This window comes from Tolypothrix campylonemoides VB511288_2 (assembly GCF_045999855.1).
In the GTDB taxonomy this organism is placed as follows: Bacteria; Cyanobacteriota; Cyanobacteriia; order Cyanobacteriales; family Nostocaceae; genus Scytonema; species Scytonema bouteillei_A.
Map to the genome: position 1 here is coordinate 230,686 of NZ_JBFPMW010000001.1, position 57,671 is coordinate 288,356.

The 57,671-nt window shown below is 40.5% G+C and carries 47 protein-coding genes, 1 tRNA gene and 1 pseudogene (2 of these 49 only partly in view); 23 read left to right on the forward strand and 26 right to left on the reverse strand.

The features are described 5' to 3' along the window. Positions 1 to 1,954: the 5' portion of a protein DpdF gene (gene dpdF, locus AB0756_RS00985; RefSeq protein ID WP_050045516.1), read on the reverse strand. Its footprint begins 578 nt before the window's first position; the window shows 1,954 of its 2,532 coding nt (coding positions 1–1,954); the start codon lies at positions 1,952 to 1,954; its stop codon lies beyond the left edge, outside the window. Next, positions 1,951 to 5,274, reverse strand: coding sequence for a protein DpdE (dpdE, locus tag AB0756_RS00990; RefSeq protein ID WP_038073146.1), 3,324 nt, complete (start codon positions 5,272 to 5,274; stop codon positions 1,951 to 1,953). The genes dpdF and dpdE overlap by 4 nt, the downstream gene beginning before the upstream one ends. 362 nt (positions 5,275 to 5,636) lie before the next feature. Between dpdE and AB0756_RS00995 the strand changes: the two genes are divergently transcribed. Continuing rightward, positions 5,637 to 6,293 (forward strand): DUF938 domain-containing protein, encoded by a 657-nt coding sequence (locus tag AB0756_RS00995; RefSeq protein ID WP_038073148.1) that lies wholly within the window; start codon positions 5,637 to 5,639, stop codon positions 6,291 to 6,293. A gap of 419 nt (positions 6,294 to 6,712) precedes the next feature. Continuing rightward, positions 6,713 to 7,303: a Uma2 family endonuclease gene (locus AB0756_RS01000; RefSeq protein ID WP_038073150.1), complete on the forward strand. Its 591-nt coding sequence runs from the start codon at positions 6,713 to 6,715 to the stop codon at positions 7,301 to 7,303. Between the two features lie 356 nt (positions 7,304 to 7,659). Here the strand turns inward: AB0756_RS01000 and AB0756_RS01005 are convergent, their stop codons facing one another. From AB0756_RS01005 to AB0756_RS01020, 4 genes and pseudogenes are all read right to left on the reverse strand, one after another. Then, positions 7,660 to 7,896, reverse strand: a complete 237-nt coding sequence (locus AB0756_RS01005; RefSeq protein WP_038073152.1) for a hypothetical protein — start codon at positions 7,894 to 7,896, stop codon at positions 7,660 to 7,662. A 38-nt stretch (positions 7,897 to 7,934) separates the two neighbouring features. Further along, positions 7,935 to 8,334, reverse strand: a pseudogene (locus AB0756_RS01010) (transposase); the annotation flags it as partial. 26 nt (positions 8,335 to 8,360) lie between these two features. After that, positions 8,361 to 9,278, reverse strand: a complete 918-nt coding sequence (locus AB0756_RS01015) for an RpnC/YadD family protein (protein WP_038073154.1) — start codon at positions 9,276 to 9,278, stop codon at positions 8,361 to 8,363. Positions 9,279 to 9,287: 9 nt separating this feature from the next. Then, complete coding sequence (locus AB0756_RS01020; RefSeq protein ID WP_038073157.1) at positions 9,288 to 9,644, reverse strand: hypothetical protein; 357 nt, start codon at positions 9,642 to 9,644, stop codon at positions 9,288 to 9,290. A gap of 534 nt (positions 9,645 to 10,178) precedes the next feature. Between AB0756_RS01020 and AB0756_RS01025 the strand changes: the two genes are divergently transcribed. Continuing rightward, entirely contained in the window at positions 10,179 to 11,843 is a 1,665-nt protein-coding gene (locus AB0756_RS01025) for an MBL fold metallo-hydrolase (RefSeq protein ID WP_038073162.1), read from the forward strand. 74 nt (positions 11,844 to 11,917) lie between these two features. On the opposite strand, the gene AB0756_RS01030 is transcribed toward AB0756_RS01025, so the two are convergent. The 9 genes from AB0756_RS01030 to AB0756_RS01070 form a co-directional block, all read right to left on the reverse strand. Next, positions 11,918 to 12,178, reverse strand: coding sequence for a DUF6679 family protein (locus AB0756_RS01030; protein WP_237266032.1), 261 nt, complete (start codon positions 12,176 to 12,178; stop codon positions 11,918 to 11,920). After that, complete coding sequence (locus AB0756_RS01035; protein WP_272900155.1) at positions 12,147 to 12,272, reverse strand: hypothetical protein; 126 nt, start codon at positions 12,270 to 12,272, stop codon at positions 12,147 to 12,149. Before AB0756_RS01035 ends, AB0756_RS01030 begins: the two co-directional genes overlap by 32 nt. A 523-nt stretch (positions 12,273 to 12,795) precedes the next feature. Further along, entirely contained in the window at positions 12,796 to 13,017 is a 222-nt protein-coding gene (locus AB0756_RS01040) for a hypothetical protein (RefSeq protein WP_050045518.1), read from the reverse strand. 577 nt (positions 13,018 to 13,594) lie between these two features. Further along, a complete protein-coding gene (locus AB0756_RS01045) occupies positions 13,595 to 14,407 on the reverse strand; it encodes a Nif3-like dinuclear metal center hexameric protein (protein ID WP_038073165.1) in 813 nt (270 codons plus the stop codon). A 98-nt stretch (positions 14,408 to 14,505) separates the two neighbouring features. After that, positions 14,506 to 14,919, reverse strand: a complete 414-nt coding sequence (locus AB0756_RS01050) for a secondary thiamine-phosphate synthase enzyme YjbQ (RefSeq protein ID WP_038073167.1) — start codon at positions 14,917 to 14,919, stop codon at positions 14,506 to 14,508. Between the two features lie 48 nt (positions 14,920 to 14,967). After that, positions 14,968 to 15,165: a hypothetical protein gene (locus AB0756_RS01055; protein ID WP_050045519.1), complete on the reverse strand. Its 198-nt coding sequence runs from the start codon at positions 15,163 to 15,165 to the stop codon at positions 14,968 to 14,970. Next, positions 15,162 to 15,659 carry a hypothetical protein gene (locus AB0756_RS01060; RefSeq protein ID WP_038073169.1) on the reverse strand — a complete coding sequence of 166 codons (498 nt, stop codon included), beginning with the start codon at positions 15,657 to 15,659 and terminating at the stop codon, positions 15,162 to 15,164. The genes AB0756_RS01055 and AB0756_RS01060 overlap by 4 nt, the downstream gene beginning before the upstream one ends. A gap of 96 nt (positions 15,660 to 15,755) precedes the next feature. Continuing rightward, on the reverse strand, positions 15,756 to 16,835 hold the full coding sequence (locus AB0756_RS01065) for a glycosyl transferase (RefSeq protein WP_038073171.1): 1,080 nt from the start codon (positions 16,833 to 16,835) through the stop codon (positions 15,756 to 15,758). After that, positions 16,811 to 17,989 carry an aminotransferase class V-fold PLP-dependent enzyme gene (locus tag AB0756_RS01070; RefSeq protein ID WP_038073174.1) on the reverse strand — a complete coding sequence of 393 codons (1,179 nt, stop codon included), beginning with the start codon at positions 17,987 to 17,989 and terminating at the stop codon, positions 16,811 to 16,813. The genes AB0756_RS01065 and AB0756_RS01070 overlap by 25 nt, the downstream gene beginning before the upstream one ends. A gap of 107 nt (positions 17,990 to 18,096) precedes the next feature. Between AB0756_RS01070 and AB0756_RS01075 the strand changes: the two genes are divergently transcribed. From AB0756_RS01075 to gltX, 6 genes are all read left to right on the forward strand, one after another. Then, entirely contained in the window at positions 18,097 to 19,629 is a 1,533-nt protein-coding gene (locus AB0756_RS01075; RefSeq protein WP_038073177.1) for a TM0106 family RecB-like putative nuclease, read from the forward strand. 279 nt (positions 19,630 to 19,908) lie between these two features. Continuing rightward, positions 19,909 to 21,093 (forward strand): esterase-like activity of phytase family protein, encoded by a 1,185-nt coding sequence (locus AB0756_RS01080; RefSeq protein WP_038073179.1) that lies wholly within the window; start codon positions 19,909 to 19,911, stop codon positions 21,091 to 21,093. Positions 21,094 to 21,761: 668 nt separating this feature from the next. Continuing rightward, complete coding sequence (locus tag AB0756_RS01085) at positions 21,762 to 23,345, forward strand: serine/threonine protein kinase (protein WP_038073182.1); 1,584 nt, start codon at positions 21,762 to 21,764, stop codon at positions 23,343 to 23,345. Between the two features lie 79 nt (positions 23,346 to 23,424). Continuing rightward, positions 23,425 to 25,041 (forward strand): protein kinase domain-containing protein, encoded by a 1,617-nt coding sequence (locus AB0756_RS01090; protein ID WP_167844836.1) that lies wholly within the window; start codon positions 23,425 to 23,427, stop codon positions 25,039 to 25,041. Positions 25,042 to 25,247: 206 nt separating this feature from the next. Beyond that, a tRNA-Asp gene (locus AB0756_RS01095) sits at positions 25,248 to 25,321 on the forward strand. 120 nt (positions 25,322 to 25,441) lie between these two features. Continuing rightward, entirely contained in the window at positions 25,442 to 26,872 is a 1,431-nt protein-coding gene (gene gltX, locus AB0756_RS01100; RefSeq protein WP_038077556.1) for a glutamate--tRNA ligase, read from the forward strand. A 30-nt stretch (positions 26,873 to 26,902) separates the two neighbouring features. Here gltX and AB0756_RS01105 read toward each other — a convergent pair whose 3' ends face one another. Next, positions 26,903 to 27,052, reverse strand: coding sequence for a hypothetical protein (locus tag AB0756_RS01105; protein WP_167844835.1), 150 nt, complete (start codon positions 27,050 to 27,052; stop codon positions 26,903 to 26,905). Between the two features lie 344 nt (positions 27,053 to 27,396). On the opposite strand from AB0756_RS01105, the gene AB0756_RS01110 reads away from it, so the two are divergent. The 6 genes from AB0756_RS01110 (at position 27,397) to AB0756_RS01135 (ending at position 35,194) form a co-directional block, all read left to right on the forward strand. Beyond that, positions 27,397 to 27,933, forward strand: a complete 537-nt coding sequence (locus AB0756_RS01110; RefSeq protein ID WP_038077553.1) for a hypothetical protein — start codon at positions 27,397 to 27,399, stop codon at positions 27,931 to 27,933. A 40-nt stretch (positions 27,934 to 27,973) separates the two neighbouring features. Continuing rightward, complete coding sequence (locus AB0756_RS01115; RefSeq protein WP_038077548.1) at positions 27,974 to 28,759, forward strand: Uma2 family endonuclease; 786 nt, start codon at positions 27,974 to 27,976, stop codon at positions 28,757 to 28,759. A gap of 261 nt (positions 28,760 to 29,020) precedes the next feature. After that, complete coding sequence (gene ftsH2 / locus AB0756_RS01120; RefSeq protein ID WP_038077545.1) at positions 29,021 to 30,907, forward strand: ATP-dependent zinc metalloprotease FtsH2; 1,887 nt, start codon at positions 29,021 to 29,023, stop codon at positions 30,905 to 30,907. Positions 30,908 to 31,320: 413 nt separating this feature from the next. Further along, positions 31,321 to 31,863 carry a carboxymuconolactone decarboxylase family protein gene (locus AB0756_RS01125; protein WP_038077542.1) on the forward strand — a complete coding sequence of 181 codons (543 nt, stop codon included), beginning with the start codon at positions 31,321 to 31,323 and terminating at the stop codon, positions 31,861 to 31,863. Further along, positions 31,860 to 33,278 (forward strand): adenylate/guanylate cyclase domain-containing protein, encoded by a 1,419-nt coding sequence (locus tag AB0756_RS01130; protein ID WP_050045521.1) that lies wholly within the window; start codon positions 31,860 to 31,862, stop codon positions 33,276 to 33,278. The genes AB0756_RS01125 and AB0756_RS01130 overlap by 4 nt, the downstream gene beginning before the upstream one ends. Positions 33,279 to 33,955: 677 nt before the next feature. Further along, a complete protein-coding gene (locus AB0756_RS01135) occupies positions 33,956 to 35,194 on the forward strand; it encodes an FG-GAP repeat domain-containing protein (RefSeq protein WP_038077539.1) in 1,239 nt (412 codons plus the stop codon). Between the two features lie 325 nt (positions 35,195 to 35,519). Here AB0756_RS01135 and coaBC read toward each other — a convergent pair whose 3' ends face one another. The 3 genes from coaBC to AB0756_RS01150 form a co-directional block, all read right to left on the reverse strand. After that, positions 35,520 to 36,803, reverse strand: a complete 1,284-nt coding sequence (coaBC, locus tag AB0756_RS01140) for a bifunctional phosphopantothenoylcysteine decarboxylase/phosphopantothenate--cysteine ligase CoaBC (RefSeq protein WP_237266031.1) — start codon at positions 36,801 to 36,803, stop codon at positions 35,520 to 35,522. Between the two features lie 161 nt (positions 36,804 to 36,964). Further along, positions 36,965 to 37,177, reverse strand: coding sequence for a protein IsiD (isiD, locus tag AB0756_RS01145; RefSeq protein WP_038077561.1), 213 nt, complete (start codon positions 37,175 to 37,177; stop codon positions 36,965 to 36,967). Positions 37,178 to 37,393: 216 nt separating this feature from the next. Further along, positions 37,394 to 38,050: an alpha/beta hydrolase gene (locus AB0756_RS01150; protein WP_038077538.1), complete on the reverse strand. Its 657-nt coding sequence runs from the start codon at positions 38,048 to 38,050 to the stop codon at positions 37,394 to 37,396. 240 nt (positions 38,051 to 38,290) lie between these two features. Here AB0756_RS01150 and purH point away from each other — a divergent pair, with 240 nt between their 5' ends. Further along, positions 38,291 to 39,841: a bifunctional phosphoribosylaminoimidazolecarboxamide formyltransferase/IMP cyclohydrolase gene (gene purH, locus AB0756_RS01155; protein ID WP_038077536.1), complete on the forward strand. Its 1,551-nt coding sequence runs from the start codon at positions 38,291 to 38,293 to the stop codon at positions 39,839 to 39,841. A 756-nt stretch (positions 39,842 to 40,597) separates the two neighbouring features. On the opposite strand, the gene AB0756_RS01160 is transcribed toward purH, so the two are convergent. Then, positions 40,598 to 41,236 (reverse strand): transaldolase family protein, encoded by a 639-nt coding sequence (locus AB0756_RS01160; RefSeq protein ID WP_038106388.1) that lies wholly within the window; start codon positions 41,234 to 41,236, stop codon positions 40,598 to 40,600. 476 nt (positions 41,237 to 41,712) lie between these two features. Here AB0756_RS01160 and AB0756_RS01165 point away from each other — a divergent pair, with 476 nt between their 5' ends. From AB0756_RS01165 to AB0756_RS01175, 3 genes are all read left to right on the forward strand, one after another. Beyond that, entirely contained in the window at positions 41,713 to 43,575 is a 1,863-nt protein-coding gene (locus AB0756_RS01165) for a response regulator (RefSeq protein ID WP_038106387.1), read from the forward strand. 205 nt (positions 43,576 to 43,780) lie between these two features. Then, positions 43,781 to 45,541, forward strand: a complete 1,761-nt coding sequence (locus AB0756_RS01170) for a PAS domain S-box protein (RefSeq protein ID WP_082051658.1) — start codon at positions 43,781 to 43,783, stop codon at positions 45,539 to 45,541. 29 nt (positions 45,542 to 45,570) lie between these two features. Next, positions 45,571 to 45,945, forward strand: coding sequence for a response regulator (locus AB0756_RS01175; RefSeq protein ID WP_038106386.1), 375 nt, complete (start codon positions 45,571 to 45,573; stop codon positions 45,943 to 45,945). A 66-nt stretch (positions 45,946 to 46,011) separates the two neighbouring features. Here AB0756_RS01175 and AB0756_RS01180 read toward each other — a convergent pair whose 3' ends face one another. Then, positions 46,012 to 47,058 (reverse strand): tetratricopeptide repeat protein, encoded by a 1,047-nt coding sequence (locus tag AB0756_RS01180; protein ID WP_050045523.1) that lies wholly within the window; start codon positions 47,056 to 47,058, stop codon positions 46,012 to 46,014. Between the two features lie 382 nt (positions 47,059 to 47,440). Between AB0756_RS01180 and AB0756_RS01185 the strand changes: the two genes are divergently transcribed. Beyond that, positions 47,441 to 47,707, forward strand: a complete 267-nt coding sequence (locus AB0756_RS01185) for a nucleotidyl cyclase domain-containing protein (protein ID WP_137986204.1) — start codon at positions 47,441 to 47,443, stop codon at positions 47,705 to 47,707. On the opposite strand, the gene AB0756_RS01190 is transcribed toward AB0756_RS01185, so the two are convergent. Continuing rightward, complete coding sequence (locus tag AB0756_RS01190) at positions 47,673 to 47,918, reverse strand: DUF1816 domain-containing protein (protein ID WP_050045525.1); 246 nt, start codon at positions 47,916 to 47,918, stop codon at positions 47,673 to 47,675. The genes AB0756_RS01185 and AB0756_RS01190 overlap by 35 nt on opposite strands. A gap of 60 nt (positions 47,919 to 47,978) precedes the next feature. Here AB0756_RS01190 and AB0756_RS01195 point away from each other — a divergent pair, with 60 nt between their 5' ends. Continuing rightward, positions 47,979 to 48,146: a hypothetical protein gene (locus AB0756_RS01195; RefSeq protein ID WP_153021575.1), complete on the forward strand. Its 168-nt coding sequence runs from the start codon at positions 47,979 to 47,981 to the stop codon at positions 48,144 to 48,146. A gap of 186 nt (positions 48,147 to 48,332) precedes the next feature. On the opposite strand, the gene AB0756_RS01200 is transcribed toward AB0756_RS01195, so the two are convergent. From AB0756_RS01200 to AB0756_RS01215, 4 genes are all read right to left on the reverse strand, one after another. Then, complete coding sequence (locus tag AB0756_RS01200; protein ID WP_050045526.1) at positions 48,333 to 50,384, reverse strand: sensor domain-containing diguanylate cyclase; 2,052 nt, start codon at positions 50,382 to 50,384, stop codon at positions 48,333 to 48,335. Positions 50,385 to 50,411: 27 nt separating this feature from the next. Then, the gene (locus AB0756_RS01205) at positions 50,412 to 54,011 is read right to left on the reverse strand and encodes a PAS domain S-box protein (protein ID WP_408019810.1); all 3,600 of its coding nucleotides are present in this window, start codon (positions 54,009 to 54,011) and stop codon (positions 50,412 to 50,414) included. Between the two features lie 360 nt (positions 54,012 to 54,371). Further along, positions 54,372 to 56,600: a two-component system response regulator gene (locus tag AB0756_RS01210; RefSeq protein WP_167844832.1), complete on the reverse strand. Its 2,229-nt coding sequence runs from the start codon at positions 56,598 to 56,600 to the stop codon at positions 54,372 to 54,374. 221 nt (positions 56,601 to 56,821) lie between these two features. After that, entirely contained in the window at positions 56,822 to 57,061 is a 240-nt protein-coding gene (locus AB0756_RS01215; RefSeq protein WP_038092938.1) for a hypothetical protein, read from the reverse strand. 30 nt (positions 57,062 to 57,091) lie between these two features. On the opposite strand from AB0756_RS01215, the gene AB0756_RS01220 reads away from it, so the two are divergent. Then, positions 57,092 to 57,475 (forward strand): DUF1636 domain-containing protein, encoded by a 384-nt coding sequence (locus AB0756_RS01220; protein ID WP_038092936.1) that lies wholly within the window; start codon positions 57,092 to 57,094, stop codon positions 57,473 to 57,475. Continuing rightward, positions 57,472 to 57,671, forward strand: partial view of a DUF4351 domain-containing protein gene (locus AB0756_RS01225; protein ID WP_038092933.1) — the 5' portion only. 70 nt of this gene lie beyond the right edge of the window; only the first 200 of its 270 coding nucleotides appear in the window; its start codon is at positions 57,472 to 57,474; its stop codon lies beyond the right edge, outside the window. Before AB0756_RS01220 ends, AB0756_RS01225 begins: the two co-directional genes overlap by 4 nt.

Sequence of the window (57,671 nt, forward strand, 5' to 3'; positions counted from 1 at the left end):
GGCTTTTCGTAATTGTGTAAGCCTCAGCAAAGATTTCTGATAAACAGCGCTTTGCTCGTAAAGCTTCTCTCATTAATTGCAAGTTTTTATAACTCCATCTTTGACGTTCTTGACGGAGTGGTTCTATTTTCTCTTCCCAAATATCTCGGTTGAGATGACATTCATCCAAGATGCGAATTATCCGACAATTTCTATGTTTCTCTACTGCTTCATGATATGCTGTATCTGATTCAAAGTTTTTGAAATTGGGAGGTTCTTCTGAGTCCATCTCTATTAAACCTGCTCGACTCATTAATGTGAGAGTGTGAATATTCCAAGCAGTATTTTGCGGGCTGTTCATATCTATATCTTTCTCGCGCAAAGAAGGAGGTATGTTTATCGGTACGCGAAACCCTTTTTCAGGTACTTTTGTTTTTCTATAGAACATACTTTGCCATCGTTCCATACCTCTCTCAATGCTAATTGTTGATTTTTCATTCAGGGCTTTAGCAACTTCTACATCATCGCGGGTATGTAATGTCAGTGATATCGATGCTTTACCGTCTCTACCCCCTCGCCCCACTTCTTGGTAAAAACGGTCAATATTTTCGGGAATACAAGCATGAATCACTCCCCGGACATCTGATTGGTCTACACCCAATCCAAAAGCGGAAGTTGCAACAACTATGTCAACTTTTCTTTCTCGCCAATCTTGAATGAGTTGCAATCTCTCTTCTGGAGTCGATTCACCCGTCATGACTGCGTATCTTTTGAATCCAGCACGAGATAATTCCCTCGCCCAAGCTTTGACATCAGCCACTTTTGTTGTATAGATAATAAGTGGACGTGGAAGGTGAAAAACTGCTTCAATCAGTCGTTGCGTTCTAATTTCTTCAGTTTGGCAATAAGCGAACCAGTACGCAGGTTCCGGGCGTAACTGTACGGCGGATATAACTTGAAATTCTCCTGGATCTCTAAATAAGCTTCCTAAAGTATCCACGCAAGATGCTGTTAAAGTTGCAGTTAGCAATAATGTGGTAAAGGGAGTCAGACGCAGTAAATCTCTTCGCAAGCCAGGAATTTCTTGAAATGCAGGGCGAAAATCATCGCCCCACTGTTCAATCATGTGCGCTTCATCAACGATCAGATATCTTAAAAAACCTAAATTTGCAGCTTCATAAAGAGATGATGCTAGGGATTCTATGAGACTTTCTGGAGAAGTGAAGATGATGCGTTGTGTTCCAAGACGAATTCGCTGGCGTATTTCTTGTCTCTTACGCTGTGCTTCTAAGGATTTATCGCTGTAATATGCCGTATCATGTCTGATTAACGGTCTTAATGCCCTTTCTTGGTCAATTGCAAGTGCTGTTGTCGGTACAACGACAACGCTGACACCCGCAGTTTGAGATTCTAAAAGTGCAGGAAGTTGAGCGCAAAGGCTTTTTCCTGCACCTGTAGGTAAATTTACTACCAAAGTTGATTTGGGAGGAGCCGTTAAAATCGCGTGAATCGCTTCTCGTTGTCCGAGACTGCGGTAAGCATCTAATTGCACGAGATCTAAAAACGGATCGCCTCTGACTGGTTCATAGTTACGCCGGATTGCTTCTTCACACAGTGGCGCATCTGGAGGATATTCGGTGCTAAAATCGAGCCATTCCGGTTGCCAAGAATTAGCACTAATCCAGTAATAGTCTTTTTCCTCTCCCAGAACAGTTATACCAGCTTGCTGCCAAAGATTCCGGTTGGGAAAATAGTTTCTCCGAGGGACTTTGAGCAGAGTTTGAGATGTGACGCGAAGTCGTTCATCTTCCCGTCGCAGCACATGGCGCACAAGTGAGGCGATATCTGCTGGTTTTGGTGAGTCACGCAGCGCATCAAGTAAACGTCGCTGACAGGGTTCTAAAAAACGGCTCGTATCTGTGGGGATATTACCTGTTTGTAGAATTTCTCCAAGTTCTGGGAAGGAATCAGTCATAGCTTATTTTTCCACTCAGAGGTGACGGGAGCTCGCCCGGATACAATGATGAAACCGACAGAATCAAGTCTCACCAGAGGTTGGCGAATTCCCTCTAAAATGGCTGCATTTAGAGCTTTTTCTATCTCCAATTCTTCACCTAACAAGCGATCGCTACTTTGTCTATTCAGACGCAGGCGCAGCTGTTCTTCTCGAGAACCTAACTTTTTCTCCGCAACCAGAGCGTACCGTTTGCACAAGTCGATAAAATCGGGACGACGGGCGAGTAATTCCGAAGATGTCTTGTGTGCTAGATAGCAAAACTTTTGCCATTGACTTGCATCAACAAAATCTTCAATAATTTCTACGTCTTCCTTTGCTAAATTGTAATCTCGGTATGGATAGCTTTTATTGTTATACGGACGCCGCAGTATATTTAAAAGCTTTTCATCTTCAACCAAACTCATTGGCTGGTGGCGACCATCAATAAATATAGTTTCGATAATTGGCGGAAATAAAGCATCAACACGTCGCTGCAAAATTTTGTACTTAGAAGCCCCTAACTCATTCTCTTTTAAAATTTGTTTGGCAGTTTTTAAGTTGGCTTCCACTACGTAATTGCATCGAAACCCAAACCATTCCATCCCAAGAGCTGCATCCCAAGATGCATCCGCACGCCACATGGCAAAAGCTTGACCTCGGTCATCCCAGTCTACATAACTTAAGAGGGAGTTTATCAATCCCTCTCCCAAACGAAAGAGTTTAATTCCTGGATTTTGATTGGCTACCCTGCGGTTATAAGTGCCAAATTGGTCTAGATAACTCTTAGCAAAGCGAGTTTTCAAATCATCCACGGGAACCAACGTGCGAGTTGTGGGTTGATAGCGCCGCACTTCTAATGAATTGGAATCATTGATTGGCTTAAATCCCAACGCATCGCACATCCAAGATTCAATAGCTCGTTTTATTTCTGAATGCTTTGCATCATAATTATCTAGCTCTTGAAAATACTGAGTAGCGCCTTCATCGCTTGCATCAATTTCATCTAAAGCATTTTGTTCGCTAATTTTTACGATCTCGTTCTTTATTTGTTCTTGAATTTGTTTGGTTATTTCCAACAATCCAGCCGAACCCGATTGAAACAAAACTGTTTCCAATTCTGCCATTTTTTCATCTACATAAAACTGTAAGCTCGCAATTGATTGCTGGAAAATCTCAAATCCCTCTTTCAAGACCTGATACCAAGCATTGTGGGGGCTATCTTCTAAATAGGGACCGAGCAACGCACAGGATTGAACGCCTATTTTGCTACCAATACGGTCGATTCTACCAATTCTTTGCTCTAATTGATTGGGCGACCAAGGGAGGTCGTAGTGAATTAACCAATCAGCAAACTGGAGATTGCGTCCTTCTTCTCCCGAGCGATCGCATACCAAAATAAAACAGTTTGGGTTAGTCTTGAACCTATTTATATTTTTCTCAATCTTTTCTCTTGATTCCCCAAACTGATGGCTGGCGACTGTCTCTACTCCAAAGGTATCTGACAAAGATCGCACAATTTCAGTGCAGCTTTGCACAAAACTGGTAAAAATAACAAATTTCGGAAGGACATCTTCAGAAATTGGTCGGCGAATTCTCTGCTGTATCCTTGTGAGTAATTCACCTTTATTTCTCCGAACTGAGGCTGGAAGTTTAAAGTACGCAGCTAGCTGATTCAACAGCACTGTTTTCAAAGTTTCCGTGCGTTGTCCATCTTCTACAGGTTGACGAATAATTTTGAGTAAAGACTCTAAAATCGCTTCTTCCCCTGAAAATTTGGGAGTTGCAGTCAAAATGCGAACATTCTCTTCACCAAACTCCTGGATGAGTTTAGCATGAGTTTTACTGCTTAAACGCGCAGCAATGACCTGTTCTAAAATGCCCAACCAAGTCCCAGATGCTAGGAAGAACAGCAGAAAAATCTTTTGATACTGCTCCTCATGAGGGGCGACACTACGCCATTCATCAATGAGTTCGTGGATTTCAAGCGATCGCTCATCTAAGTCATACTCTACCTTAGGCGTAATATTGCGGTCAAAAATCACATCTTCTACCGAGGCGCGACGGTTGCGAAGCATGCGACGGTGGAGCCTGTAAGTATCGCTGATGTGAGTGCGAATCGCTCGAACTATCTTATCTCGCTCAGTATCGTTTGCTTCCAAACAATTCTCCAATTTGTCTACCAGATTCAATAAATACTTATCTTCAGCAAACAGGTTGCGGAGTTGTTTGAGATTGGTTTTAAGAACAAAGGGGTTAGCGCCTTCTTTAAAAGACAGCAGCACTCTACCAATATCTTGGCGTTTTTGAACGCGATCGCAAAAACCATCTAGATCGTCAAGTTGATAAGCTGTTGGATCGAGCAAGTGAAGCATTGCGAGGAAATCTTGTTCGCGATTGACAACAGGAGTCGCAGAAAGTAATAGCAAGCGATCGCTTTTATGAGCCAGGATTTTGCAACGTTCAAAACACTTGCGTTGCAAAGAGTCGGAAGACTTTGCCATAGCAGCAATGTTGTGAGCTTCATCTAAAATGAGGAAACCCAACTTAGCATTTGGACTCAATTGACTCACATCCTCAACAGCGACTACTTTCACCCTGTTGGGAAAGTGGGAAATGTAAAACTTTTCCAACTCAGTACGCCATTGTTCTACTAAATACTGCGGAGCTATGACTGCAGCATCTCCAGAAGACTCATCCAACAGGTATTGACGAAGAATAGCTCCAGCCTCAATCGTTTTTCCCAAACCCACCTCATCCGCTAGCAGGTATCGTTGAACCGGGTCTTCCAGTACCCGTCGAACCACTTCCACTTGATGGGGATAAAGCTCAATATTTGCGCTCAACAGTCCGGTCATCCCGCGACTTACAGCACGTTGCTGAATCAAGCATTTGTAAAAAGCCAATCTTCTATCGTGGAAATAGGGTGTTTCATGACCCTTTATAGCCAAAATTTCGATAGGATTTGCCCTTAAGCGATTGCAACGGACATAAATTTCCTCTTCAGTCGCAAAGATAGTTTTCTTATCTGGTAAGTCAATTTGATAATGTTCGCTCTCTTCATCCCAAGCGGAGATTCTGCCAATTACCCAAGACTCCAGGGTGGACGACATCGTATAACACCGAGTTTGAGGCTGTAACTTAACTGCACACAACGAACTTAAGTGTAAAGTTTTTTCGATTCGCTGTCCTACCGAGCAGAAATACTCAACATTTGCATCGGCGTTAGATAATATTTCAGTAACTTTTCCTATCCCCAAATCATTGTTGCGGGACTGTACCAGTGAACCAAGCTTAATCATAGTTTTCAGTTATTCAAATGAAGTATGAGGTATGAAGTAAGTCGTAGGTCTATCAACTGATTTTTCAGCCTTCATCCTTTATCCTTCATCCTTTTTTGGTCATTAAAGTAAACATTATATACTGACAAACCCGTTTTGCTTCTGCTTCAGTTTTTCATACCCGATGCCTAATACTTGGCACTCGCAAATTCTTTTGGATGACTGTAAGAATCCGATGCTATGCTTTAAAACCTATGGCAGACGTGCTTTGTTTTAATAATATTATGGCAAGATTTAAGCCGCATTCCCATATTATGATTATTATTTTTTACAGTGTCAACCAAAAACTAAGTCAACGATAGGAAAATTAGAAACAAAGACAAATGACAAATGACGAGGCTCGAAAATACGCACCTGCAACGCAGCGTAACCGCGAACCTATTTTGGAAGTTCTTGTGAACGTACTGCCAGCGAACGGTACTATTTTGGAAGTAGCAAGCGGTACGGGAGAACACGCCGTCTTTTTTGCTCCACGCCTAAAGCCCCGTAAATGGTTACCCTCCGAACCCAATCCGCAATTACGCGCCAGTATTGCTGCATGGTCTGCAAACTTTCGGTGCGAAAATCTTTATCCACCTATTGAGATTGATGTTTGTGCGCCAGTTTGGTCAGTAGAAAAAGACGCATCACCAAGATGGTCTCATTTTGATGACTTAAATGACACACCAATAACATCCATAGTTAATATAAATATGGTACACATTGCACCGTGGTCTGCTTGCTTGGGACTTATGGCAGGTGCCAATCGCATCCTACCACCTCGAGGCATCTTATATATGTACGGACCATTTAAAGTCGATGGAAAACATACAGCCTCAAGTAATATAGCTTTTGACGAGTCATTGCGAGCGCAAAATTCAGAATGGGGCGTGCGGGACCTCAACGATGTTGTAGATACAGCGAGGACACAAAATCTGACTTTAGTAAAAACTTACCAAATGCCAGCTAATAATCTTTCCGTGATTTTTCAACGCATTTAGAATCGGAATCGGGTTTTGGCGATGTTTGTAATCGCGTCTATACAGGCGAAACCCACCTGCGTGGCTTTGAAAACCTTGATTTTTCGGCTTTACCAGCCACCGTAAATTTTGTTTGTATAGTAGCGAATTATATTAGACATCTCCAGAGATTAATTATGCGTTACCCAAAAGCTTTAGTAGGGGCGCAAGGCATTGCGCCCTTACATCTTTTTCACGCCTATGTCTATTGCCTAACACTTTTCAGATATCCTCTCAGAGTGCTCTGCGGTTGAAAAAGAATCCGTTTTCTCAATACAGTACTATATAAATAGTACATATTGAAGAATGCATAGCAGGGCGGGTGAGCACACCTACCCCACAAAAAGTCAATTTACTAAGGCTGTACAAGTTATAAACTTATTAGCTTATTGAGGTAAATTATGGTCTTACAAGTAGAAAAACGCTATTACACGCCACAGGAATATCTGGAATTAGAAGAGCAAGCAGAATTTAGAAGTGAATATATAGATGGAGAAATTATTCCAATGCCAGGAGGAACAACTAACCATAATAAAATTGCACTCAATTTTTGTAGAAAGTTTCCCTTGACACTACAAGAGAAAGATTATGAGGTATATATGGTAGACGTAAAACTCTGGATACATCGTTATCGGCTCTATACTTATCCTGATGTCATGGTTGTTAAAGAAGAACCCGTGTATGAAGGAAATAACAAAACAGCTATTACTAATCCAATGTTAATTGTTGAAGTCTTATCCAAATCGACTCAAGCCTTTGACAAAACAGATAAATTTAAATACTATCGTTCAATTCCCGCTTTTCAAGAATATATATTAATTGACCAGTATAGTTTTTCTATCGAACAATATTTCAAAAAAACAGAAGGAGAATGGACTTTTAAAGAATATGAAGGGGAAGAGGCAGTTTTAGTCTTAAATTCTGTAGATTTCCAAATAAGCTTTAAAGATATTTACGCACGGGTTAACTTTGAAGTTAGTGAAGAAGAGTGAGGTAAGTAGTGGGAAAGAAAAAAACACTATTATGTATAAAGTATCTTTATTCTGTTCGTAGTAGCGCTGTCTTCGCAAAACGCGAAAAAAGAGAAGAAAAGAGTAAAATATAAAGAATTATAAAGCCGTCGGAACCGGGTCTAAATCATCCAAGATTATAGTAGAAATTACCACGATTATCTCAAGAAATTCTACACACTCTGCGAGCTAATTTCCAACAACCTTGAACATTCGTTCAGACTTGAATGAGTAACTGCATTCACGTGCGATCGCGGTTTGCAAAGCTATCAGTTTCTTGGTGATAATATCAGTAATTGCGGCAGGCATGAAAATTGTGCATTAATTTATCGCAGTTTTCAATTGGGAGCAATACATAAAAAAGTTATGAAACCGCAGCCTGTAGCAGACCAACGCGGATAAATCTGTACTTCACTCAAGTGAAAACCGCTATAATCAATTATCTTAGGAATCGCACGTAAGAAATCGAAAGTTTTACCGGAAATGCGATCGCTTTGTTGTGTCACAGCCCCGGTTGCTTCAAAAAACCGGGGTTCTAATGTCTGCTTATCCGAGTCGTATTGGAGGTGGAACAACTCACATCATTTAAATGGCTCCCTATTTCTGTAAAAGCTTAGAACAACTGGCGCAATTCCTCTGGGTTATTGACAGTTTTTATAGCTTGCTGAATGGTTTTTAACTGCTCTAGATTGGTAATTTGAGAAATTTCTGGCATTAACTGTAATGCTTGTGTACCAAATTTCATTTCCAGAAGCATTTCAATGCTTGATAACCTCTCCTCTCGCCGTCCTCGTTCTTCACCGCGTGCTTCACCGCGTGCTTCGCCACGTGCTTCGCCGCGTGCTTCTCCCTCTTTTAATATTTCCTGATACCAAGGAGACTCTCTCAAAACTACCATATCCCACCTCATGATTTGTTGTACTGAAGCAGTATCTAATACAAAAACTAGCAAAAAACGCTAAAACCGTCTTTAACTGACGTAACTGTTCGTCAGTACGCAGAATTCGCAAAGCTTATGGCTACCAATTTTTGTAAAGCTTCAGAACAATTGGCGCAATTCATCTGGGTTATTGACAGTTTTTATAGCTTGCTGAATGGTCTTCAACTGCTCTAGATCGGTAATTTGAGAAATTTCTGGCATTAACTGTAATGCTTGTGTGCCAAATTTCATTTCTAAAAGCATTTCAATGCTTGATAACCTCTCCTCTCGCCGTCCTCGTGCTTCACCGCGTGCTTCACCGCGTGCTTCACCGCGTGCTTCACCGCGTGCTTCGCCGCGTGCTTCACCGCGTGCTTCTCCCTCTTTTAATATTTCCTGATACCAAGGAGACTCTCTCAAAACTGCCATATCCCACCTCATGATTTGTTGTACTAAAGCAGTATCTAATACAAAGCTAGCAAAAAACGCTAAAACCGTTTCTAACTGACTTAACTGTTCGTCAGTACGCAGAATTTGCAAAGCTTTTTGTATGGTAGATTGTTCTGCACCACCTTTGAGAATGGGTACAAATGGCAATAACGACGCCAAGGATTGTTGAAACACGATTTCAACATCCACCTCCCAAAGATTAATTACCCGATAATCTTGTCGTGCTTGTAAACCTGCAAAGTTGGATTGAAAGCTTGTGGGAATTGTCAGATCACCTTCTTTAAGAATGTTAATAAGTACCGGATATGTAGGAAGATCGTATTTTTCTTCGGCTAACGCTGCATAAGCCCGCATTCGTTTGGGCAGATTTGTTTTGTAGCGCAATTGTAACTCATTAAGCACGAGAAATTCTCCGTATTCAGGGTTTTGAACGCGGATTAAAACATCATTTTCACGGCTAATCCATTGAAACTCTGAGTTAATCATCTCTTTGACTTCAACGTTGGGGAGTTGAGTCACCCATTTGACCCAGTTGTCCGATGCAAGGCTTATCAGTTTCTTGGTGCTGATATCAGCAGGTTGCGGCATGAGAATATTTTACGTATTATTTCCATCATTTATCTCAGTGATTATAAGTAATAATTCGGAACTTTGAACGGAAATGCGTTCGCCTGTCTTGCATAGCATATCGATCGCGGGAGGCGGAGACTCTAGATGTGCATTCCCAGGTGGAGCCACCGGAACGAGTATTGTATGAAGTCCACGCAGGTGGTGAGTCCAGCCCGCTCCGGCGGGTTTCCCGCGACCACCGGGACTGGCGAACAAGGGAGGGACTTTGTTTGTGTAGAGGCAAATTGATTCGCCCTGCTCCTCGCACAGCCTAGCGGTATTCAAACAGTAGACAGCATCACCCAAAAAACCTAAAATAATAAGATTTGGGGTAGATTTACTCATTGCTGAATTGTCCCCAACATAGTAAAGACTTTCAGGGGATTTTTCTAAAAGCAGGAATCGCTACTATTAGAATCAGAAAGTCTTTAGAGTAGAGGGTAACAAACATATGGATGTCAAGCTGATTTTAGTTGCTTTAACAGTCATTTTCACAATTTCGTGCTTGATCTTTGGTACGAAGAACGGATTCTATGACTCAGATAACTATCATGGCAACGGTTCTGCTCATTAATTTGACCATCACCTTAATGCAATCGCTCACCATCTTAAGCTTAAAATTTGATTAAGTTTCATTACCGACTTTTTTTAAACCCAGGGCAAGTTTGGTATAGACTCTATAGGCAAGTAAAAGCCATTTCAATGCGATGGGGATGTCTAACTGAGCTTGCAAGGGGCTCTCTGTGGATGGATTTACCTTCCACAGTTTCTGTCCGGAACAAACACTTTACTTTGGTTCTCAGCCCATGCAAGTGTCCTCCCCTACAAATTTGGCTTTTGGCGATTGGCTAAAAACATGAAATTAGAGGGGAGGCAAAAATGAGCGATCGCCTATCACTATCCTCTGGGGTGGATACAAGGGGTACAGCGAGTGAGTTAGAGTGTTTGTCTTATGGTGTCCATCATGATAACGAAGGTGTTTGCTTGTTGGTGCGGATGGGACCGCACCGCATTCTGCTGGATTGTGGCTTGACGGATATCTCTCCCCTGGCAAAATCGTTGAAAAAATCAGCGCGTCGGGGAAGCACACCGCTACCAGCAGATTTAGTACTCGTCACTCACGCCCATCCAGACCATACGAGGGGGTTGTTGTCACTTCATAAAACATTTCCACTTTTACCGATATACGCCAGCGAAGTCACTAGTAAATTACTACCCCTAAGTTGGCTAGACCAAGATTTTGAGGATACCCCATCTTTTTGTCAGGCATTACCCCTACGCTCACCTGTGGAATTTAAAGATGGTTTGGTAGCAGAATTGTTTCCTGCCGGTCATCTCCCTGGAGCTGTAGCAATTCTTCTGACGTATACAACGGCAGAACGTTCCTACAAACTTTTGTACACGGGAGATTTTTTCCTATCTAACTCCCGCTTGGTCGAAGGTTTGCGTTTGGAGGAATTGCGGGGTTTGGAGTTAGATGTCCTCATTGTTGAAGGAAGTTACGGAACTTCCCGCCATCCTCACCGCCGCAGCCAAGAGAACCAACTAGCCGAAAGAATCAACCGAGCGATCGCAGATCGTCATTCCGTAATTCTACCAACCTCTACCTTGGGATTGGGTCAAGAATTGCTCATGCTTCTACGCAGCCACCACCATTTTACGGGACGGGATTTAGATATTTGGGTTGATGGCACTGTCGCTCTTGGATGTGATGCTTACCTGGAACTTCTACCGTATTTTCCAGCCTCAGTCCAAAACTTTGCTCGCCATCAACCACTGTTTTGGGATGAACGAATACGTCCTCGCGTGCGCCGAGTGCGATCCGAACAGCGTTCTGAGATCGGTCAGTTACCTTGTATTATCCTGACTGACGCTGATGCCGATTTACACGAGTACTGCGTTCCAGGAACAGGTCCTTGGTTAACTCTATTTCCAGAAAAAGCCAACATAAAAATAGATAACAGATTCGCCGAAATCACCAATATAGAAACTTACCTGCTCGCCCAACACAGTGATGGTCCCGGTACGACCCAACTCATTCACAATTTGCGACCCCAACACGTTGTTTTTGTCCACGGTTCCACCGCATACCTAGCTGATTTGACCAGTTTAGAAGAGTTACAAAACCGATACCATCTCCATTCGCCAAATGCAGGAATTTTGGTAGAGTTACCCATTGGCGAAACTTTTTTACAACCTGCACCTCCAGAAACCAATTATGAAGGCGAACTGACTGAACTAGCATCTGTTGTTACCATAACCCTTCCCGATGCGATCGCAGCCGATCCTCGTTGGCGACAATTTGCCGACACGGGTTTAATCGAAGCCCGTTGGCAAGGAGAAGAACTTGTGTTGCGGGGGCTAACACAAAGAGAACTTCTCAATCAAAATAGCGATCGTCCTGCATGGTCTGATGTAGACTGTTGCGGTACATGCCGACACCAAAGGGGACAAAGGTGTTGGAACCCCTCGTCCCCGTTATACAACTTCAAGGTAACTCTTGAAGGTTATTGCCCTGCCTTTGAACGAAATAATGATGGTTAAGAGCTAATTGCTAATTGCTAAAAATCCATTAGCAATTAGCTCTTAACCATTAGCTATTAGCTATTAGCCATTAGCTAATCTGGATTTGAATCAGTAAAGCGATTGCGGATGCGTTCTGCTTCAGGACAGTCTTCTGTTAAAAGAGGTTCGACATTGCCACGGGGGACTGATGCTAGTTTTTGAGTGACAGCACCAATGCTTTCAAGGCGAACCATTTCTTCCCAAGAGCATACTTCGTCTTCTTCTTCTGTTTCATAACGGAGGGTGACTAAATCTCCCTCAATATCGATGATACGGGCGCGTTCAATCCAGCGTTGCTGGTCCCGCAAGAACACGCATACCTCCCGCCCATCGCAACAAAGCTGATAAATCTTGCGGTGTAGCATCTATTGCTTCTGCCTTTTTAAATCTAGTTAAATCTGTCAACATTTGGGTTTTCCCGAGTGTGTGACGCCTTCTTTAGGTTCGTACAACGTTCCCAATTGAGGCGTCTGTCCTGACCCAAGCCAAAGGCTGATTTGTAGTTTTTTAGCTATGTGGGCTTTTTTGGGTCATAAAGTTTGCTGTAACTGTACCAGCTAAACTCAATCCTAGTCGGGGTGATTCAAAAAATGTTTACTTCAAATGAAGTCACATAATTCCGGATTTACCCCGACCGGATTAAAAGACTCCGGTGAGCCCTCTTTACCATTATGTAATAAAATATACTCCACAACAAAAGGTAATTGCGGTTGCTTTAGTTGCCCACTTGTAATCATTGGCATCCTTAGTAACTCTAGGGACTTTGCTTTACTTTTACCCCTATATACTCGATCTTAGCTTATTCTCTTGTGACCTTCACGTCTTTTCACCAAACAACATATTGAATAGTTCTTTTTTTTTACTTGCTACCCAATCCGAATCGTGTTTCCTATTCTCAACCATTCACCACCAACTCATCTTTCAGGCAAAATTAGCCGACTGGATTGTATACGAGAAACTCTAAAGGCATAGCTTTGCGTGAAGATGATTCTCGTTTAATCTGACCAACACGAACTGCGTCATATAGCGCTGATAAGGCTATCAAATCTTTTGATTGATAACTTCTTGCTGTTAGCACCTGGTAAAGGAGACCTTCAGATTCAACACTGAGACATCCAGTCTGGAAAGCAGATTCAACGAGTGTGCGGATCATGTGATTGGAGTAGATGTTGGTGAGTTCGTCCCTCCACTGTGGCTTTTTTTAATTTCCTTTGGTTTGATGCAAATCTATATATCTTTGTGATTTTTTCTGCATTTTTTCTGTGATTAAAGTCACACTAACTGTATGTTCTATTCATTCTCATTATACCTTATTTTTATTGAAATCATTATACACAAAGAACACCACTCTTGCCAGCATATCCTGTGAGATTTATGAGTTTTTAATTATTTATTTATACTATCTTGTCTGAGTTTTTACTGCTATTATCTGTTTTTATGTTACTACGTCTAGAGTAGCCTTGGGATACGCACACAGCACTGCACCATTATTTATGCATGAAAAAAATTTATTCACTATTCAAAACCCAAGCTTAAAAGTAGAGGGAGCAACCAGTCATTGATTTGTGAGATAGATTTCTGTTGAACTGCAGAGGACACAGAGAAAAGAGAGTTTCACGAATAACTTATGATTTCTATACTTATTATAGATAATAAACTAAAGACCACTCTTGTTTTTTCAAGAGATGGTAAATTTCAGTTAAAGTTTGCAAAAAATGAAACACAGATTTCTAAGGCGTAGATTGAAGAAATAAGCGGAAATCCTCATCTTTATGGCTCAACTGCACCCAGTCTACGTTTAAGAATTGTAACTTTTGTACTAGACGATCGCATGCAGGGCGTTCTGTTGCGTAGTGTCCGGCATCAATTAAAATGAGATTGCGATCGCGACTTTCTTGAAATTGATGAAACTTACAATCAGCAGTTAAGTAAGCTTGAGCACCTGTTTTAAGAACTGCCGAAATAAAACTAGCACCCGAACCACCCAAGACAGCAACTCTTGAAATCAGTTGTTCTAAATCTTCTGTTGGTGAGAAAATCAAATTAGGGGGTGTAAGTTTAGATTGAATTGTTATCAGTAAATTCTTTAAACTGAGGGATGAGTTGAGATTTCCCACACGTCCGTATCCCAAACTCGATTGGGTAGTGACAATAGGAGAAACTTGCTGGAGGTCTAAAATTTGAGCCAAAACATCAGCCGTTCCATCCTCAACCTGGTCAAAGTTGGTATGAGCGCTATAGATCCCAATATTATGAGTAAATGCTAACCGAACCATTTCACTGACAGCATCGCCTCTGCGTAGGGACTTAGGCGGATTAAAAATCAAGGGATGGTGAGCAAAAATCAGATTCACGTGGGTACCCGCATTGCGTAAAGCAAGCGCTTCTTGCATGACCGCTAAAGTAGGTGTTAGACACACCAATACTCGGGCGTTTTCCTGCAACACCCCAGGCTCAACTTGCCAACCGCAATTATCCCAACTTTCTTGCCAAGCTGGATTTGCCCATTCTTCAAACCAAGTTATTAATTCAGTAATTTTCATTTTTCAATTGGTTAGTAGTTAGTGATTAGTAGTTAGTAGTGAGTGGTTAGTGGTTAGTAGAACAACCAACAACTAACCACTAACAACCAAAAACTAAACTATCCAAAAATATGAACAACTAATTCTCTGACATGACTTCTTTGTCTGTGTTCCCACACATAAATTCCTTGCCAAGTACCCAAGACCAAATGACCGTTATTGATAGGTATATTTTCTGAAGTATGGGTTATAGCTGTGCGGATGTGTGCTGGCATATCATCAGGACCTTCAGCATCATGGATATAAGGAGCTGATTCTGGCACAAGTTTTGCCATAAAGTTTGCCAAATCTTTAAGTACATCTGGATCTGCATTTTCTTGAATTAGCAAACTTGCTGAAGTATGACGCAAAAACAAGGTACACAGACCTGACTCAACTCCTGATTCGGCAACTATAGCTTCAATTTTAGGGGTGATGTTGTGTAAGGATTTCCCAGTAGTAGAAACCCTAAGTAGTTTTTGATAGTGTGGCATTGTCAGCTGAAGTGTGAAGTATGAAATGTAAAGGATAAATTTTATCCTTTATTCCTTATCCTTTATCCTTTTTTCTGATTCTTCGACTTCGTTATCTAGCCATGGAGAGTCAAAGTGAGTCCATGGGAGGATAGGTTTATTTGGTAAGTTGGGGGTTAAGACTGTAATATTTGCAGGATCGGGTTTTGGCAAACGCAAGCCTCTAACCTTAGATTCTTCACCGTTAAATTGTTGAGACGAACTCATAAACGTTGTAAATTGGGCATAAAGTACACAGCTACCACGTGTAGCAAAGCCACTAAGGCAAGTCCCCAAGTAACGCCGGCAGCATAGAACAAAGATAGAGAAATGTCATTCAATGGCTGCTTGTTAGCATTATACGTCTCTACTAAGTTAACTATCATCTGCAATTGATATTCTTCAGGGTTCATGACCAAATATGTTTCCAGAAATTGTTCGTTTTCTGGATTTGGTGAGATGACAAACTGACGTGGTAGTAAAGCATTTACCAGCAAGGTAAAGTTTACTGAGAATAACACTACCTCCATAATACTAAATAAGCTAAAGACAGAAAGCAATCTGGCAATAGTTAGAACACTTAACAATGCGCTATTTGCCACAAATAAAATATTCGTCTGAGTTAGCAAAATTTGCCGTTCTTCCTTCTGCTTATCCAAAACTCGGCGCACGTCTTGAGAGGCTAGGCTCAAAGTCAGGGAAGATAGATGTTTTGGTTCCATGACAAAACAGGGAATGGGTGGATTTTAGATTTTGGATTTTGAGTTTTCTATTTTTAGATGAGTTTTTTCTCTTGTCCCCCTTGTCCCCCTTGTCCCCTATTCCCGAAAATAATCAACGACAGCATTGGCTATAATTTCATTTCCATCCTTGGCGATAGGTTGAGATTGTTTTGGTGCTTGAGGTGGTTGGTTGAGAAAACCCCAGGTTCCTTGGAAAAATTCAGATGGAGTCAGGATTTGATGAGAGTTGTAACTAGAAATACCATTAAGCAGAAAAGCCGCTTCCGCAAAATCATCACGGGTCACTGAAACAATGGGCAATCCCAATTTGGTTGCTTCCGCAAAAGTACTGTAACCCGGTTTGGAAACAACTCGCCCGCAAACAGGCATAAAATCTACGGGACGGTACTTTCGATCCGGAACTGGAATTACGTTAGGCAATTGGGGAGCAAATTTATCGAAGATAATAAATTGCCAGTCGGGGAACTTTTGCAGGTTGTGATAAGGAATTTGTTGCAAACCCAATCCACCGAAGGTCAGTAGGATAGTTTTTTCTATTGGGGCTGTGATTCCCCAAGTAGAACGCACTTCTTCTGGGGTGTAACGGGGAGAACCACCTGTTAATCCTGTATCTATGATATTTCCAAAAGCACTCATCGGTTCGTAGAACGGGAGCCGATACAAGCGATCGCATTTTGAGTAACAATCGCTTATCCAATCAGCAATTTCGATAAAGCTTCCCCCCCAATCTCTGTAAACAAAGTCCCATCCGAAGTTACTGATAGTCCAGCAAGGTATACCTGCGGCTTTGGCAATTTCACATGCAAGAAAGGGAACGTCTGCCAAGACCAGATGAACCTTATTTTGGCGAATAAAATTGACTTCAGAAGCAATGATGGAATTTTTATTTTTCTCGATCTCCAATAATTTTTCCAAAGTAGCGTCTTTATCCATCTGCAAACTATCCGCCTGCACCACACCTAAATCTAAAGCACGGGGACGTTGGATAAAATCGCCTTCGATATAGCAATCTAACAACCACCGTGGAGCCGTTGTCACCATAACAAGCAGAACGTCCGGGCATAACTTTTGAATGGTAGCAGCTACGGATGCAGTGCGGGTTGCATGACCAAAACCGTGATTGGTAATTGCTACGTATAAAGTGGGTCTTTCCATCGTTGAATCGCTTCTACTAGCCCATCGATTTCTGATTCTAAGGTAAAATAATGCACACAAGCACGCACGCAGTCGGGATCGGCTATTCTTCGGGTGAGATATCCCAGAGATTCCAAGAACTCCACGAGTTGCTGGCTAGTTTGAGGCTTGTGATGGGTCAGGCGAAAAGAGACTAAACCACTTTCTGGTGGAGAAGTACGCAAACATTCTATTTCCGACAGCCCTTGCAGGCGTTGCCAAAGATACTGACTCTTATGACAGATTTGCTGAAACCGTTCTTCTGGTGTTCCCCATTGTTGGTGAAAAGAGATTGCCTCTTTTAAACCTGCATATAACGGATAATTAGAAGTTGCTACTTCATAGCGCCGCCCGTCTGGATACCAGCCCACTGGTTTAGCTTGATTGTTGGCAACGATCCCACGCCAACCAATAAATGTGGGATGGTGATTTTCTCTTGCTTCCGGTTTCACATACAAACCCCCGACTCCACCAGGTCCGCACAACCACTTATGACCTGTAAAGGCGTAAAAATCAGCTCCCAATTCAGTTAAATTTAAAGGGAGTAAGCCAACAGATTGAGCGGCATCTATCATCACTCTGGTGTTATTCTCGTTGCACACTTTTGCTATTTTTTCAAGAGGCAAAATTTGACCGGTATTCCAAAGAACATGACTGAGTACAACAAGGCGAGTTGTTGGGCGTAAATGCTGAACGATCGCCTCGACGGGATCGCCGCCATTTAAAGTTGCCATCACAGGGCAAACAGTCACTTCAACAGCTTCTCTACGACTAATTTCCCCTGCGATCGCTATGATACCAGGGTGTTCGCAATCAGATAATAACAGGTGGTCGCCAGAATGCCAGTCAACACCCCACATAGCAATATTGCAACCAACTGTCACATCTTCTGTCAGTGTGATAGTTTCTGGTGGTGCATTTAACTCAGATGCGATCGCGACTCTAGTCGCTTCTGTTTCTTCCTCTATCCAGCGATTCACTTTTGTACCGAAAGGACCCACCTGCTGAATGTAAGCTTGAGCCTCAGTAATAGCATTCACAGCAGCTTGAGGCATTGGTCCTTGACCGCCGTAGTTGAAATAGAATTTGTTTGATAAAGCTGGGATTTGCTCTCGATGGTGATGCAGCGTACTCATTAGTGAAGCATAAAGTATGAAACACTAGTATCTTATCCTTCATTCTTTATCCTTCATCCTTCATAGCTTTAATGCCATAATGTGTTCATTCTTGTTACGCTAGGAGAATGCTAATTAATGCTGAATTACTGCTGCAATACCAACGTTGCAAGCGCCGACCTTTTTTAGACCTTCGCGCTGACAGAAGTCAGCGAGATCCAGCAAATGACTTGCTGCTGAAATTGCAACAAGACAAAATTGCTCACAAGCGGAGTGTTTTGGAACAATTTAATTACGAACGCCCAGACTACCGTTATGGAGATTGGGAGACAGGTGAAGCTGCGACGTTAGAGTTAATGCAGCAAGGAGTAGAGTGCATTCATCTGGGGGTGCTGACTGCTAGCGATTACTTAGGGTATACCCTAGTCAGCCGTCCCGAGATTCTGCTCAAACAAGCAGGAATGTCTCGTTTTGGAGATTGGATGTATGCTCCGGTAAACGTTGAACTGGGTAAACGCCCCAAACAGGAATATCAAATTACAGCAGCATTTCACGCTTACGTATTAGCGACAGTACAGCAAGTGGAGTCGAAAACAGCTTGGCTAATTTTGCGGGGAAAAGATGTGAATTATCCTGTCGATCTCTTAAGATGGGAACCCCAGATGCAAACAGTTGTGGAGGAGTTGATTCAAACTCTTGAGCAAGACGAACCACCAGAAGTATTTATCTCTCGCCAGAAGTGCAGTCTTTGCACTTGGTACAGCAGCTGTTATAAAGTAGCCCAAAATCAAAAACACCTTTCTCTACTCCCAGGAGTCACACCTGTTCGCTATAAACAATTAAAAGCACTAGATATAACAACTGTAGAATCTTTAGCTAAAACGCATCCAACACAATTAGAAAATCTACCTGGTTTTGACCGTGTAGTGGCTCCTAAATTGATTTTACAAGCTCAATCTATAGTTGAAAATCGACCCATTATTTTACCTACTTTATCATTAAGAAAAGATACACCCGAATATTTTTATACTTCAAATGACTCTGTTTGTATTGAAGAAACAGAAAGAAGCTACGTAGATCCTTTTAACACAACTTATCCTTTACAAAAGCTTTTGTCCCCAGCGCCAGTAGAAATATATTTTGATATTGAAGCACAACCCGATCTGCATTTAGATTACTTGTTGGGAGTTTTGATTGTTGATAGAAAAGCTAATACAGAAACATTTTATTCTTTACTTGCAGAAAGCCAGGAAGATGAAAGATTAATTTGGGAGCAATTTTTAAATTTGGTTGAACAATATCCAGATGCACCCATTTATCACTTTTGCATTTACGAATTTGATACAGTTCAACGGTTAGCCAAACTTTATCGCACTCCCTATAGCTCTGTATTTCCCGTATTGAATCGATTTGTTGATGTTTATGAGATATTAACGCAAAACATAGCTTTACCAGTAGAAAGTTACGCGTTGAAAACCATTGCTCGCTGGTTGGGATTTGAATGGCGGGACTCGGAAGCAAGCGGTGCTAAATGTATTTACTGGTACGATCGATGGTTGCAAACAGGCGATCGTACTTTATTAGAAATTATCCAACGTTACAATGAAGACGATTGTCGTGCAACCCGCAGCGTAAAAGATTGGCTGGTTGATTTTTTTTAAAGAGCTAATGGCTAATGGCTAATAGCTAATGGTGAGGTAAGGAGATAGGGTTAATGAATGAATGGCTCATGAACTCTATATAGTAGTTCTCTGTAAATGCCAATACCTAAATAATGAATATTTACCGTGATGGATTTCGACATTATTTAAGATATTGTGATGTAATTCACATAAAAGCAGCTATAGTTTTGGGTGGGTAAGTCCATTTATGTATATGGTAAAATCAGATACAATTCTTATAGCTATTAACCATTAGCTATTAGCCATTAGCAATTAACCATGACTCAATTTTTGAAAAAACTATTTAAATTTCCAACAATTCTTTTTTTAATTATTCCAATTCTCATTCTAGGTATCTTTTTTATCGATTTTCCCGCACCATTTGTTCCGATAACAGGAATAGATTTTATAGGTTCTGCTAGTTTTCCAACAAGTTTCTCTTTTCAAAAAACTCCAATGGGAGGGTTTTCAGGTATAACTTACGATTCCAAAAAGCAACTTTTTTACACTATATCTGATGACCGCAGTGATAAAGCACCTGCTCGCTTCTATACATTAAAAATCGACCTGAGTCGTGGATTGCTAAAAAATGGAGATGTAGTTCCTGTTGGTGTCACTACACTCTTAAATGAAGCCAAACAAACTTTCCCGACTGGAAGCCTCGATCCAGAGGGAATTGCTCTCAGTAATGAGACTGTATTTGTTTCTTCTGAAGGCGATGTCAGACAGCAAATAAACCCTTTTATTAAAGAATTTTCAATATCTTCCGGTCAAGAACTGACATCTCTACCTATTTCAAATAAATTTTTACCTGACAAAAGTGGTAAAAGGGGAATTCGGAACAATTTAGCTTTTGAGTCTCTGACTATTACCCCAGATAAGAGATACTTGTTTAGTGCAACTGAAAATGCTCTTTTGCAAGATGGTTCACAAGCTAAACCAAAAGTTAGCAGCCCTTGCCGCATTTTACAATACAATCTTAGAACGAGAAAGCCAGAAAAAGAATTTCTTTACAAAACTGAAGCAATAGCACCTCTTTTTAATCTTTCTCCCAGATTCGATAGTGGTTTAACCGATCTCATTGCTCTAGATAATTATGGCAATTTCCTCAGCTTAGAGAGAACTTTTACTGGCTTGGGTTTTTCTATTGCAATATACCAAGTTTCCATAGAAAGTGCTGATGATATTAGTAAAATAGAGAGCCTAGCAACTGTTGACCTTAACAATATTAAACCAGTTGCGAAAAAACTTCTCTTTGATTTAAGAACACTAGATTTAGCTCTAGATAATATTGAAGGTTTCACCCTTGGTGATAAACTACCAGATGGACAGCGATCGCTTATCTTAGTCAGCGACAACAATTTCAATCCGCTCCAACAAACCCAAGTACTAGCCTTCAAGCTAAAAATGGAAGCACCCATCATTAGACTTATCCGTCATCTATTTTCAGCGTTTGGTAACTAGTACATGAAGACAGAAGTACGCCCGCTACTAGAGCACGCCCCATACTAGTTTTTGGTTGCGATGCATGCCTTCGCCGCTTGGCGTGTAAAGCACAGACAGCGTTACTACAGTTAAATCTAGAGATTTTACGTTTCGTGACGTAGTTGGAAACTTTTCTGCCCGCCTACTGACTCCAAGGTTTTGCGCCTTCTATCGTCTGGCTCCGGGCTTCTTTCTGCCTTTGTGTACCAGTCACTGTGAATTATTCGGTACTTTTACTGTTTAGCTGTAGAGCCTCAAGCTATTAAACGTAGAAATACAAAACAACATAGAGATGATAGAGATCCTTCTAACAATGGGTCTTTACAAGAGTTATACGCAATTCCCAATCAATCTTCTCTCCTACGCCTTTTCTATGATTGATTTCCGTGTATCTTCTTATATGCGTTTTTTTCTAAATGTGTTAAATACAAATGCTAATTAAAAGATTCACTGAGTATTTTATAAAAATTTATTCTTTTTTTATCTTAATCTTTATCAATTTTTATCTATATTTAGAATTTCTATAAAAAATTCTAACATTACTTTAAATACAATTGTTAATTAAGAGAGTTTCTGCCATTTTCCAAGTGACTCTTTTGTTAAAAATATGATTTTTATAGGAATCAATCAGGGTTAAAAAAGTGGTAATGACCAAAACGGATGTAGATGGATATATAGGACATTTTTTAAACAATCGCTATCTCATTAAAGATGCGATCGGTAGAGGCGGTATGGGTAAAGTCTATCTAGCTGAGGATGCAGCAAAAGGTGGTATGCCAGTTGCTGTAAAAATTTTATCCTTAAGTTTGAGCGATCCACAAATGTCTCAACGTTTTGCTAGGGAAATTTTTATAGGTGCTCAATTAGGACGTAAAAGCAAACATATTGTTCGTGTATTAAGTTATGGAATCGCCGACGCTCAAGTACCATTTTATGTAATGGAATATCTTCAAGGAAAAAATTTAAAAGATATTTTAAAAAATAAAAAATTGACAATTTCAGATTTTTTAGAAATTTCTTATCAAATTTGTTTGGGTTTGCAATGCGCTCATCAAGGAGTGAGTTATAAAGGAGATATTTATCCTGTTATTCATAGAGATATCAAACCTGAAAATATATTTATTACTGAAGATACGAAGGCTAACTTAATTGTAAAAATTCTTGATTTTGGCATTGCAAAGTTTTTAACAGAGCGCTCCGGACTAACGCTTACAGATTCATTTATTGGAAGTCTTCCTTACTGTTCTCCAGAACATATGGAAGGACGCAAACTACTGGATGTACGTTCGGATATTTACAGTTTGGGAGTTTTGATGTATGAAATGCTTACGAGAAAACACCCGTTTAGTACAACATCTCAATCTTTTGGAAATTGGTATCAAGCTCATCGCTTTCAAGCACCTCCAGCGTTTGAGGAGATAGTTCCTCAGCTTAAAATACCACTTGAATTAAAGAAACTAGTGATGAATTGTTTGGCAAAAGATGTTAATGCTCGTCCTCAAAATATCAATCAAATTTTAGAAACTTTAGAAAAGATTCAAAGAAACATAAATGATGAGATCGAACAAGATAAAAATCAGAAATCTTCTCCAGTACAATTAGTACCCGTAACATCATTGTCGGAAAAAATTTGTTTGGAGAAAAATTGGCCTAAAAACAAACCGATCGCACCTATTTGTTTTCCTCATGTTCTCCAAACTCAGCAAGGCAATGTAGCAACTTTTTGGGCGATGCTACCTCAGAAAGAGATAACAAAGTTTCTAAATGAAATCAATGGAACTGAATTTATTTATTCTCAGAATTTACATCCCATGCTTTTATGGGTAACAGTCTTATGCGATGGTAAATTTGAGTTAACGCGTTGGTTATCTTATTGTTTAGATTTTAAGGATAATAGAAGTCAAAATATAATAGAAATTTTAGCTAAAAGTGGTTATTATCATCTCCTATTCTTTTCTTTAGAGGAGCCATCTATTTGTTCTCATGTGATGACTTTGTCAATCTCTAGTTCTCAACGTCAACAGTTAATAAATTGGTTGGAAAATGTTCAAAAATTGACTTTAGAATCTTTTGGAAATGATAGTAAGAATGAATTAAAATTACAATATGAAAAAATGAAACCCGACATCTTGAAAAGATTGGCTATAAATCGACAAAAACAAAACTTAGATGTCAAAAAATGGATGTTTCACTTATTTGAGAAATTTTTACAGTTTTTAGTATATCGTTAAGTACTATCACTTTCGTCAAGTGGGTACTATACAATATATCATCTAGTTCTATGTTTAGTCTGTTTCGGAGGTTGTAAGAGTGAGTAAGAGCGCATTTGCATCTCCAGCCAATACAGGGTTGCTTGCCAATCGTTATAAATTAAAAAATTTTATTGGCAGAGGAGGTATGGGTGAAGTTTTCCTAGCAGATGATGTTTTGTTAGGAGGGATACCGGTTGCTATTAAGTTTTTGTCTCAAACTGTTTCAGATCCAAATATGGAACAGGATTTTGCGCGTGAAGCTCGTATTTGTGCTGCTTTAAGTCAGAAAAGCATAAATATCGTAAGAGTCACAGATTATGGGGTGAGTAAGACTGGGAAACCCTTTTACGTTATGGAGTACCTGTTAGGGAATACATTAAAGGATTTAATTCCCATGTCTTTGCCGATGTTTATTCCACTTTGCCGTCAAATTTGTTTGGGCTTGCAGTGCGCTCACAATGGGATGGAAATTGATGGGAAAGTATACCCTTTGGTACATAGAGATATTAAGCCAGCAAATATATTGGTTCTTCCAGATCCCATTTTGGGTCAATTAGTAAAAATTCTGGATTTTGGTATAGCTAAATTTTTAAATTATGCAAGCTCAACACGTACAACAACCAAGGGATTTCATGGGACTTTACCTTATTGCTCTCCCGAACAACTAGAAGCTGATGTGTTAGATAATCGCTCTGATATTTACAGTTTGGGAGTGATGATGTTTGAGATGCTAGCGGGTGAAAAACCTTGGCAACCAGAAAGTGACTTTTTTGGTGCTTGGTATAAAGCCCATCACTTTGAAAAACCGCGCAACATTACAGATATAAAGCCCAACCTAAAACTACCAAAAGAACTGAATAGTTTGATTATGGCTTGTCTTGCAAAAGCACCAAGCGATCGCCCTCAAAATCTGACAGATGTTCTTAGAGTTTTAGACAGTTTGGAAGTCGTAGGAATAGGAGACAACGTAAAACACTCAACCCTTCACCCCTTCCCCCCCTCACCCCCTCCCCCCCTCACCCCCTCCACTTCTCTTTCTTCCTCGCGCACGCTACCCCACCGCCCCACCCCTCCACTGCTTCACGCTCCTACCCCCACTTCTGGATTAACTCAGGAAGTAGAACAAGCGTGTAAAACCCTTAAATGGCCAAAAGATAAACCAATTCAGGAAATAGTTTTTCCCTATCTTGTTGATACTGGTTCGGGAACGATAAGCGCCTTGCTGCTCATGATGCCCAAACACCAAATCAACAGCTATGCGTTTTCGACTCGTTACAACCAATTTATCTTTGTCAGATCTCCCCATCCAATGCTTTTATGGGTGACACTGCTCCATAACAAAGAAATGGGACCAAAATGGCTACCGTGCTATTTGGATATGCAAAAATCCCAAAACCATAAAATAGTGTATTCCTTAGCCAACAGCGAACGCTATCCTTTGATTTTCTTTACTTTGGAAGCCCCCTACTTATGTGCAAGTGTTATTAGTTGTCATATCGAGACCCTCCAAAGACAGTTACTTAAAAACTGGACAGAACAGAGTAAGTCTTTACCTCCCTCTTCTGCTGTTGCGTTAAGTAAAGAGTTGCTGAAACAACAGTACAAACTGATGCAACCTCAAATTCTGCATCGCTTCGCATTAGATGCACCTGTTATCGATCCAACGAGAAAATAGGGAGTAGGGAGTAGGGAAGAGGAAGTTTCATCACAAGCGTTGTGGTAAACTGTTCGTGGGGATCGGGTAAGGAAAGCAGTTAAAACTAGAAAGAATTGCTTGAAACCAAGTCCACACAAGGGCTTTCTCAATAGAAAATCGAAAATACAAAATCTCTTGACAAGAGTTTAGCTGTTAGGCATAATAAATAAAGTGAATAAAAACAAGGGACTGTAGTTCAATTGGTTAGAGCACCGCCCTGTCACGGCGGAAGTTGCGGGTTCGAGCCCCGTCAGTCCCGTTAAAGCATAAAGAAGACAAGTTGTAAAGAGTGAGTTTAGAGCCAGAGGTTACTGGCACTCGGTTATTATAACTTGGTATAAGCTACTAAGTTGTGCGTTAGATAAAGAGAGAAATTTCAGTGACTGTTAGAGTCCGTATTGCTCCCAGCCCTACTGGGAATTTACACATTGGTACAGCAAGGACAGCCGTCTTTAATTGGTTGTTCGCCCGCCACCATGGCGGTCAATTTATCCTGCGGATAGAAGATACAGATGTCGAGCGATCGCGTCCCGAATATACAGAGAATATTCTTGAGGGATTGCGCTGGCTGGGGTTGACCTGGGATGAAGGACCATTTTTCCAAACAGATCGTTTGGAAATGTACAAACAAGCAGTCAAAACACTTTTAGATAAGGGATTGGCTTATCGCTGCTATACCACAGCAGAAGAATTAGAAGCGCTGCGAGAAGCACAGAAAGCCAGAGGAGAAGCACCCCGTTACGATAACCGTCACCGCAATCTCACACCAGAACAAGAAGCAGCCTTCAAAGCAGAAGGCCGCAGCTTTGTGATTCGATTTAAAATTGACGACGATCGCGAAATTGTCTGGAACGACTTAGTCCGTGGCAAAATGATTTGGCGGGGGAACGATCTCGGCGGTGATATGGTCATTGCTCGTGCCGCTGCAGATGATATCGGTGTAGCTCTGTACAACTTTGCGGTTGTGATCGATGACATGGATATGCAAATCACCCATGTTATTCGAGGCGAAGACCATATTGCTAACACTGCCAAACAAATACTCATATATGAAGCTTTCGGCGCTAAAGTACCGGAGTTTGCCCATACACCCCTGATTCTCAACCAAGAAGGACGCAAGCTCTCCAAGCGAGATGGAGTCACATCTATTTTTGACTTTAAGCAAATGGGCTTTACGTCCGAGGGATTGGTAAATTACATGACATTATTGGGTTGGTCTCCCCCAGACTCAACTCAAGAACTTTTCACCTTAGAGGAAGCAGCCAAATTGTTTGGCTTTGAGCGAGTCAATAAAGCAGGGGCAAAATTTGATTGGGCAAAATTGGACTGGATTAACAGTCAATATATTCATAATATGCCTGTTGATAAGCTGACAGATTTGGTGATACCCTTTTGGGAAGAAGCGGGATACCAATTGACAGCAGGACGCGATCGCCCCTGGCTGGAACAGTTAGTCACTTTAATTGGTCCGAGTCTCACTCGGCTGACAGACGCCGTCTCAATTTCTCAACTCTTTTTTGTAGAAACAGTTGAATTTAGCGAGGAAGCACGGGCACAATTAAAGCAAGAAGGTTCTGCTGCCACTCTCTCCTGGATTGTAAATGCTTTAGAGAATCAGCAGTTGACAGAAGCTAGCGCTCAAGAACTGATTAAGCAAGTCGTTAAGGAGCAAAACGTTAAAAAAGGTTTGGTCATGCGTTCTCTTAGAGCTGGTTTAACAGGAGATCTTCACGGTCCAGATCTTATCCAATCCTGGTTGCTACTTAATAAAATTGGTTTAGATAAACCACGGTTGCTTCAAGCAGTTTAAAGAAAGATGAAGTGTATAAAATAAAATACTTCATTTTTCCGATTGCAAGTTCTTTGTTCGTCCTCGTTCCGGTGAATCCAGAGAAAGTAGGCGGTGAGACCAGTGCTGCAGGCGGGTTTCCCGCGCCCTGGCAACTGGTGAGTCCAGCCCTGATAGCGCAGCGTGGCACTTTCGTGCCATAGGCGGGTCTCCCGCGCCCTAGGGACTGGTGAACCCGGAGGGTGGTTCCACCTGGGAATGTATCGAGCGAGGCTCTGCTCGCCCTATTAGGAGGTGGAGTCTCTTCAATAGCATTCTTCAGGCGCAGCCACCGGAACGAGGGGAGGAACTAAACCCATCATTTGCCAACAGCATCCTTTAAGAAGTCGCGGATTGAGTAGCATATGGTACTTCTTTTAGTGAACTGACAATCCGGAACATTCTTATAACTTTTTTGTAAAGAAGTGAGTTGCATACCCTCGTATTGGGAACTTCTTATGTAAAATAAACGTCACTCGAACTACTTAAGAAAATGTGTAATTCAGATGCTGACAAAAGTTATAAATTTAGGAATAAGAATTTCTTTGGTAGTCGCAACAATAGCGATCGCCTCAGTAAATACTATGACAGCAGATGCTCAACAAGAAACACCACCCCCAATCTTTGGGGATATGACTATTGGTCAAAAAGTTTCTCCAGATCCAATGACAGTTCGTGGAATGAGCGGCGGTTCCATACCGGGGAAGCAACTGGTGGGGAAGGGAGAAACTCCCACAGGACCGTGTACGGGATTTTTTGATGAAAAACCAGACCACACACTAGAGCTAACAAATAAGTTTGACTACTTAAAATTACAAGTAGAAAGCCCAGAAGATACGACTTTAATCATTCAAGGTCCTGGAGGGACTTGGTGCAATGACGATTTTGAAAACAAAAATCCCGGTATTCTCGGTGAATGGTTGCCTGGAAGCTATAATATTTGGATTGGTTCCTATACAAAAGATAAGTATCTTCCTTACACGCTACGCATAACACAGTCAAGCAAATCAGTGACCAGCAAATCAGATCTTGGCGAGCGGTGAACAGTCATCTCCGCTCGAGAACTAATAGGGAGCGATAACAATGACAGTTACAGCATCTCAGGATTTATCAGAGGAATTTGCTGAACGGGGCTGGCGTAATGAAATTGTCACTCAGCCAGATGGTAGCGAAATTTATGTTAAAATCCCCCTGACATCAGAAGAGTTTCTTCATCCACAGGAAGGATACCGCTTGCCCAACAGTACTTTTCATGAGGATATAGCAGGCGGTGTTAAGGATATATTGACCCGTCGCTATGCTAGCGATCGCACAACGGGAGTATTCCGGGATTTAATTGTTAAGTGGGGGATTCCGGGTTTGGGAAACCACTGTCCCGATACCTTTGTAGTGTTTGGACTGCGAAACAAAGAGGACATCCGCACTGAATTTGTCGTTCCGGTAGAAGGAGTTCGTCCTGGGTTGATTGTGGAAGTTGTTTCTCCTCGCTACCGCAAAGAAGATCGACAAACCAAAGTAAAAGAGTATGCTCAAGCGGGAGTACGGGAATACTTAATTTTCGACCGACGCAGACAACGCAAACAAGTCATTGAAGAAGTTTTGGGCTATTGCCTAATTGACGGGCAGTACTTACCGCTGACTCCTGATGATGATGGACGCATTTTGTTTGAGACTGTGGGGTTGTATATTGGGCTTCAAGATAGTCGAGTTGTAATGGAAGATGCCCAAACCGGTGAACGCTTGTTAACGTCTCAGGAACTCGAGCAACAGGCATCTCAAGCAGAGCAACGAGCATCTCAAGCAGAGCAACGAGCTGCAAAGTTAGCTGAACTTCTCCGAGCGCAAGGAATAAATCCTGACGAAATTTAACAAAAAAGAAATTAAGAGCCTGAATTTAGCATTCAATATAGATTTTGCATAAAAATGGCGTGAGTCAAGTGTGGTTTCACGCCAAATCGATATAGTACAATGGGACAAAATTAAGTTAAATTTAATTAAGATTATTAATGTTGTCTCAGTTCTAGCAACTTGCCAAATCGGGCAGAAGCCATAGCTGTGGCACATAAATATAAAAACATTGATTTAAAAGCTCTATTTTTGGGCTGCTGCACTATCTAGAGGCAAACAAAAATGAAATTTTCCTGGAGAGTTCTACTACTCTGGACATTGCCAGCATTGGTAATTGGCTTTTTCTTTTGGCAAGGCGCATTCTCCGGTGCTCCCACTGACCTAAGTAAGAATGCAGCCAGCACTCGCATGACTTATGGTCGTTTTCTAGAATATTTAGACGCCAATCGCGTCACTGGCGTTGATTTATATGAAGGCGGTAGAACGGCAATTGTGGAAGCTGTCGATCCGGAATTGGATAACCGCATACAGAGAGTGCGGGTAGACTTACCAGCCAGTGCTCCTGAGTTGATTAGAAAGCTTAAAGAGAAAGGAGTGAGTTTTGACGCTCACCCCATGCGAAATGATGGAGCAATTTGGGGACTGTTAGGAAATCTTATTTTTCCTGTCTTATTAATTACCGGGTTGTTTTTCCTGTTTCGTCGTTCTAGCAACCTACCAGGCGGTCCCGGTCAAGCGATGAACTTCGGTAAATCAAGAGCACGCTTCCAAATGGAGGCAAAGACTGGAGTCAAGTTTGATGACGTTGCCGGTATTGAAGAAGCTAAAGAGGAACTGCAAGAAGTTGTTACCTTCCTCAAACAGCCAGAGAAATTTACTGCAGTTGGCGCACGCATTCCCAAAGGAGTGCTGTTAGTTGGACCTCCAGGAACAGGTAAAACGCTGTTGGCAAAAGCGATCGCAGGTGAAGCTGGCGTACCGTTCTTTAGCATCTCCGGTTCCGAATTTGTGGAAATGTTCGTTGGAGTCGGTGCGTCTCGCGTGCGCGATTTGTTTAAAAAAGCAAAAGATAATGCTCCTTGTATCATCTTTATTGATGAAATTGACGCCGTAGGACGTCAGCGGGGTGCAGGTATCGGTGGCGGAAACGACGAACGCGAGCAAACCCTCAACCAATTGCTGACCGAAATGGATGGCTTTGAGGGCAACACTGGTATCATTATCATCGCTGCTACAAACCGTCCTGATGTACTAGATGCAGCCCTGTTGCGTCCCGGACGCTTTGACAGACAAGTGATTGTAGATGCACCCGACATCAAAGGACGCTTGGAAATTTTAAAAGTCCACGCCCGCAACAAGAAATTAGACCCCAGCGTTTCTTTAGAAACAATTGCCCGTCGCTGTCCTGGATTTACTGGTGCAGATTTAGCAAACTTGCTCAACGAAGCTGCTATTCTGACTGCACGACGCCGTAAAGATGCCATCACCAATACAGAAATTGATGATGCAGTAGACCGGGTTGTGGCTGGTATGGAAGGAACGCCATTGGTGGATAGCAAGAGCAAGCGTTTGATTGCTTATCACGAAATAGGACACGCTATCGTCGGTACATTGCTCAAAGACCACGATCCAGTCCAAAAAGTGACCCTGATTCCACGGGGACAGGCACAAGGTTTAACCTGGTTTATTCCAAATGAAGAACAAGGGCTGATCACGCGATCGCAGCTCAAAGCCAGAATTACTGGTGCTTTGGGTGGTCGTGCAGCAGAAGACATCATTTTTGGTGCTGCTGAAGTGACTACTGGTGCAGGCGGCGACTTGCAACAAGTTACCGGAATGGCACGGCAAATGGTAACACGATTTGGGATGTCCGATCTAGGTCCGGTGTCCTTAGAAAGCCAAACAGGTGAAGTTTTCTTAGGTCGCGATTGGATGACCAGATCTGAGTACTCAGAATCCATTGCTGCTCGCATTGATTCTCAAGTTCGCGTCATTGTAGACGAGTGCTACCAATCAGCGAAAAAGATTGTACGAGATAATCGTACTGTTATGGATAGATTGGTAGATTTACTGATTGAGAAAGAAAGCATTGACGGTGAAGAATTTCGACAAATTGTAGCAGAATATACTAGCGTGCCTGAAAAGCAACAGTTTATTCCTACTCTTTAATCTCACTTTATTCTCAACTTATCTTATACAGTATTGTAGGGGTGTAGTGAAATATACCCCTTTTTTCTGTGTTCGCATCTGCTTCCATCCCAGTCTCAAATTACCCAGTTGAGCCAAAAGCATTGCTAACAAACATCTGAAGGTGGGCGTTGCCAAATCGACAATACAGGAATAGATATTATATATGTAAACTATTCTACTTTAGATAGATTTTTGGTAATAAAATAAAAACCACAATCAACAAATATAAATACTTCCACTGTAAGATTAGTGGATAAAATTTATACTGAATCTAACAGGGGGCTGAATATAAAGTTATTCTAAAAAGTAAAGCTAAATTTGTATTAAAAGATACGCTATCAATAAAGTCTAATTCCTTAGAACTAAGTTTTCTAGTCAGATAAGTAGTAAAAATGGCTGAATTTCCCGTACTGGAATACGAGCAACTTTCAGATTTGAAGGCTAAAGAGATATATCAAGAAATCCAAGTAGAACTTGGGTTTGGGATTGTACCCAATCTATTTAAATCAATGGCAATCAATTCTGGAGTGCTAGAAGCAAACTGGAAAAAGTTCCGCGCTACAGTTTTGCAAGGAACTGTTCCTCGCACACTTAAGGAAATGTTGGGAATTGCTATCTCTCAAGCAAACAGCAGTCCTTATGCATTAAATGTTCATTTACACGCATTGTCGTCTTTGGGAATGAGTGAAGAAGTTTTGAAAACTTTGGTTTCCAACTTTGCTGCTTGTCCGCTTCCCACACGAGAAAAGGCAGTCATTAGCTTTGGCTTAAAAGCTGCTACCGAACCTCACAATCTTTCAAGCCAGGATTTTCAAAAGTTGCGAGAGTTTGGATTGGATGATTCGGAAATATTTGAGATTATTGCCACAGCAGATCTATTTACTAGCATAAATCGGTATACAGATTCGATAGCCCTCGAAATAGACAAGTTATGACTTTTATCCCCACCTCTACTGAAAGTAGTAGGTTGGAAGAACAAAATTATCAACAACTGTTGCTTCTTTCCCGTCGTCTGATATCAGAAGCGCAAGCGTTCTCCAGCCGTATCGCATCTGTTAATGAAATTGCGATCGCCATCAATCAAACCTTAAAAGTAGATGAAATTTTGCGAGTGGTGGGAAAGCAAGCAAAGTGGTTGTTGGATTTTGAACATTGTAGTGTTTGTCTGCGCGATAAGCAGGGTACGGCTTGCGCCAAAGGCGATAAGCAGGGTACGGCTTGCGCTAAGAGCGATCGCAAGGAGACTTGGAGTATAAACACACTTTTTAGTTCTGTTGCTGAAGTTGAGTGTTTGGATATTAGCAACTTAGGTGTCGTCAGTCACGCTCTCAGAACAGGTCAAGCTCAACTGATTCATGACAACTCAACTATCGGTTTTTTACACCAGTATAAATCGGCGATTGTGATTCCTTTGGAGTGCGATCGCCAGATCCTAGGTACCATTAACTTTGCTAGCATAACACCCAAAACATACAATCAAGAAGATTTACGGATCGGTTACTTGCTTGCCGTGCAACTATCAGCAGCCATTCGGAATGCAGAACGATTTGAAGAGTTAAATCGACTGTATCTTGAATTAGAAGAAGAAAAACGCAAATCAGACGAGTTGCTCTTAAATATACTACCAACAGACATTGCCTCCGAGTTAAAACAGACGGGTACAGTCAAACCCGTATTCTATGAATCCGCCTCTGTTCTTTTTACAGACTTCAAGAATTTTACTCAACTATCCGAACAACTGACACCACAAGAGCTCGTTGATGAACTAGACTACTGTTTTTCTTGCTTCGACCAGTTTATTGAAGCACACAATTTAGAAAAACTTAAAACTATTGGAGATAGTTATATGTGCGTTGGCGGAATTCCCGTCCCCAACAAAACTCATGCTATTGATACCGTATTAGCTGCTATAAATATTCGAGCCTTTATGCAATGGCGCAAGCAAGAAAAGGTATTTTTGAACTATCCCTACTGGGATATTCGTATTGGTATCCACTCAGGACCCTTGTTAGCAGGTGTAATCGGACATAAAAAATTTGCTTATGATGTTTGGGGTGATACTGTGAATACAGCTTCTAGAATGGAATCTTCTGGTATTCCCGGTAGCATTAACATTTCTCAAAACACTTTTGAATTAGTAAAAGATTTCTTTGCAGTGGAGTACCGAGGAAAAGTTTCTGCCAAAAATAAAGGTGATATTGATATGTACCTAGTGACTAAAATCAAAGATGGTCTTTCTCTCGATCCAACAGGATTGTTACCAAATGAATTGTTTAACGAACTATATTTTACCTTGCAATCAAGTACCGATCCAAACAGTGAGAAGTATCCAGTTGATACCTGTAGTTAAAAGTATCAAATTTTAACTCAGGTTGCAAATCGGGATAAAGCGACGATCGCGTTGAAATAACGCTCCCTTGTCTCTCCTTCCCAAGCGAAGCAATTGACTTGAGGTGAAACCGCAATTTCACTATTGCTCTTCTCGCTTCTCACAGGAGAAGAGGGAGGTTGCGAGAGTGAAGTCTATCTAACTTACGTTTTATCAAGAAAGGCAGAGGGCAGGAGGCAGGAGGCAGAAGGGAATACTGGCTCCGCTCTCTGCGAGTGACCAAAGGGAACAAGGGTTTAAGACCCCGACTGAACTCCGTTCAGTCGCTACCATTTAGGAGGGGTCTGAATCCCCTTCTAAATGGAACCTTCTGCCCTCTGCCTTCGTACTTCTGCCTTCTTCAATATCTTTTAATTGCACAATCATTTTGCCATAAATATTTCATATTTTAAATTAAATAGAGTTGGCATTGCTACATATATTTATAAATTTAGTCGAACTGAAAGATAAAAAATAAAACAAGACAATTGTTAATATATAACATTCCAAAAACTCAAAATAACTATAATCCTTGTTTTTAACTAACACTTTTAGAAGAAAATAAAAAATGAAAAATACATTGAATCTGTTAAGGATTAACATAAGCAGTCAAAAAAATGGGTTAAAAAATGTATGAACACTAAAAATAAAGAAACGTCATGACGGAATCTCTCAATACAACAATCAAGACAAATACTTCTAATACATCACCTCTTAATGACAGCCAAAATAACTCCTATGTTAGTGTAGATAGTTCACTTAATCAGAGCTATTATGGTTCTTCACAATCATCTTTAGAATCAGATTTAACAACTGATAACAACGTTTCTGCAACAAGCAATACCAATCCACTCTTGAATAGTGCTGCGATTTTTGCTGATTTTAATGGTGATGGTAAGAACGATAAGCTTTGGTATAATTCTCAAACTGGAGAAACTTCTCTTTGGTTAATGGATGGTAGCAATGTTCTTGCTGAAGCATCTCTTAAAACTTTAACTCCTGGCTCAACATTGAATATTGCTGATTTTAATGCTGATAACAAAACCGATCTTCTCATACACAATACTCAGACAGGCGAAAGCAGTATTTGGATTATGGATGGGACAACAATTGTCTCAGAGGCTGCGCTAACTTCTTTAAGTGGCGAATGGAGCCCTACCCTTGTTGATTTTAACGCCGACAGCAAAACTGATATTTTCTGGCGCAACAGTCAAACAGGCGAAAACCAAGCTTGGTTGATGGATGGCACTACTATCACATCCGAAGCAGCTTTAGATTCATTTGACTCAAATTGGACAGCTAAAGCAGGCTTTTTCAACGGTGATACCAATACAGATATTTTGTGGCGTAACAATGCAACCGGTGAAAATATCATTTGGTTTATGAATGGTACAACTGCTTCTGCATCTGCAGCGCCTACTCTAGGTACGGAATGGGAAATTGCGAGCCTTGGAGATGTTAACTTCAGTATTCAAACTTTTGAGACTGATGTTGTCTGGCGCAATAGTGCAACCGGTGAGAACAAAATTTGGCTCTTTGATGATGGAAATGTTGTAAGTGATACTGCTTTACCTACACTGACTGGTTCTGGTTGGAAGTCTTCAATTGGTGATTTCGACGGCAATGGCAGCACCGATCTCTTCTGGTACAACGAAGAAACAGGTGAGAATAAAGTTTGGATAATGGATGGTGCAACTGTAGTCAGTGACGTTTCTCTACAATCTCAAAGCCCTGGTGGTGCTTGGCAAGCTAGTATTTCTGATGTCAATGGAGATGGCAAAACTGACATCTTCTGGCGGAATTATCAAACAGGCGAGAACAAGCTTTGGACAATGGATGGTACTACTTATAGTGAATCTCCTGTTGCAGCACGTTCTCCTGAATGGTACACCGCTTAATCATTCATCCACAGTTATTAGTAACTAGTGGTGAACTGGATTTATGATGAGTTAAGTTGGTCTAGAACCCTGACTTTTTAGAAAAGTCAGGGTTTTAACAAATTCCCAGAAGCAGTACGATCTAGAACAGCACGGCATAAATAAGCTAACGATTAACAACAAACAAAAAGCTCACTTTCAAAACTTTTGCGCCTTCTGCCCTAGTAGCGAGCGAACTTCTGCCTTCATGTACTAGTACCGTTCTTTTTTTTGGTTGTTGTTCAAAAAAGGCGCTCGCAACAAAGTTCTCCAGTTTTGTTTCTACTACAGCAGCACTGAACTCTTGTTAATCAGTCAATTTAGGAGTTAAAAAATCGAAAATATGATGAGCCATTTCTAATTTAGAACAGGGAGGTATCTCAAAGCGCTGTCCTTGCTTGTCTAAAAAAACAGCTTGATTGGTGTCACTACCAAATCCACTTCCCGGTTCATCTACTGGATTAGCAACGATCGCATCTAAATTTTTCCTATGTAATTTCTCTAATGCTGGCTTGACTATATCTCCTGTTTGCGCTGCAAATCCAATTAAACGCTGATGGGATTGTTTGATTTGTGCTAATTCAGCAACAATATCGGGTACTGGTTCTAAAGGTAAAGCTTCAGGGAGAGCTTTCTTTGCTAATTTCTCTGGGCTGTAATCTCTCGGCTTAACATCTGCAACTGCTGCGGACATAATAATAACATCTGCATTTGATAAACACCTCACCATATGCGATCGCATTTCTGACGCACTCACAACCGGAATTGCCGTAATTCCCAGAGGAATCTCCCAAGTTGCCAACCCATGTACTAAAGTTACATTTGCACCTCGGTGAAGTGCTGCTTGTGCTAATGCTAAGCCCATTTTGCCTGTAGAAGGATTGCCAATAAATCTGACGGGGTCGAGATACTCTCGCGTTCCACCAGCACTAATCAAAACTTGTTTTCCTGCTAAATCTTTTTGCCCTGCGGTATGTAACAGCGATTGGACATAAGCAATAATTTCCCAAGGCTCTGCCATTCTACCCGCCCCAACGCGATCGCATGCTAGCAATCCCGATGCTGTTCCGATCCCGTGATACCGTGGGTCTGTTAAAAGTTGGTGCCAATTCCTCTGTACGACTGCTTGCTCCCACATATCAGTGTTCATTGCTGGGGCTAACAGCACCGGACATCTGGACGCCAAAACAGTGTTTGCCAGCAAATTGTCAGCTAAGCCATAAGCTAACTTTGCCAGCGTATTTGCCGTGACTGGAGCAATTAAAATCAGATCTGCCCACTCTCCCAAATCTATATGCAGTGGACGAGAGCGATCCGATTGCCAAAACATTTCATCTGTATAAGCTGGATGACGGGAGAGGGTTGCTAGAGTTAAAGGCGTGATAAATTTTTGTGCTGAATTTGTAAGAATTACTTTGACCTCTACACCGCTTTTAAACAGTGCGGACACAACCTCACAAATTTTATAGGCAGCAATACCGCCGCCTACACCTACAATCACTCTTCTCAATTTTGGATTTTGGAGCCACTGCGTTGTGGGGGTTTCCCCCGTTGAAGCAAGTGGCGTGATTTTGAATTTTGGATTGGTCATAACATAAGACTCAATAGTCACCAACTGTTCTTGCGATCTTGTGTCTATTAGACATCTTCAAAAGTTAAGCATTGTATACAATTTTAATAAAGACGCGTCATGACGCGTCTCTACATTGTTGTTTGGAGATGTTTAATCCAGAATCCTAAAATTCAAAATCGTTACGCTTCATCATACGCTTCAAGATCTAACAGATGAATGTATGGTTCGACTAACTCAGGACGTTGGAAAGCGATCGCCCGCAGTAGATGCCAATCATTCAAACCCTCAAAAGCGCCACTGTAGTTATCTTGTTCCAGACGTGTTGCTAATTTTTCCACCTCTTGTGGAGTCATAGCAGCAATTTCTTTCTTAGAAATGCTTAGAGTTGTCATTGTGCTCGCCCCTCCCTTTTGCAGCATTCGCCAACAGAATGGGTTTAGTTGCGATCGTCGCAGCCACCCAATATATATTACTCACTAAAAAGAGTAATTTTCGTGAAATTATTCAGGATTTCCTCCAAATTTTGTAAAAATTTTGTAACCCCAACAACACAATCTTTAAAGACAAGCTAAATTGTGGGGTTTAAGAGAGCGGCAACATTCTATTGCCTAAGTATTAGCAACTATAAAATTGCGTAATAACTCTAGCATTTCCGGACGGATTTCATGACCCATGTCAAATTCATGGTATTCTACTGAGAACCCTGAAGATTCAAGAGTTTGTCGTGCTATAACTGCTGCTTGCAGCGGCACAACTGTATCTTGAGTGCCATGCATAATTAAGACGGGAGGCAGAGGTGTATTTGTAGATATTTTTGAAGAAGAATCATTTTGTGTTTCGTCTTTTTTGGGAATTGGATGTAAATATCCACTCATGGAAATTAATCCCGCTAGAGGTAATGTGACTCCTACATCCAAAGTCATAGCCCCTCCTTGAGAAAAACCACTCAGAATTGTGCGAGATAGAGGCACTCCCGTGCTACTTTCCAGGGATTTCAACCAATCTATTAGCTGTTGGCGACTTTCTGACAATCCTTGATACAAATTTTCCGTTTGTAGGTCATACCAAGCTTTTCCTATAGCAGAATAAGGATAAGGATACGGCGCATTAGGAAATATGAATTGATATTCAGGTAACCTAAAAAAAGGTAAAAGATATGCCACATCCTCAGCATTTGCTCCCCACCCGTGCAAAGTTACAATTAGACCTTTTGGAGGCTGGTCTGTTTGTGGAGGTATATTGATAGATTGTAAAGTAGGAGTCATTAGTCAAGAGTTAACGCTCAACAGTCAATAGTTAATAGTCTGTGGTTTCGCACTCAATAGTCAATAGGACAAAGGATATGCAACAAAAGATAGAAAATTTTGTATCTTTAATCTCTATTGAGTGCGTTCTTTGTGTCTTCGCTGTCTTTGACTAACTCACCGGGAAGACAGCCACGGTGATTCTTTGATCGATAAAATAGACTTCTGTCCTTATTTTTATACAAGCGAGACTTGGGAATTATGGCACGTCTAGCACTGCTGAGTGTATCTAACAAAACTGGTTTAATCGATCTTGCCCGTAACTTGGTGGAAGAGTTTGACTTTGAAATCATCAGCAGTGGCGGTACAGCTAAAGCTTTGAAAGATGCAGGAATATCAGTAAAAAAAGTAGCTGATTATACAGGTTCGCCAGAAATTTTGGGTGGACGAGTCAAAACACTGCATCCTCGGATTCATGGCGGTATTCTCGCTCGCAGAGACTTACCTGAAGATCTCACAGATTTAGAAAATAACCAGATTCGCCCCATTGATTTGGTTGTGGTGAATCTTTATCCTTTTGAGGAAACTATATCTACTCAAGGTGTGACTCTACCTGAGGCGATTGAACAAATAGATATTGGTGGTCCAGCCATGCTTAGGGCTGCATCAAAAAACTTTGCCCACGTTACAATTTTGTGCGAGCCAGAGCAGTATGAGGAATATGTACAAGAAATGCGCCGCTCAAGTGGCAATCCATCTTTTGAATTTCGCCAAAGATGTGGTTTAAAGGGATTTTTGCATACTTCGAGCTACGATCGCGCCATCGCTGAATATCTCAGTCAAAATATCTCCCCCAATCGTGAGGGAGAAGTGTTTGACAGCTACAATCTTTCTGGCAAACAACTGCAATCTCTTCGCTATGGAGAAAATCCCCATCAAACTGCAGCTTGGTATCAAACGGGGGCTCACCCAAGTGGGTGGGCAGCAGCAACTAAACTGCAGGGCAAAGAACTTAGTTACAATAACCTAGTAGACTTAGAAGCATCTCGAACTCTGATTGCTGAATTTACCGAGACAAGCGCAGCCGCAATTATCAAACATAACAATCCTTGTGGTGTTGCTCTAGGAAAAACTCTTCACGAAGCCTATCAAAAAGCGTTTAATGCCGACTCTATCTCTGCTTTTGGTGGAATTGTCGCCCTCAACCGTACCATTGATGCTGAAACTGCAACTGAATTAACAAAGACGTTTCTAGAATGTGTGGTTGCTCCTGATTGCGATGCTCAAGCACAAGAGATTTTGGCTGCTAAGTCAAAAGTGCGGGTATTAACATTACCGCACCTCAGCAGTGGACCAAAAGATTTGGTGAAAGTCATTGCAGGAGGGTTTCTCGTACAAGCCGCTGATGATGTAGTTAATGATACAAGTCAATGGCAATTTGTCACGGAGAAAAAACCTACAGAACAAGAGTTGGAAGAGCTGCTCTTCGCTTGGAAAGTCTGCAAACACGTCAAGTCTAATGCGATCGTTGTGAGTCGCGATCTCACAACCTTAGGGATAGGTGCAGGTCAAATGAACCGTGTTGGCTCTGTCAAAATTGCCTTAGAACAAGCAGGGGAAAAAACAAAAGGGGCATTTCTTGCAAGTGATGGTTTCTTTCCCTTTGATGATTCGGTCAGAACTGCAGCAGCAGCTGGTATTGCTGCTATTGTTCAACCAGGAGGCAGTTTGCGCGACCAAGATTCTATCAAAGCAGCCAATGAATTGGGTTTAATTATGGTGTTAACGGGTACTCGCCACTTTTTACACTAAGGTTAGTGAGCGGTTAGTAGTTATTGGGAGAATCACCAACCACTAACTACTAACTTATATGCAGTTTTTAAAGTGTCCCTTTAGATATATGCCAGTAAATTTCAGTCGTGATAATCTATGTTCAAGTGTGAGGAGTAAGTTGAAACGAAAAGCGCTTGGAGTCGAAACACGGCAAGACGTTCAGGCGCTTTTTGCGTGAGGTGAAAATTTCAGCTAGAGCATCGAACCTGCATTGCGGCTTACCAACATAAAGAAGTGTCACAAAAACAGTTGTGGTTATAGCTAAAAACATATAGCACTTTATTTTTCAATACCACTTAGGTAGTTAATTGGTAAAAACAATCCAAAAAAGGTTCAGTTTGTGAAGTGTCACCTTTCCCACTTGCTCTCAGACAAAGACAATGATATTCTCTAGTTGTGTGTGAGGAGCAAGTGTAAATCAAAAAACGTCTGGGGTGGAAACACGGCAACACTCCCAGGCGTTTTTTGCATTCAAAGATATTGTAGAGAAGTTGAAAAAATCAACTTGGTGAGTGGTTCTCTCAATCACTGCTAACTCCTAACTATTAACAACCAACCAAGTACAGTTTGTGAAGTGTCACCTTTCCCACTTGCTCTCGGACAAAGACAATGATATTCTCTAGTTGTGTGTGAGGAGCAAGTGTAAATCAAAAAACGTCTGGGGTGGAAACACGGCAACACTCCCGGACGTTTTTTGTTTTGAGTAGAAGGCAAGAACGCCCGGTACCACTGAAATTAAAATTTCAAACCAGTACCATTCTGATTAAAGTCTTCAACAGTTTTCTGTGATAGTTCGTGAGTTGTTATAGCTTGCAACATTGCTAAAGGTAGTGTCAGATGAGCAGCCCCAGCTTGAAGAGATGCTGCTGCTTCTTGTGGCGATTTAATACTAGCCGCCAGAATTTCTACATTGCTTCTTTGAAGTACACTCGCCATATCTCTTACTAAAGCAATACCGTCACCTAACAACTTGGTAGCTCGATTGACATACGCGATCGCAATTTTAGCCCCTGCTTCCCGTGCGACTGCTGCTTGCGCTGCACTATAAATGGCCGTTACCGAACAAGTTATTTCCGGGGACAAAAACGCTACAACTTGAAATCCCAAGGACGTTGCAGGAATCTTTAATATAGTTCGCTCACCAATAATTTCACAGGCTTTTCTTCCTTCTGCCACCATTCCATCAAAATCAGATGCTGTCAGTTGATAGTATAAAGGTCCGTTTGTCAACTGTGCTAATTTTTGTAGCGTGATTTCTGGTGGTTCGTGGCTTTTCGCTAAAAGCGTTGGATTTGTTGTAATGCCTTTAACCCATCCCATTTTGCTGGCAATTTCAGCTTCCGAGATAATTGCAGAGTCTAAATAAAGTGCCATAGATTTCCCAAGATGCCTCAATACTTTGTATGCAACACTACTATGTTGCCAGTAATTGCGTTCGAAACTATTTTAGTATTATTTTATACTATTGTAAAAATGTAAAGTTTTTTAATGGAAACAGATTTCTCTTATAAAATATTTCTTTAGACAGATGCAAGTTAATAATGAGATGTACATAAAAACACAAATTAACCGAAGATATCCGAGCCAAAGGCTAGAATTATATGGTTTATGAATTATTATAATTTTATGCTTCTACCTAAAGAGGTAAGTTTATAGTAGATCCATAACACCAAAGTATTTACTGAGTATTACTTCCTTTAGATGCCATTCGATGACCAATTTTCCCAGGCAGGATTATAGATCCACCCATAAGAGTTGGTAATTTTAGAGCGAAAAGGGAGTAGAAGTTCCCACCGCTCCTCTAAAAGAGGTGTCTGGGATGTCAACTGATATTTACTGAGGCACAATTGATGAAAATTCTGGTAGTGGAGGATGATGAAGCAACTGCCACAGCCCTGACAAAAGCGCTGAAGTCTCACAATTACGTAGTGACGAGTGTGGGTGATGGTTCCGTTGGTTTGCAAATAGCACAAAACTTTGAATATGACCTTGTTGTGCTAGATGTCATGCTCCCTGGGCTTGATGGTTTTAGTCTTTGTCGGCAACTGCGGTCTCTAAACCATCAAATGCCGATCGTGCTACTGACCGCAAAAGATAGCAGCATTGACAAGGTAAGAGGATTTAACGCAGGTGCTGATGATTATGTAGTCAAACCCTTTAATTTATCAGAACTTATTGCTCGCATTCGTTCCTTACTGCGACGTGCTAACAAAGATATTGTGGCTTCCGTATTGGTTTGGGAGAAACTACAACTTGATACTTATAAAAGTACGGTTACGTATGATAAAAGACGACTGCATTTAACAGCAAAAGAATATCAGTTACTAGAACTTTTTCTGCGAAATCCCCATCGGATTTTTAGCAAAAGTGCAATTTTAGAACACCTTTGGTCAAGCCCTGAATGTCCGGGCGAGGACGCCGTTAAAACCCATATCAAAGGACTCAGGCAGAAATTAAAAGCGGGTGGAGCTAGCGCAGATTTAATTGAGACAGTTTATGGCTTGGGCTATCGGCTCCAATACTCTTGTGAGGATGAAAAACCTACATTTACGCTTTCTAGTTCAGAGTTAACAAAAACAAGCAAGCAGCAAGCGGAGTCTAAGGTTGTTGCATCACTGACCCAACTATGGCAGCGGTTTAAGGATAGCTTTGTTGATGACGTGACATTACTGCTACAAGCGGCTACTGCTTTACAGATACGTGTTCTTAAAGCTAACGAACAGCAAACAGCACTGCAGGTGGCACATAAATTAGTAGGGGGATTGGGGTCTTTTGGCTTTACTGAAGGTTCAAAATTGGCTCGAAAAATTGAGCAATTGCTTCAAACAACAAATATAGAGCCAATTCAAGCACAACAATTAGTGGGAATGGTTGAATCGTTGCGACAAGAACTGGAAAAACCCTTAGCAATCACAACTCCCGCTTTGTCATGTAAAGTTCAACAGGCTTTGTTGCTAGTTATTGATGATGATGTCGCTTTGATAGAGCGAATTCAAATGGAAGCAAACGCATGGGGCTTTCAAGTCAATGCAGCAACTAGCTTGGCTATTGCTAGGAATGCGATCGCAAACAACCCTCCCGATGTTATCTTACTCGACTTAACCTTTCTCGATCCTGACGAGAGTGGATTGGCGTTCTTAGCTGAACTCAGAGATCGAAACCCAGAAATCTCGGTCATTGTTCTGACTGGAAAAAGCAGTTTGACAGAGAGATTGGAAGTTGCTCGTTTAGGAGGTCGTGCTTTTATACAGAAATCGGTCCCTTGTAGTGAAATACTCAAAATGACTTATCAGATAATCAGTTGTACTCAGCCACTAGAAGCAAAAGTAATGATTGTAGATGATGACCCAAGAGTTTTATCTAGCGTGTCCGCCTTATTGCACTCTTGGGGATTGTATGTCACGGCAATAGCTGAACCCCAAGAATTTTGGCAAGTTTTGGAAAGCACGGTTCCAGACCTTTTGATATTAGACGTGAAGATGCCTGATATTAATGGGATTGAACTTTGTCAGGTGGTACGTAACGATCCTCAATGGTCTCAACTACCAATCGTGTTTTTGTCTGCTTGTTCCGATATAGAAATAGTGCAGCAGGTATTTACAGCGGGTGCAGATGATTACGTGCAAAAACCGATTGTCGAACCGGAACTGATTGCTCGTGTTTTCAATCGACTAGAGCGAACAAAAATGTTACGCGAACTAGCAGAACGTTGACTTTGTGGAATAATTTTGTCATCTCAATGGCTGCAAGAGCAGTTAATGCAAGAATAGTTCGCTCTTAATGAATCCCTTCCTACAAAAAGATGACTTGTGGGTGTAGGATTGGTAATGTCAACTCTACAAGCTAAGTGGAATTTTAGAGGGGAAAAGGAGCATTAACCGGACTTGAGATAACTGGTATTGTTTGTCAGCACAAGTTATGCTAACTCTCTCAAATACTTGGAGCTACCATTACATACAGCTAGCACTATTTGTCAGCATTAAGGAATATGTTATTCAAACACATACTTTTTGTATCATTTTGTTAGCAAGTTTCAGCCTCAGCCTGGTGTTTTTGTGTTTCATATACTATCTTTTAAATCGCCAAATTAAGTGTCAGCAAGCGGAACTGGCATTACGATTCGCCCAATTACAACAGACCAACGAGCAACTGCAAAGAGAACTGAGCGAACGCAAACGGACAAAAGGTTTGTTGCAAGAAAGCGAAGAACGGTTCCGTAGTGCTTTTGAGAATGCGGGTATTGGGATGGCAATAGTCGCAACGAATGGACGTTGGCTGCGGGTTAACCGTTCTTTATGTGAAATTGTGGGCTACTCAGAATCCGAATTGCTAACCACAACCTTTCAGGCAATTACCCATCCTGAAGACTTAGATACCGATTTGGATTATATGCACCAAATGCTTGGTGATGAAATTCGTTACTATGAGATGGAAAAACGATATTTCCACAAGCAAGGGCACGTAGTCTGGATTTTGTTAAGTGGATCGCTGGTTCGCGATCCTGACGGTCAACCACTTTACTTTATTGCTCAAATCCAAGATATTACTCAGCGCAAACAGGCAGAAGAAGCTTTGCGCGAAAGCGAAAGACGATTTCGAGCGATCTTTGACCAAACCTTTCAATTTATCGGTTTGCTCAAGCCGGATGGTACTCTTTTGGAAGCAAATCAAACAGCGCTAGATTTTGGTGGCATCAACCATGCAGATATTGTAGGTCGGCCCTTTTGGGAAGCAAGATGGTGGACGATTTCATCAGAAATTCAAAATCAGTTAAAAGACGCGATCGCTCGTGCTGCAACAGGTGAATTTGTACGCTATGAAGTGGAAGTTTTGGGACGAGGAGAAATTGTTGTGACGATTGACTTTTCCCTCAAGCCCGTGAAAGATCCGACGGGAAAGATCGTTCTACTCATTCCGGAAGGGCGCGATATTAGCGAGCGCAAACGAGTCGAGAAAATGAAGAACGAGTTCATCTCAATAGTTAGCCATGAATTGCGAACTCCACTAGCTTCTATCCAAGGTTCTTTAGGATTGCTTGCTTCTGGACGGCTTAACAATTTACCGCAAAAGGCACAACGAATGTTAGACATTGCAAAAGCTGAGACTGAACGCTTGACTCGTTTAGTTAATGACATTCTCGATTTAGAACGGCTTGAGTCAGGTAAAGTCTGCCTCAATAAAACCTTATGTAATGCTGCAACTCTCATGGAGCAAGCAGTGGAATCAGTACAATCCCTTGCGGAGGAAGCAAAAATTGTGCTTGTTGTTTCTCCACTATCAGTTCAAATATGGGCTGATTGGGATCGTATAATTCAGACTCTTGTCAATCTGCTAAGTAATGCCATTAAGTTTTCGCCACCTCAAACCACAGTTGAACTGAGTGCAAAACTCTCCCAAAATCTAACACCTAACATTCCTCAAGTTGTATTTCAAATTAAAGACCAAGGTAGAGGTATTCCAGCAGATAAGCTAGAAACTATCTTTAGGCGGTTTCAGCAAGTCGATGCTTCAGATGCTCGCACGAAGGGAGGAACGGGATTGGGATTAGCTATTTGCCATACTATTGTGCAGCAGCATGGCGGACATATCTGGGCAGAAAGCACCTTAGGACAAGGAAGCATATTTTACTTTACTTTACCCCTTCTACAAAAATCAAATACTAGTCCTATATTATGCTAAGTACAAACACTAAGAAGCGTATGTAAATTATGCCCAGGCGAATTCTACTCATAGACGACGAAGAACGTCTCCGCGAAGTCATTCAAACTTGTTTAGAAGTCATGGGTGATTGGGAAGTATTAACCGCAGGAACGGCAAACGAAGGTTTGGTGAAAGCTGAAACGGAACAACCCTATGCTATTTTACTAGACGTCATGATGCCTGAAATGGATGGTATTACTCTATTTCGTCATTTACAGCAAAACCCTGCTACTCAATCTATTCCAGTCATTTTACTGACTGCAAAAATGCAGCCTGTCGATCGAGAGCAATTTGCTCAACTAGGTATCGCAGGAGTTATTGCCAAACCTTTCGATGCTTTAACGCTGGCAGATCGAGTGACTGAATTACTAAGTTCTACCTAAACAATTCAACAGATAACTCTTTAGGTCATTGCTATCGGCAACAATATCATATGGCGCTGTTTGCTCCTAAAAGAAATCGTCACAGTAATCTTGCAAAAAATACTCACGCTCTATAAAATTAACAGTTTTTTGCATGAAAGATATACCAACATTTTGTTTAATTTGCAAACTCAGTTGACTGGAGCCATATGCCCTTTTTAAATCTCCCATATAAAAGAAAGCTTTTGCTAAAGATTCCAGGCAACGAGCTTCTTCTATCCGGCTGCTTAGCTGACGGGCAATTTTTAAACTCTCTTGGTAAATCTGTAACGCATCTTCAATAAAATATTTAGCTAAATATAAATCTCCAAGATTCCTCATATTTTGAATTTGTAACTCATCTGCACCTATTTCTTTTGCAATCAACCAACTCTTTTTGTAGTACATTGCTGCTTCTAGGTGATTGTTCATAACTTGATAATGAATTCCTTGACGGTGCAACAGGTGAGCCTCCAAAAAGCGCCATCCCAAGTCTTTAGCAATTTCTAAACATCGACCACCAATCTCCATTGCTTGAGCATATTCACCCAGGAAATAGTGGGACAAGAGCATTTGATAAAGAACTGGTATTTCACTTTTTTGAACATCCATTGTTAAGAAGATGGTTTGAGCTTGTTTATAGTACTTCAGTGCTAGATAAAACCCATCTTGTTGATAAAATGTATCACCTATCAGTGCTAGCACATTTGCTTCCCCTATTCGATCTCCAATCATTCTAAAAATTTCTAAAGATTGCTGATAGCAATCTCTTGCCTCATAAAACTGCCCCATATCAAAATAAACATTTCCAAGAGTAAATTTTAATGATATCCCTTCTAGTGGTCGGTCGGCATACAACCCCAATAACTGATTGGCGAGTTCTATTAAACTCTTCAATTCATTTGTTTTCTGATTCTTTCTAAGGAAATATATTTTATCTAATACGATCTGTATTAAATTTGTATTAATTAAATCTTGGCTGTTTGATAAAATATCACACCTTTTACTATTAGAGTTAACTAGTAAAATTTCTATCAAATCGAGATAGGGTTGATAATATTTTTGTTTTTTCAACTTTATCAAGAAGTTATCCATATTTCTCATCCTTAACAGGCAATAGAGAGAAGTCAAATTTTAAAATTTAAAATTAACGATCTATATAAGCCCAATCAATGAATTTAAAACTTAGACTTACAAGAAAAACCATGCAAATGCATGGTTTTTGGGCTGATATCTGTTATTTAAACCCTATTTCTATAGGTTACTTTACAAAAGTGAGAAAAGCGTGAGGGGTGTGTTAATTTTTCGGTAAAATGTATTTTTGTTAAAAAATATTAATTTTATGACTTCTAAAATTTTCTGCAACCTTTACGATATATATCAATCCTATTTGCGCTCCAAACAGCAGTTTGCTGTAACAACAGCCAAACACATTTTATGGCAATAGCAAACTTAAAGCGGCATGAAGCTGTTAAGCATGATGTTAATGGTCTCATTAGCTTCTTTAGCAACAACTCTAGAAAGTGCTGAATTAATTCGAGAGGGTGTTAAGCGTTTCATTATGCAACATCACAACCAAAGTTTGGGTGCCATATCCTTATCGTTAGTTGCTTGCTATCCAGAAGGCAGTTTGGCAGGAGAGGCTGTAATAAAAGCTACAAATACTGTGTTGTATCATACCAAGAAGGTCGCGATCGCGTTTGTATTGCTTACTCTTTACTCAATACTTGATACTCAAGAGTAGTTAATACTTGAGGCTGGCACCATTTAACCTGGGCAAACATCACTTGCGAGCCTTCTTGTTCTAAGTCTTCGATGTAGCCAGCTTGCAATCTATTTGCTTCCTCGGCACTCATAAAAGGGCCAAAGAAATAACTACAACGCGGAAATACAGTAATAATCTCGATCCACCAAGCTAATTCCAACGGTTCTGGTATCATTTCAGTTGAGTACATAACGACCTTCTATATTTTTAGGAGATTTAAGTTTGATAATACATCATCAATTAATTAGTTATGTGGAGAGTTTATTTACTCCTGCATCATGTTTTATTTATATGTATCAAAAAAACTCAATTTCAAGGCGATCGGACCAGAGATTGCAAAATTAACACTTTCGATCGTAAAATCATGACAATTCCTGCCAAACAAAAGCTGAATGAGAAGAATTGGGATGATAATTAAATCTTCTTAAAAATTGACGATACAATGAAGTGATTTGAAAAACCAATGGTTAATCTACCCAATTTCTAAAAAACAGATAGGGAATTTTACCCAAAGATTGTAAAGTTCTATAAATTAAACAGAATTCACAGCAGGAATCGTATTGAATTTTTGAACTCCTAGAGGTAGCTCCACCTTCCCCTATCCCTATTCCCGACTTTCAGAACAAACAACCCGATCGCGCCCTTCTTTTTTGGCACGATACAAAGCTTCATCAGCTGCATGGATAACTGATTCTGCGGTCAAACCGTGTTCGGGGAAACACGCAACTCCCACAGACAAAGTCATAGTGCCAAGGTTTTGATTGCGGTTTTGCAACTTGAGAAGCTTTACACCTTTCCGGATTTGTTCGGCTCGCTCAAGCGCTACTTCTAAAGATGTTTCCGGCAGAATTAAGGTCATCTCCTCACCACCATAGCGACAAGCGATTTCGGATAAGCGTACCTGTTTCTTTAAAAATCTCCCTAACTCTCGTAGAACCATATCCCCAGCTTCATGACTGAATGTATCGTTAAATCGTTTGAAGTAGTCAACGTCAAGCATCATCACGCCCAAACAAAACTGCTTGCGTTTGGCTCGTTGAATCTCTCGTTCTAAAGACTCTTCTAAATAGCGACGATTAAACAATCCCGTTAGAGGATCGCGAATATTTTGCTCCTGAATCGTTTCATGAAGCTTTAAGTTTGCCAACGCCAATGCGATGTGTTCGGCAACTGTAACTGCTAACTGTTTTTTTGCTGTGGTTAGCTGTCCTGGCACATGAGAACTTAAATGCAGTACACCCATCGCCTTTCCCTGTGCCATCATGGGAACACACAAAGTGTCTGTGAAAAGAGCATTTGGAATGATATGCTTGCACTCCAAACTGCAAGCATCAACTGCAAATAAGTGTGTACGTCCGCGTCGCAATCCCCAACATTCTCTTGGAGTAAAGATTTTTTGACTTACAAGGGTTTCATCACTCCAGGTGGTAACAGCCTCTACTAGGTTTTTTGAGGCATTTATCAAAAACACACCTCCCGCCATATTGGGAAATAACGATTGAATTAATCGAGATAAAGTGTAATATGCTTCGTCAACAGTCAAACAAGCTTGTAGCATATCGCTCAACTTACCCATCAGAATAATTTCATGATTGCGCTGCTCCAATTCCTTTACCCAATTAGTCAGTTCTGCATTCAACTGTTGAAGTTGGACTGTACGTTCTGCCACTCGTGTTTCTAAATCGGCTTTTGCCCGTTGTAATTCGAGTTCTGCTTGTTTGCGAATAGTAATATCTGTAAGCGTTAAAATGCAGCCCTTCAAACTGCTTTCTGGGTTGGAGAGCAACCGCGCATTGAGTAGTAAATTAAATTGCTGTCCTCCTTTTTGTTGGAAAAAGACTTCAACGCCTTGAAAACTTTCTCCCTTAAGAACAGTTAGAACAGAAAAGCTTTTTTTGGTTTCCCAATTATTTTCTGTTCCAATTTTTGTAGCGTCTAATTTTTCTGAAGATCGCGTTTCCCAGTTACTCTGATAAAGTTGTAATGGAAAAATAACATCAAAGGGTTGGAATAAAAGATTTTGTCCGCAAAGCTGATGCGCTGCTATACTTGCACGAATAATCTGTCCGTTTTCATCACAAACAACGATGGCTTCAGCTGCTTGTTCGACAATGGAACGAGCAAGCTTTTCAGCAATAATAATTTCTTCATTCCGGTTTTTTTCTGTCAAATCTGTGACAATCAAGGAGGTGATTTTGACATTATTCATTGTCAATAAATAAATATCCACGTGGATAGGGACGGTGGTTAAATCGTTAGCAATTAGGTTAAATTCTCCTTGAGAATGTTTTCTTTCTTGCTGTAGCAACATTTGAAATCCCGGCTTTTGCTCGGGTGCAATATACTCGTTAAAGCCGGAACCAATAACTTTTTTTATAGATCGTTTTACCAAACGTGCTAAACTTCTATTACAGTAAAGAATAAATCCATCATCTGTTAGTGTAGCTGCCCCTTCTTTCATCTCTTCTAGTAAAATTCTATAAAGAGAATCATTATTTTGTAAAGTAAAAATCTGTTCGCCTTGACTTCCCGAAACCACTAAAGCGTCTGCCTCTCCGTGACAGATAGCCCGCAAAGTTTCTTCAGCAAGTTCAAGGCGCGAACTCAGTTCTTCGATCTCTTTTTGTAATTCTTCCCTTGATTTGTCATTTGTCATTTGTCATTTGTCATTTGTCACTGATTACTAGTCAACACTCAGATCTGTAGCTGTAACTACCCGATCGCGACCTTCTTGTTTAGCATGATATAAAGCTGTATTAGCAGCAGCAATTATTGCTTCTCCTGTCAAACCGTCGTCTGGAAAAACGGCGACTCCCAAGGATATGGTGATCGTAGTGAGAGAATGGTAGCGGTTGTGGCAATAAAGGTGCTTGACATCTTCTCGTATTTGCTCGGCTCGTTTTTTAGTTGCGTCTAAAGATGCTTCCGGTAGAATTAAGACTATTTCTTCACCTCCATAACGACAGGCAATATCACCCCCTCGAATATTTTTTTCTAAAAACTTAGCTAACTCTTGCAACACGTTATCACCAGAGTTTTGTCCAAAAGTATCGTTAAAACGTTTGAAATTGTCTATATCCAGCATGATAATTCCTACAGATTGCTGTTTGCGATCGGCGCGGCTAATTTCCCGCTCTAAGGATTCTTCTAAATAACGGCGATTGAATAATCCAGTTAGAGGATCGCGGATGCTTTGTTGCTGAAGAGCTTCATGCAATTGCAGGTTTGCCAGTCCCAAGGCAATGTGTTCGGCAGCTGTTATAGCAAATTGCTGCTTCGCTTCTGTAAGTTTGTCTGGTTGATTTGAACTCAAATACAAGACTCCTAAGGCTTCTCCCTGAGCCATCATGGGGATGCAGAGTGATTCAATAGAAGTGGAAGATTCGCAACAATCTTTTTTTCTATGCTGACAGAGTATACTTTCTGTAGTCCTATCTGCTAAATGCGATCGCCCTCTACGAAGCCCCCAACATTTTCCCGGTGCAAATACCAACTCTGTCGTTTCATTGACTTCTCCCCAAGTTGCTACCGCTTCGAGTAAGTTTTCTGAATTGTTAAGTACAAACACGGCACCCGATACATCAGGAAATAAAGGTTGAACTAATCGAGCTAAAGCTTGATGTGCTTCATCAATAGACAAACACGCCTGGAGAATATCGCTTAATTGACTCAGTAAAGCAATTTCGCGATTGCGTATTTCCAATTCCTCCACCCAGCTATTGAGTTTAAAATTAGCTTGTTCCAAGTCTCTTTTTGCCTGCTTCAATGCACTTATATCATGAACAACCGAGTAAAGTAGTGTTTTTCCTTGACGTGTCACCGGGCAAGAGTAAATTTCCACATCTCGAATTTCTCCACTAGCAAGTTTGTGGCGAAACTGAAAGTAACTTTGTTGATTGAATAGATATTGCTGCATGAGAGAAAACACCTGTTCGGCAGGTAAAACATTGATGTCTGTAATCATCATTTGTTTGAGATGTTTTAAGCTATAACCGTAGAAACGACAAGCAGCTGGATTGGCATCAACAATGACTCCCGTATCGCGCTCAATAAGCAATTTAATTGCCAAGTTAGTCTGAAACATTTGGCGGTAAAGTTCTTCACTTTCATGTAAAGCAATTTCCGCTTGCTTCCTTTCTACTAAAGAGGCAACAAAGTTAGCTAAACTAGTTAGTAATCTGAGAAATGAAGCGTCTAGCTGTACTCGTTCGGGATGCGCTAAGGTCAGTACACCAATGACTTGTTGATTGACAATCATTGGTTGACAGACAAAAGTCCGAATATTAAGTTGACCGATTGTTTGATGCGAATCATATATTCTAATTTGGGAAGACTCTATTTCATGAGAGTTAAAAATTTTAATCATAGGTTTTCCCGTCAGAACAACTGTTCCAGAAAGAGTCCGTTCTACAGGAACTTCTAATGTATCGCAAGCAGCTAGTGAAGCAACTCCCGTTGTTCCAACAAAGCGCATCATTTGACTTGCTGGATCGTAAAGTTCAATTGTAACTTTAGGAAATCCAGTTGCATGACTAATTTCGGTTACAGCATCTTGAGCAGCTAGTTTCAAAGAATTAGTCCGTAATGCAACTTCAGAAAGTTTATACAGGGTTAGTAATTCTTGATTTCTTATCTGAAGATCTGCTTCTGCTTGTTTGCGTTCGGTTATGTCAACTGCTACACCTCCTACCAAAAGTTGTTCGTCTATATCAAACATGGGAAACTTATAAACCAAAAACTCACTCAGCGTCCCATCTGAAGACATAGCAGACTCATTCACTTCCAGAACTTGTCCTGTTTGTAAAACATGTTGGATATGTTCGAGGTGTTGTTGGGCAAGATGAGGCGGATTAAAATCAAAAATTGTTTTACCAATAATTTCCCACGTTGAGCGCTGATACCAACGTTCAAAACTTTTGTTGCAATAAACTAACTGACCTTCACCATCGGTAATCCAAGATAAAGGGGGAATGTGATTCATAAAAGCTTGAAACTGCGCTTCAGTTCTCCGCAAAGCAGCTTCAGTTGCTTTCAGCTCTGTTAAATCCCGTAAAATCACGGTAAATGCGTTACTGCTAACTAATTCTAATGGAGAAATCGATACTTCAATGGGGAAGAATGCTCCATTTTTCCGACAACCTGTCATCTCCCGACGTTCTCCTAAATTCCTATTGGCTGTGTTGGAGTTGTAAGAGGTAAAGAGGTACTGGGAATCTCCATTTGGTAAATGTTTTGGAATTAGCAAATCAAGTGTTTGTCCCAAAATTTCTGAAGTTGTGTAGCCAAAAACTTTTTCGGCTTCTTTACTAAAAAGTACAATCTTGTGCGAAGATTCTACTGAAAGAATTGCATCTGAAGCATTATCCAAAATACCTGCCAAACGGATACCTGCCGTCAGTAGGGCTTCTTCAGTTTGCTTGTACTTTGTGATATTTCTATTGATTTCTACAATTTCTGTTTCTCCCCGATTGTTTTGTTGTAATACCCAATAGCTGGCAACAAGAATTTCGGTTCCATTCTTTTGACTGTGAATAAGTTCTCCTTCCCATTTCCCGCATTCAAATAAGCAGTTATGCAATTCCGGTAATGGTTTAGGAAAGCGTACTTTAAGTAGCGAAGAAAACTCTTTTCCTACAGCTTCTTGTTGAGAAAATCCATATATTTTTTCAGCGCCACAATTCCAAAAAGTAATCATACCATCTCCATCTCGAATGATGATTGCTTCTTGCACTAAATCGATAATTTCTACTTGTTTTTGTAGTCTCTGCTCTCGGAGTAAGCTCTCTTTTAGTTTAGTTTGCAATTCTTTATTTACATAGTTAAGTTGTAAATTTTTTTTAAATAAATTTACAAAAAATGTAATTTTTGCTAATAATATTTCTGTCTGAGTTTCCATACACACATAATCTACTGCACCAACTTCATAACCTTTAAGAACCATTTGTTCGTTAGCAGCGAAAGTACTTAAAAAGATAATGGGAGTTTGTTGGTTCTTTGGATTTTTCCTAATTAATTCGGCTGTTTCAAAACCATTCATTTCCTCTATTTGAACATTTATTAAAATAACGGCAAACTCTTGTTCGATAATTTGAGATAACACTTTTTCACCAGACAAGGCTTTAACTAGATTTTGTTCCAATTGATTCAGTTTTTCTTCTAAAAGAAGTAAATTAGCTACGCTGTTATCCACAAGAAGAATATTGACCTTCTGTTCGGTTAATTTTTCCAGATTACACAAACATGGCTCTAATTCTTGACTACACTGAATAACAAAACTGTTCATAACTATTCTATGGATTTTCAAGGCTAAAAAAGCTTCTCTGTACACATCAATTACTATCAATTGATATATTAACGAAAATTAATAAAACAGATTTTTTAGAAAAGAACTGTGTATATAAATAATAAATGATTCCGACCAATAACTAAGTGCTGAAAATAGAAAAATCTCCAAGTTTAATTAATTTTTTAGAATTTCTACTTAAAAAATTAATTAATATTAAGCTGTTGTATAATTATGATAATATTTTTGAAATATACTTGAGGTATTGTCCAGGTACACTACCTAAAAATATTCGTAAATTCTTTGTTTTTTTATACTGCGAGTTGGAGATTTTATTGAAAAATAATTGAGGGCAAAGAGTCAACGGTTTGCGCTCATTAAGGCGGTAACAGCTTCGCTATTGAGTGCTTTAGAGAAAAAGTATCCTTGCCCATATTCACATCCTAGCGATCGCAAATGGATAAACTGCTCTTCTGTCTCCACTCCTTCTGCAATGACATCTAACTCCAAGCTGCGAGCTAAGTTAACAATTGTCCTCACTATATCGGAATTTTTACTTCCAACAGCTATTTGACGGATGAACGAACGGTCAATCTTCAAGGCATTGATGGGAAGACAGTGTAGGTATGATAGTGAGGAATAACCAGTACCAAAATCATCAAGCAACAGTTGAATTTGTCTTTCTTGCAGTTGCTTTAAAACGTCGGAGGCTGTATCAGCGTTATTCATTAAAACACTTTCAGTAATTTCTATCTTTAAAAAAGAGCCATTCAAACCAACAGCTTGTAAAATCTGGTCAATTTGTTCTACCAAATCGGTTTGAACCAATTGAATACCGGATAAATTCACACTCATTGAAACAGGCAAGCGTTTGGGTAATTTATCTTGCCAGTGACGTAATTGCCGACAAGCTTCCATTAAAACCCACTGACCGAGGGGAATAATTAACCCTGTTTCTTCTGCAACCGGAATAAAATCATTTGGGGAAATCAGCCCGTGTTTGGGGTGCTGCCATCGTACCAACGCTTCAAAAGCAGTGATTTCTCCAGTTACCAGTGACACTATAGGCTGATAGTTGAGATGTAACTTTTGGAGTTGAATTGCTTGAGCAAGATCTGCTTCCATTTGCAGTCTGGCAACAACTTGTAACTGCATATTCGTATTAAATACTGCTGTGTTCGATGCTCCTTGCTTTTTAGCATAATGCATTGCAGTATCTGCTGCCTGTAGAAAGTCTTCAGCTTGGGTGTACCCAATTTCGTTATGAACAATGCCAATGCTGGCAGTACAAGATTCCACAGATTCTGTAAGTTTAAAAGGTAATTTCATAGCTTGATGGATACGTTTTGCTGCAAACTCTGCATCCTGTGCATTGGGAGTATAGGCTAGCAAGATGGCAAACTCTTCTTCTCCTACTCGGGATAGCATATCTACGGGACACAAGTATGTTAACAAACGACAAGCTACTTCAATGAGCAGTTGTTCGCCTTGGTAGTGACCGAGGCTGTACTTAATCAGTTGGTAGCGATTCAGGCTGATATATAACACAGCAAAATGATAGTCATAGTTAGTTTTAGCTCGCTTGATACATTGACTCAAACAATCTAAAAACTTGAGCCGATTGGGTAAACCTGTAAGGGCGTCATAAAAGACTTGGTGCTGTAGTTTTTCCTGTGCTTGTTTGCGTAAAGTAATGTCAAAGCGTATTGCTAAATATTGAAATGGTTTTCCCTCACTATCAAGAAATGGGACGATAACAGTGTCAACCCAATAAAATGTTCCATCTTTGGCTTTATTCTTGATTTCTCCTTGCCACACTTTTCCCTGACGAATCGTTGACCAAAGGTTTTGAAAAAAATCTTGGGAATGATAACTTGAATTAACGAGTTGATGGGTTTTCCCAATCAGTTCTTCTCTGTCGTATTTGGAAATTTCACAGAATTTATCATTTACATAAGTAATAACTCCCCTAGCATCAGTAATTGCCACAATAGTAGCTTTATCTAAAGCAAATTTAATATCAGATAAGTTTTTGAGAGATTTTCGTAGTTCCAATTCTACAGTTTGGCGATCGGTAATTTGAGTCTGAAGTTCTTTATGAATAGCTTTGAAGTACATTGCTTGTTGTTCTAATTTCACTGTCATTTTAAACAAATCTACAAATGCTTTAACTTTAGGTATCAGTATTTCTGCGGAATAAGGTTGAACGACGTAATCGACTAAACCTAATAAGTAACCTTTAAAGATAGAATCCTTAGAGTAATTAAATGTTGGAAGAAGGAAAATAATTGGAGTTTGTTCGGTTTTCTGTCGTTGTCGAATCAGCTTTGCTGTTTCAAAACCATCCATGTCTGACATATGAGCGTTCAGTAAAATTACGGCAAATTCTACAGCTAGAAGAAATCTTAAGGCATCACAACCGGAGTTTGCTTTTATCAAATTTTGTTTGAGGCAACCTAGAATAGCTTCTAAAGCAACTAAGCTTTGATTGCAATTATCTACCAGAAGAATATTAACTTTCTTTTCTTTATACGTGTTTTCACTGAATTCATAATTAGCTGGAGATAATTCCATATTCTGGATAATCATAGAATGCCCTTCACAAACTTCATGAGTGATTGCGTGATTTTACTGATGACTTAATAAACTTTTAAAAAGTATTTGTTAACAGGAGGATTTATATAATTTAAGAAATTTACCCTCTTTTATAACCTAAAATCAAGGTATAAATTGTAATATTACAAAAATCAAGAAATTCATTTTCTCATGAAGGAATATAAAGCCTACCTTCAAATACAGGTATAGAAAAACTAGAAAATCCACTGCCATTGATACTTGGCTGTACGAGTGGTTGCTAAGCTGCTCAGATCCCCGACTTGTTGAAGAATGCTGTTGGCAAATGATAGGTTTGGTTCTCCTCCTCGTTCCCAGCCTTTGGCAATGAGGATGAAACTGCTTTGGGAAAGCCAAAAATTCTTCTGCCTTGAAGGATCTAGGGTAAGGATGAGGGCGATCGCACGAATTGTATGCAGTACATTATGTAGGAGCACCTAAATTTTACTCTAACGTATGAGGTATAAATGAAAACTCAACATACTTTGTTCGTCTGCACCAGTTGTGCCAGCCAATGGCAAGATGGAAAGCGTATAGGTGAAAGTGGTGGAGAAAAGTTACTCAAGACGTTGCAGCAACACCATCAAGAGTGGGACTTGCATGAGGAATTTATCATTCAACCTGTAGAATGCATGAGTGCGTGCAGTCGTTCCTGCGCGATTTCTTTTGCCTCTATCAATAAATATACGTATCTTTTTGGTGACATATCACCTAATTTATCATCAGTGGAAATTCTAGGGGTATTTGAATGTGCTAGCAAATACCACTTACATCCCCAAGGTTTGTTACCTTGGGCGGAAAGACCGGAACCTTTGAAGAAAGGAATTGTGGCAAGGATTCCCCCTATATGAAGGATTTAATTCATCAATTTTTACCGGAGGATATGATGAGAGAATCAGTGATTTATCAAGATATTGCTGCAAAAGAAAGAAAACAAGAAGCAATTTTATTAATCATGCGTCAGCTTAATCGGCGTTTTAGTCAACTAGATTCATTATTGGTGGAACAAGTACAGGGATTATCCATTAAGCAATTGGAGGATTTAGC

Excerpts from the sequence above, each read along its gene's own strand:
- dpdE (WP_038073146.1), bottom strand. The coding sequence starts at position 5,274 with ATGATTAAGCTTGGTTCACTGGTACAGTCCCGCAACAATGATTTGGGG.
- AB0756_RS00995 (WP_038073148.1), top strand. The coding sequence starts at position 5,637 with ATGACAAATGACGAGGCTCGAAAATACGCACCTGCAACGCAGCGTAAC.
- AB0756_RS01000 (WP_038073150.1), top strand. The coding sequence starts at position 6,713 with ATGGTCTTACAAGTAGAAAAACGCTATTACACGCCACAGGAATATCTG.
- AB0756_RS01015 (WP_038073154.1), bottom strand. The coding sequence starts at position 9,278 with ATGCCGCAACCTGCTGATATCAGCACCAAGAAACTGATAAGCCTTGCA.
- AB0756_RS01020 (WP_038073157.1), bottom strand. The coding sequence starts at position 9,644 with ATGAGTAAATCTACCCCAAATCTTATTATTTTAGGTTTTTTGGGTGAT.
- AB0756_RS01025 (WP_038073162.1), top strand. The coding sequence starts at position 10,179 with ATGAGCGATCGCCTATCACTATCCTCTGGGGTGGATACAAGGGGTACA.
- AB0756_RS01035 (WP_272900155.1), bottom strand. The coding sequence starts at position 12,272 with ATGTTGACAGATTTAACTAGATTTAAAAAGGCAGAAGCAATAGATGCT.
- AB0756_RS01040 (WP_050045518.1), bottom strand. The coding sequence starts at position 13,017 with ATGATCCGCACACTCGTTGAATCTGCTTTCCAGACTGGATGTCTCAGT.
- AB0756_RS01045 (WP_038073165.1), bottom strand. The coding sequence starts at position 14,407 with ATGAAAATTACTGAATTAATAACTTGGTTTGAAGAATGGGCAAATCCA.
- AB0756_RS01050 (WP_038073167.1), bottom strand. The coding sequence starts at position 14,919 with ATGCCACACTATCAAAAACTACTTAGGGTTTCTACTACTGGGAAATCC.
- AB0756_RS01055 (WP_050045519.1), bottom strand. The coding sequence starts at position 15,165 with ATGAGTTCGTCTCAACAATTTAACGGTGAAGAATCTAAGGTTAGAGGC.
- AB0756_RS01060 (WP_038073169.1), bottom strand. The coding sequence starts at position 15,659 with ATGGAACCAAAACATCTATCTTCCCTGACTTTGAGCCTAGCCTCTCAA.
- AB0756_RS01065 (WP_038073171.1), bottom strand. The coding sequence starts at position 16,835 with ATGGAAAGACCCACTTTATACGTAGCAATTACCAATCACGGTTTTGGT.
- AB0756_RS01070 (WP_038073174.1), bottom strand. The coding sequence starts at position 17,989 with ATGAGTACGCTGCATCACCATCGAGAGCAAATCCCAGCTTTATCAAAC.
- AB0756_RS01075 (WP_038073177.1), top strand. The coding sequence starts at position 18,097 with ATGCTAATTAATGCTGAATTACTGCTGCAATACCAACGTTGCAAGCGC.
- AB0756_RS01080 (WP_038073179.1), top strand. The coding sequence starts at position 19,909 with ATGACTCAATTTTTGAAAAAACTATTTAAATTTCCAACAATTCTTTTT.
- AB0756_RS01085 (WP_038073182.1), top strand. The coding sequence starts at position 21,762 with ATGACCAAAACGGATGTAGATGGATATATAGGACATTTTTTAAACAAT.
- AB0756_RS01105 (WP_167844835.1), bottom strand. The coding sequence starts at position 27,052 with ATGGCACGAAAGTGCCACGCTGCGCTATCAGGGCTGGACTCACCAGTT.
- AB0756_RS01110 (WP_038077553.1), top strand. The coding sequence starts at position 27,397 with ATGCTGACAAAAGTTATAAATTTAGGAATAAGAATTTCTTTGGTAGTC.
- AB0756_RS01115 (WP_038077548.1), top strand. The coding sequence starts at position 27,974 with ATGACAGTTACAGCATCTCAGGATTTATCAGAGGAATTTGCTGAACGG.
- ftsH2 (WP_038077545.1), top strand. The coding sequence starts at position 29,021 with ATGAAATTTTCCTGGAGAGTTCTACTACTCTGGACATTGCCAGCATTG.
- AB0756_RS01125 (WP_038077542.1), top strand. The coding sequence starts at position 31,321 with ATGGCTGAATTTCCCGTACTGGAATACGAGCAACTTTCAGATTTGAAG.
- AB0756_RS01130 (WP_050045521.1), top strand. The coding sequence starts at position 31,860 with ATGACTTTTATCCCCACCTCTACTGAAAGTAGTAGGTTGGAAGAACAA.
- AB0756_RS01135 (WP_038077539.1), top strand. The coding sequence starts at position 33,956 with ATGACGGAATCTCTCAATACAACAATCAAGACAAATACTTCTAATACA.
- coaBC (WP_237266031.1), bottom strand. The coding sequence starts at position 36,803 with ATGACCAATCCAAAATTCAAAATCACGCCACTTGCTTCAACGGGGGAA.
- isiD (WP_038077561.1), bottom strand. The coding sequence starts at position 37,177 with ATGACAACTCTAAGCATTTCTAAGAAAGAAATTGCTGCTATGACTCCA.
- AB0756_RS01150 (WP_038077538.1), bottom strand. The coding sequence starts at position 38,050 with ATGACTCCTACTTTACAATCTATCAATATACCTCCACAAACAGACCAG.
- purH (WP_038077536.1), top strand. The coding sequence starts at position 38,291 with ATGGCACGTCTAGCACTGCTGAGTGTATCTAACAAAACTGGTTTAATC.
- AB0756_RS01160 (WP_038106388.1), bottom strand. The coding sequence starts at position 41,236 with ATGGCACTTTATTTAGACTCTGCAATTATCTCGGAAGCTGAAATTGCC.
- AB0756_RS01165 (WP_038106387.1), top strand. The coding sequence starts at position 41,713 with ATGAAAATTCTGGTAGTGGAGGATGATGAAGCAACTGCCACAGCCCTG.
- AB0756_RS01170 (WP_082051658.1), top strand. The coding sequence starts at position 43,781 with ATGCTAACTCTCTCAAATACTTGGAGCTACCATTACATACAGCTAGCA.
- AB0756_RS01175 (WP_038106386.1), top strand. The coding sequence starts at position 45,571 with ATGCCCAGGCGAATTCTACTCATAGACGACGAAGAACGTCTCCGCGAA.
- AB0756_RS01180 (WP_050045523.1), bottom strand. The coding sequence starts at position 47,058 with ATGGATAACTTCTTGATAAAGTTGAAAAAACAAAAATATTATCAACCC.
- AB0756_RS01185 (WP_137986204.1), top strand. The coding sequence starts at position 47,441 with ATGATGTTAATGGTCTCATTAGCTTCTTTAGCAACAACTCTAGAAAGT.
- AB0756_RS01190 (WP_050045525.1), bottom strand. The coding sequence starts at position 47,918 with ATGTACTCAACTGAAATGATACCAGAACCGTTGGAATTAGCTTGGTGG.
- AB0756_RS01195 (WP_153021575.1), top strand. The coding sequence starts at position 47,979 with ATGTGGAGAGTTTATTTACTCCTGCATCATGTTTTATTTATATGTATC.
- AB0756_RS01200 (WP_050045526.1), bottom strand. The coding sequence starts at position 50,384 with ATGACAAATGACAAATCAAGGGAAGAATTACAAAAAGAGATCGAAGAA.
- AB0756_RS01205 (WP_408019810.1), bottom strand. The coding sequence starts at position 54,011 with ATGAACAGTTTTGTTATTCAGTGTAGTCAAGAATTAGAGCCATGTTTG.
- AB0756_RS01210 (WP_167844832.1), bottom strand. The coding sequence starts at position 56,600 with ATGATTATCCAGAATATGGAATTATCTCCAGCTAATTATGAATTCAGT.
- AB0756_RS01220 (WP_038092936.1), top strand. The coding sequence starts at position 57,092 with ATGAAAACTCAACATACTTTGTTCGTCTGCACCAGTTGTGCCAGCCAA.